The 55,976-nt window shown below is 68.1% G+C and carries 51 protein-coding genes and 3 pseudogenes (2 of these 54 only partly in view); 27 read left to right on the top strand and 27 right to left on the bottom strand.

Translation table 11 applies throughout. The annotated features are described in order from the left end of the window. Positions 1–438, bottom strand: the 5' portion of a protein-coding gene (locus WME90_RS39315) for a DUF4260 domain-containing protein (protein WP_437277207.1). 72 nt of this gene lie to the left of the window's left edge; the window shows 438 of its 510 coding nt (coding positions 1–438); it begins with the start codon at positions 436–438; the stop codon falls past the left edge of the window. Between the two features lie 113 nt (positions 439–551). On the opposite strand from WME90_RS39315, the gene WME90_RS39310 reads away from it, so the two are divergent. Continuing rightward, the gene (locus tag WME90_RS39310; protein WP_437277206.1) at positions 552–1,514 is read left to right on the top strand and encodes a LysR family transcriptional regulator; all 963 of its coding nucleotides are present in this window, start codon (positions 552–554) and stop codon (positions 1,512–1,514) included. A gap of 173 nt (positions 1,515–1,687) precedes the next feature. Here WME90_RS39310 and WME90_RS39305 read toward each other — a convergent pair whose 3' ends face one another. The 4 genes from WME90_RS39305 to WME90_RS39290 all read right to left on the bottom strand — a co-directional run bounded on the left by WME90_RS39305 (position 1,688) and on the right by WME90_RS39290 (position 5,880). Then, positions 1,688–3,013: a hypothetical protein gene (locus WME90_RS39305; protein ID WP_437277205.1), complete on the bottom strand. Its 1,326-nt coding sequence runs from the start codon at positions 3,011–3,013 to the stop codon at positions 1,688–1,690. A gap of 311 nt (positions 3,014–3,324) precedes the next feature. Next, positions 3,325–4,914: an IS1182 family transposase gene (locus WME90_RS39300; protein WP_437276906.1), complete on the bottom strand. Its 1,590-nt coding sequence runs from the start codon at positions 4,912–4,914 to the stop codon at positions 3,325–3,327. A gap of 100 nt (positions 4,915–5,014) precedes the next feature. Next, positions 5,015–5,410: a GFA family protein gene (locus tag WME90_RS39295; protein ID WP_437277204.1), complete on the bottom strand. Its 396-nt coding sequence runs from the start codon at positions 5,408–5,410 to the stop codon at positions 5,015–5,017. Positions 5,411–5,505: 95 nt separating this feature from the next. Beyond that, positions 5,506–5,880 carry a VOC family protein gene (locus WME90_RS39290; protein WP_437277203.1) on the bottom strand — a complete coding sequence of 125 codons (375 nt, stop codon included), beginning with the start codon at positions 5,878–5,880 and terminating at the stop codon, positions 5,506–5,508. 754 nt (positions 5,881–6,634) lie between these two features. Here WME90_RS39290 and WME90_RS39285 point away from each other — a divergent pair. The 5 genes from WME90_RS39285 (at position 6,635) to WME90_RS39265 (ending at position 14,170) form a co-directional block, all read left to right on the top strand. After that, on the top strand, positions 6,635–8,440 hold the full coding sequence (locus WME90_RS39285) for a cytochrome-c peroxidase (RefSeq protein WP_437277202.1): 1,806 nt from the start codon (positions 6,635–6,637) through the stop codon (positions 8,438–8,440). A 320-nt stretch (positions 8,441–8,760) separates the two neighbouring features. Beyond that, a complete protein-coding gene (locus WME90_RS39280) occupies positions 8,761–10,278 on the top strand; it encodes a hypothetical protein (protein ID WP_437277201.1) in 1,518 nt (505 codons plus the stop codon). 237 nt (positions 10,279–10,515) lie between these two features. Continuing rightward, entirely contained in the window at positions 10,516–12,669 is a 2,154-nt protein-coding gene (locus WME90_RS39275) for a family 43 glycosylhydrolase (RefSeq protein ID WP_437277200.1), read from the top strand. A gap of 778 nt (positions 12,670–13,447) precedes the next feature. Further along, the gene (locus tag WME90_RS39270; RefSeq protein ID WP_437277199.1) at positions 13,448–13,693 is read left to right on the top strand and encodes a hypothetical protein; all 246 of its coding nucleotides are present in this window, start codon (positions 13,448–13,450) and stop codon (positions 13,691–13,693) included. 63 nt (positions 13,694–13,756) lie between these two features. Beyond that, a complete protein-coding gene (locus WME90_RS39265) occupies positions 13,757–14,170 on the top strand; it encodes an LIC_13387 family protein (protein WP_437277198.1) in 414 nt (137 codons plus the stop codon). A gap of 382 nt (positions 14,171–14,552) precedes the next feature. Here the strand turns inward: WME90_RS39265 and WME90_RS39260 are convergent, their stop codons facing one another. The 6 genes from WME90_RS39260 to WME90_RS39235 form a co-directional block, all read right to left on the bottom strand. Continuing rightward, the gene (locus WME90_RS39260; RefSeq protein WP_437277197.1) at positions 14,553–15,821 is read right to left on the bottom strand and encodes a restriction endonuclease; all 1,269 of its coding nucleotides are present in this window, start codon (positions 15,819–15,821) and stop codon (positions 14,553–14,555) included. 84 nt (positions 15,822–15,905) lie between these two features. Beyond that, positions 15,906–16,859, bottom strand: coding sequence for a hypothetical protein (locus WME90_RS39255; RefSeq protein ID WP_437277196.1), 954 nt, complete (start codon positions 16,857–16,859; stop codon positions 15,906–15,908). Positions 16,860–17,405: 546 nt separating this feature from the next. Next, on the bottom strand, positions 17,406–19,364 hold the full coding sequence (locus WME90_RS39250) for a DUF3732 domain-containing protein (protein WP_437277195.1): 1,959 nt from the start codon (positions 19,362–19,364) through the stop codon (positions 17,406–17,408). Further along, on the bottom strand, positions 19,361–19,846 hold the full coding sequence (locus WME90_RS39245) for a three component ABC system middle component (protein WP_437277194.1): 486 nt from the start codon (positions 19,844–19,846) through the stop codon (positions 19,361–19,363). Before WME90_RS39245 ends, WME90_RS39250 begins: the two co-directional genes overlap by 4 nt. Further along, positions 19,843–21,060, bottom strand: a complete 1,218-nt coding sequence (locus WME90_RS39240) for an ABC-three component system protein (RefSeq protein WP_437277193.1) — start codon at positions 21,058–21,060, stop codon at positions 19,843–19,845. Before WME90_RS39240 ends, WME90_RS39245 begins: the two co-directional genes overlap by 4 nt. A gap of 110 nt (positions 21,061–21,170) precedes the next feature. Further along, positions 21,171–21,527, bottom strand: a complete 357-nt coding sequence (locus tag WME90_RS39235; protein ID WP_437277192.1) for a hypothetical protein — start codon at positions 21,525–21,527, stop codon at positions 21,171–21,173. Positions 21,528–22,119: 592 nt separating this feature from the next. On the opposite strand from WME90_RS39235, the pseudogene WME90_RS39230 reads away from it, so the two are divergent. The 5 genes and pseudogenes from WME90_RS39230 to WME90_RS39210 form a co-directional block, all read left to right on the top strand. Continuing rightward, positions 22,120–22,653 (top strand): annotated as a pseudogene (locus WME90_RS39230) (RNA polymerase sigma factor); the annotation flags it as partial. Between the two features lie 93 nt (positions 22,654–22,746). Further along, positions 22,747–23,373 (top strand): JAB domain-containing protein, encoded by a 627-nt coding sequence (locus WME90_RS39225; RefSeq protein ID WP_437283722.1) that lies wholly within the window; start codon positions 22,747–22,749, stop codon positions 23,371–23,373. 213 nt (positions 23,374–23,586) lie between these two features. Beyond that, positions 23,587–23,991 (top strand): hypothetical protein, encoded by a 405-nt coding sequence (locus tag WME90_RS39220; RefSeq protein ID WP_437277191.1) that lies wholly within the window; start codon positions 23,587–23,589, stop codon positions 23,989–23,991. A 156-nt stretch (positions 23,992–24,147) separates the two neighbouring features. After that, a complete protein-coding gene (locus WME90_RS39215) occupies positions 24,148–24,372 on the top strand; it encodes an addiction module protein (protein WP_437277190.1) in 225 nt (74 codons plus the stop codon). A gap of 228 nt (positions 24,373–24,600) precedes the next feature. Then, entirely contained in the window at positions 24,601–24,792 is a 192-nt protein-coding gene (locus WME90_RS39210; protein ID WP_437277189.1) for a hypothetical protein, read from the top strand. Between the two features lie 466 nt (positions 24,793–25,258). On the opposite strand, the gene WME90_RS39205 is transcribed toward WME90_RS39210, so the two are convergent. From WME90_RS39205 to WME90_RS39190, 4 genes and pseudogenes are all read right to left on the bottom strand, one after another. After that, positions 25,259–25,651: a GFA family protein gene (locus WME90_RS39205; protein WP_437277188.1), complete on the bottom strand. Its 393-nt coding sequence runs from the start codon at positions 25,649–25,651 to the stop codon at positions 25,259–25,261. Positions 25,652–25,841: 190 nt separating this feature from the next. Further along, positions 25,842–26,546, bottom strand: a complete 705-nt coding sequence (locus WME90_RS39200) for an NADPH-dependent F420 reductase (RefSeq protein WP_437277187.1) — start codon at positions 26,544–26,546, stop codon at positions 25,842–25,844. A gap of 428 nt (positions 26,547–26,974) precedes the next feature. Beyond that, a pseudogene (locus tag WME90_RS39195) lies at positions 26,975–27,058 on the bottom strand (short-chain dehydrogenase); the annotation flags it as partial. Between the two features lie 110 nt (positions 27,059–27,168). Continuing rightward, positions 27,169–27,411 (bottom strand): addiction module protein, encoded by a 243-nt coding sequence (locus WME90_RS39190; RefSeq protein ID WP_437277186.1) that lies wholly within the window; start codon positions 27,409–27,411, stop codon positions 27,169–27,171. A gap of 243 nt (positions 27,412–27,654) precedes the next feature. On the opposite strand from WME90_RS39190, the gene WME90_RS39185 reads away from it, so the two are divergent. The 8 genes from WME90_RS39185 (at position 27,655) to WME90_RS39150 (ending at position 36,218) form a co-directional block, all read left to right on the top strand. Continuing rightward, positions 27,655–28,275: a glutathione S-transferase family protein gene (locus WME90_RS39185; RefSeq protein ID WP_437277185.1), complete on the top strand. Its 621-nt coding sequence runs from the start codon at positions 27,655–27,657 to the stop codon at positions 28,273–28,275. Between the two features lie 167 nt (positions 28,276–28,442). Beyond that, positions 28,443–30,500: a WD40/YVTN/BNR-like repeat-containing protein gene (locus tag WME90_RS39180; protein WP_437277184.1), complete on the top strand. Its 2,058-nt coding sequence runs from the start codon at positions 28,443–28,445 to the stop codon at positions 30,498–30,500. 151 nt (positions 30,501–30,651) lie between these two features. Beyond that, a complete protein-coding gene (locus WME90_RS39175) occupies positions 30,652–32,064 on the top strand; it encodes a hypothetical protein (protein ID WP_437277183.1) in 1,413 nt (470 codons plus the stop codon). A gap of 22 nt (positions 32,065–32,086) precedes the next feature. Further along, on the top strand, positions 32,087–33,094 hold the full coding sequence (locus WME90_RS39170; RefSeq protein WP_437277182.1) for a GlxA family transcriptional regulator: 1,008 nt from the start codon (positions 32,087–32,089) through the stop codon (positions 33,092–33,094). An 81-nt stretch (positions 33,095–33,175) separates the two neighbouring features. Then, on the top strand, positions 33,176–33,811 hold the full coding sequence (locus WME90_RS39165; protein ID WP_437277181.1) for an HD domain-containing protein: 636 nt from the start codon (positions 33,176–33,178) through the stop codon (positions 33,809–33,811). Between the two features lie 16 nt (positions 33,812–33,827). Next, positions 33,828–34,613, top strand: a complete 786-nt coding sequence (locus WME90_RS39160; RefSeq protein ID WP_437277180.1) for an alpha/beta fold hydrolase — start codon at positions 33,828–33,830, stop codon at positions 34,611–34,613. A 151-nt stretch (positions 34,614–34,764) separates the two neighbouring features. After that, the gene (locus WME90_RS39155; protein WP_437277179.1) at positions 34,765–34,956 is read left to right on the top strand and encodes a hypothetical protein; all 192 of its coding nucleotides are present in this window, start codon (positions 34,765–34,767) and stop codon (positions 34,954–34,956) included. Next, positions 34,953–36,218 (top strand): MFS transporter, encoded by a 1,266-nt coding sequence (locus WME90_RS39150; protein WP_437277178.1) that lies wholly within the window; start codon positions 34,953–34,955, stop codon positions 36,216–36,218. The genes WME90_RS39155 and WME90_RS39150 overlap by 4 nt, the downstream gene beginning before the upstream one ends. A 9-nt stretch (positions 36,219–36,227) precedes the next feature. Here the strand turns inward: WME90_RS39150 and WME90_RS39145 are convergent, their stop codons facing one another. The 3 genes from WME90_RS39145 to WME90_RS39135 all read right to left on the bottom strand — a co-directional run bounded on the left by WME90_RS39145 (position 36,228) and on the right by WME90_RS39135 (position 38,819). Then, positions 36,228–37,025, bottom strand: a complete 798-nt coding sequence (locus tag WME90_RS39145) for an alpha/beta fold hydrolase (protein WP_437277177.1) — start codon at positions 37,023–37,025, stop codon at positions 36,228–36,230. 183 nt (positions 37,026–37,208) lie between these two features. Then, on the bottom strand, positions 37,209–37,967 hold the full coding sequence (locus WME90_RS39140; protein ID WP_437277176.1) for a nucleotidyltransferase domain-containing protein: 759 nt from the start codon (positions 37,965–37,967) through the stop codon (positions 37,209–37,211). Positions 37,968–38,090: 123 nt separating this feature from the next. Further along, positions 38,091–38,819 carry a hypothetical protein gene (locus WME90_RS39135; RefSeq protein ID WP_437277175.1) on the bottom strand — a complete coding sequence of 243 codons (729 nt, stop codon included), beginning with the start codon at positions 38,817–38,819 and terminating at the stop codon, positions 38,091–38,093. A gap of 590 nt (positions 38,820–39,409) precedes the next feature. Here WME90_RS39135 and WME90_RS39130 point away from each other — a divergent pair. Next, on the top strand, positions 39,410–40,372 hold the full coding sequence (locus WME90_RS39130; RefSeq protein ID WP_437277174.1) for an endo alpha-1,4 polygalactosaminidase: 963 nt from the start codon (positions 39,410–39,412) through the stop codon (positions 40,370–40,372). Positions 40,373–40,686: 314 nt separating this feature from the next. Further along, the gene (locus tag WME90_RS39125; protein WP_437277173.1) at positions 40,687–41,655 is read left to right on the top strand and encodes a class I SAM-dependent methyltransferase; all 969 of its coding nucleotides are present in this window, start codon (positions 40,687–40,689) and stop codon (positions 41,653–41,655) included. Positions 41,656–41,719: 64 nt separating this feature from the next. Here WME90_RS39125 and WME90_RS39120 read toward each other — a convergent pair whose 3' ends face one another. Continuing rightward, positions 41,720–42,925, bottom strand: a complete 1,206-nt coding sequence (locus WME90_RS39120) for an FAD-dependent monooxygenase (RefSeq protein WP_437277172.1) — start codon at positions 42,923–42,925, stop codon at positions 41,720–41,722. Positions 42,926–43,133: 208 nt separating this feature from the next. Between WME90_RS39120 and WME90_RS39115 the strand changes: the two genes are divergently transcribed. Further along, a complete protein-coding gene (locus WME90_RS39115) occupies positions 43,134–43,799 on the top strand; it encodes a TetR/AcrR family transcriptional regulator (RefSeq protein WP_437277171.1) in 666 nt (221 codons plus the stop codon). 192 nt (positions 43,800–43,991) lie between these two features. Further along, a complete protein-coding gene (locus WME90_RS39110; protein WP_437277170.1) occupies positions 43,992–44,711 on the top strand; it encodes an HAD hydrolase-like protein in 720 nt (239 codons plus the stop codon). Here the strand turns inward: WME90_RS39110 and WME90_RS39105 are convergent. Together WME90_RS39105 and WME90_RS39100 are read right to left on the bottom strand one after the other, a co-directional pair. Then, a pseudogene (locus tag WME90_RS39105) lies at positions 44,709–45,506 on the bottom strand (formylglycine-generating enzyme family protein); the annotation flags it as partial. The gene WME90_RS39110 and the pseudogene WME90_RS39105 overlap by 3 nt on opposite strands. Positions 45,507–45,734: 228 nt before the next feature. Continuing rightward, a complete protein-coding gene (locus WME90_RS39100) occupies positions 45,735–46,472 on the bottom strand; it encodes a hypothetical protein (protein ID WP_437277169.1) in 738 nt (245 codons plus the stop codon). 658 nt (positions 46,473–47,130) lie between these two features. On the opposite strand from WME90_RS39100, the gene WME90_RS39095 reads away from it, so the two are divergent. The 3 genes from WME90_RS39095 to WME90_RS39085 all read left to right on the top strand — a co-directional run bounded on the left by WME90_RS39095 (position 47,131) and on the right by WME90_RS39085 (position 50,194). Then, positions 47,131–48,120 carry a hypothetical protein gene (locus tag WME90_RS39095; RefSeq protein ID WP_437277168.1) on the top strand — a complete coding sequence of 330 codons (990 nt, stop codon included), beginning with the start codon at positions 47,131–47,133 and terminating at the stop codon, positions 48,118–48,120. Continuing rightward, positions 48,110–49,294 (top strand): alpha/beta hydrolase family esterase, encoded by a 1,185-nt coding sequence (locus tag WME90_RS39090; protein WP_437277167.1) that lies wholly within the window; start codon positions 48,110–48,112, stop codon positions 49,292–49,294. The genes WME90_RS39095 and WME90_RS39090 overlap by 11 nt, the downstream gene beginning before the upstream one ends. A 198-nt stretch (positions 49,295–49,492) precedes the next feature. Next, positions 49,493–50,194, top strand: a complete 702-nt coding sequence (locus WME90_RS39085) for a tRNA-uridine aminocarboxypropyltransferase (protein ID WP_437277166.1) — start codon at positions 49,493–49,495, stop codon at positions 50,192–50,194. Between the two features lie 16 nt (positions 50,195–50,210). Here the strand turns inward: WME90_RS39085 and WME90_RS39080 are convergent, their stop codons facing one another. The 4 genes from WME90_RS39080 to WME90_RS39065 all read right to left on the bottom strand — a co-directional run bounded on the left by WME90_RS39080 (position 50,211) and on the right by WME90_RS39065 (position 52,629). Continuing rightward, the gene (locus tag WME90_RS39080) at positions 50,211–51,104 is read right to left on the bottom strand and encodes a CAP domain-containing protein (protein WP_437277165.1); all 894 of its coding nucleotides are present in this window, start codon (positions 51,102–51,104) and stop codon (positions 50,211–50,213) included. A 75-nt stretch (positions 51,105–51,179) separates the two neighbouring features. Next, positions 51,180–51,662, bottom strand: coding sequence for a hypothetical protein (locus WME90_RS39075; protein WP_437277164.1), 483 nt, complete (start codon positions 51,660–51,662; stop codon positions 51,180–51,182). Between the two features lie 48 nt (positions 51,663–51,710). After that, positions 51,711–52,217, bottom strand: coding sequence for a hemerythrin domain-containing protein (locus WME90_RS39070; RefSeq protein WP_437277163.1), 507 nt, complete (start codon positions 52,215–52,217; stop codon positions 51,711–51,713). Between the two features lie 184 nt (positions 52,218–52,401). After that, on the bottom strand, positions 52,402–52,629 hold the full coding sequence (locus WME90_RS39065) for a hypothetical protein (protein WP_437277162.1): 228 nt from the start codon (positions 52,627–52,629) through the stop codon (positions 52,402–52,404). Positions 52,630–53,037: 408 nt separating this feature from the next. On the opposite strand from WME90_RS39065, the gene WME90_RS39060 reads away from it, so the two are divergent. Beyond that, positions 53,038–54,321, top strand: a complete 1,284-nt coding sequence (locus tag WME90_RS39060) for a hypothetical protein (protein WP_437277161.1) — start codon at positions 53,038–53,040, stop codon at positions 54,319–54,321. Between the two features lie 18 nt (positions 54,322–54,339). Here the strand turns inward: WME90_RS39060 and WME90_RS39055 are convergent, their stop codons facing one another. Together WME90_RS39055 and WME90_RS39050 are read right to left on the bottom strand one after the other, a co-directional pair. After that, entirely contained in the window at positions 54,340–55,233 is an 894-nt protein-coding gene (locus WME90_RS39055; protein ID WP_437277160.1) for a class I SAM-dependent methyltransferase, read from the bottom strand. Positions 55,234–55,429: 196 nt separating this feature from the next. Continuing rightward, positions 55,430–55,976, bottom strand: the final stretch of a protein-coding gene (locus WME90_RS39050; protein WP_437277159.1) for an AAA family ATPase. The gene runs 1,007 nt beyond the window's last position; only the last 547 of its 1,554 coding nucleotides appear in the window; its start codon lies off the right edge, out of view — the gene reads right to left on this strand; it ends in the stop codon at positions 55,430–55,432.

Genomic DNA, 55,976 nt, shown 5'->3' with positions numbered 1-55,976 from the left:
GAGGTGCGTGTCGCCGAACGCCGTCCCGTACTTGAGCCCATAGCCCAGCATCCGATCGAAGCCGATGTGCCCGACCCAGATCGCCGCGCCGAGCAGCAGCGCCGGCGAGCCGAGCGCGACCGACGCGGCCGCGAGCAGCGCCGGAGCCAGATGGGTGTGCCCCGCGTTGTAGGCCGCCGCGCCCACCCGCGGGCCCGCAAGGTAGCCGAGCAGCGACAGGTCGGGCAGGAGGAACAGCGCCGCGAACCATCCCCAGCTCCCGCCCAGGTGCGCGTAGGCGAGCAGCGCTCCTCCGAGCACGAGCGCGCCCTCGAGGCGCAGGAGCGCGCGCGGCACGCCCCTGGCCCCGCCCGCCGAGACCTCGCAGGTGGGCTGCGGCGCGGGGCGGCGGGTAGGGGGAGCAAGGTCGAGCGCAGGGAGCATCGCGGCGGTGGTCATGGTCGTCCTCCTCGTCGTGTGTACCGGCGCGGGCGCCGGCGACGTGGAGAGCATGGTCGCTGCGGTGGCTCATGAACATTGTACAAATGCGTCCATCCGCTCATCATCCTTTGATGAGCTCAGCCGAGCCCTCGTGGGACCTCTACGGCGCCTTCCTTGCCGTCATGCGCACCGGCAGCCTCTCCGCCGCCGCGCGTGCCCTCGACGTCGCGCAGCCCACCGTGCGCCGCCAGATCGAGCAGCTCGAGTCGCAGCTCGGCGTCGTGCTCTTCACCCGCGCGCCGAACGGCCTGGTGCCGACCGAGCTCGCGCTCGCCACGCTGCCCTACGCCGAGTCCATCGCCGCGAGCGCGCGCGCCCTCGTGCGCGCCGTGTCGAGCTCCACCGACGCCGCCCGCGGCACCGTGCGCGTCACGTGCAGCGAGGTCGTTGGCGTCGAGGTGCTCCCCCCGATGCTCGCCCCGCTCCTCGTTGCTCATCCGCGCCTTCAGATCGAGCTCGTCGCCACGAATCGCACCGAGGATCTGCTGCGCCGCGACGCCGATGTCGCCGTGCGCATGGCGGAGCCGACGCAGGCCGGCCTGGTGAGGCGCTGCGCCGGGCGCGTCGAGCTCGGCCTCTTCGCCACCAAGGCGTACCTCGCCGCGCACGCTGCCCCGACGTCGCTCGCGGGGCTCGTGCCGGACCACGCCCTCATCGGCGCTGACGGCTCCCGCGCCATCATCGACGCGCTCGCCGCCGCCGGGCTCGTCACCACGCCGCGCGATTATGCGTTCCGCAGCGACAGCGACATCGCGAAGCTCGCCGCGGTGCGCGCCGGCCTCGGCATCGGGGTGTGCCAGCTCCCGCTCAGCTGGCGGCCGGTGCCGCTCGTGCGCGTGCTGCCCGCGCTCGCCTTCCACCTGGATGCCTGGGTCGTCATGCACGAGGATCTACGCGCCGTGCGCCGCGTCCGCCTCGTCTTCGAGCACCTCGTCGCGCAGCTTGGTGCCTACGCGACCCAGGCACGCGAAACACGGCCGGTGTCGGCGAAGGCCCGGCCCCCGGGCACGCGGGGAAGGCCCAGCTCGGGCTGAGCGGCGAGGACCCCTTCATGACGACCGAGGTGGGGTCTCCCACCTGGCCCATGTGGACGCTGCGCCCGCCCGCCGAACGTCGCGATCCGTCGCGTCGCAGGGCCTGAAGGCGGGTTATCGCATGCAGGCGGCGAGGCGCCGCGGCCAATAACGCTGGGGCGCTCGGCGGATCGTCACGGCCCCGTCACGAGACCCGAGATGTGGATCTGTACGAGCGGACCATTCGCCTCGTCGTATACCACCACGCTCGAGCCTCCGATCTCGCGTCGGACGATCACGTCCTGAAACACCATCGGCCCCTCTCCGATCTGCAGCAGCGCGCCCGTCGCCTCCAGCGCGTGATGCCGGTGGGGAAAGAAGGGCTGCACCGTGTACCCCGCGGGCACCGGTGGATACGAGCCGATGCGCGTCGCCGTCCCGGTCGCGTCGATCTGCCAAAGCTCGACTGCCCCGCTACCCTGGTCCGTGGCGAGCGCGACGCGGAACGAGTCCGGCGCGAGCGCGCGCACGGCGAGCAGCGGAGCGTCCGGCAGGCCGACGATCGGCACCGAGCTCGCGCTGGCGAGATCGACGACACGGTGCTGAGTGAGCGCGAGGTTAGAGTAGCCGAGGTGGACGAGCATGTCCTGCTCGTCGCCGTACACCATGACGCCGTTCGCGTCGTACCAGCGCTTGTTCCAGTCGCCGGAGCAGCTGTGTATCCACGATCCCCCGGGCCCCACCTTGATGTCCTCGATCGAATCGTTGGGGACGCATGGTGCCGTCGGCAGGACGAGGTCGTTCGCGTCCGAGCCGTTGAGGTACGTGCCCACGTAGGGACATGCGTCGCACACGAACTCGCGAACCGATCCTGCGAGCATGTAGAGCAGCTTGCCGCCGTCTTGGAGGCGTACGCTGAACTCATCGTAGGCGCCGATGAACCCGACGGCGGCCGTGTTCGGGTCGCTCCAGTGGGCCATGGCGTCGCGACCGCTGGAGCCTGGCTGGACCGTCCCCAGCAGGTAGACCTCCGCAGGATCGAACACGTCGCTGATGTTGCCCGGACCGCCGCCACTGCCGCCGGCGCTGACCACACCTCCCGCCCCGCCGCTTCCGCTGCTCGCGTCCGTGGAGGTCGATGCGCCGCCCGCGCCAGCCGACGTCGATCCGCTGCTCGCGCCAGCGGAGGTCGATGCGCCGCTCGCGCTAGCCGACGTCGATCCGCCGCCGGGACCAGCCGACGTCGTTCCGCCGCCCGCGCCAGCCGACGTCGATCCGCGGCCCGCGCCAGCGGAGGTCGCGCCGCCGCCCGAGCCGGCCTGGGCGCTCGACGTGGAGCCGCCGCCGGGATCCAGGATGAGGACCTCGGACCCGCAGGCGCCCAACGTGAACGTGCCGAGGAGGAGCACCGCGGCGCGCGCGCCAGCGCGCCGATGCCGAGGAGCGCCATCTCCTCGCGGAGCCGGGCCGACGTCGTCGCGACCACGGTCGTCTCGCTCGATATCATCCCCAGATCGCATCGGCCACCCCTCCGCTGTCCTGTTCAGCCTCCACGCTAGCGGTTTCGCGATTGCACGTCGAATCTTCCCGCTCGTGGTGCGCTGCGCGTGCGGGCGAAGATAGCCCATAGCCCATCGCAGTCGCCACGAGCGGCCCGTCGGACGAACCGTTGCGGCATCGCTCGTTCAGGTTCCGGCGGAGCGCGCCGCAATCGCGAGGCGGCGGCCCGCAGGCTGGGGCGTGAAGGCGACCTGCCGGCTGTTGAGTTCCTGTGCCCTCAGAACAGCGCCTAGAGCGGCGAACACATTGAAAACGATTAAATTACGGTAGGTTACGCTGCCTGCTGCATCAGGCGTTGGGCCGCCTCGAGATTCTGGATCGCTGCTGCGCGCCGGAGGTCGAACAGATTTCTCCTGGCGCCGATGTAGCGTGCAGTGTGGCCCTTTCGTGCCGCGATGTGGGCGAGCGCATGCTCCACAGCCACCCGCTGGCGGAGCACGGCGCGACCTGCCCCCGTCTGCTGTAGCTTCCGGAATTTGCGCTGCAAAGCCTCGTCCTCCGCGATGGACACGGTCCGTCCCCGTCCCGAGGCGGCTTGGGTGCACCTGGCTCGGAGGGGGCACGCGCCGCACTCCTCAGGATCAAACTCGACGGTGTCGCCCGGCTCGAATACCTCGACCTGTCCCGCCGGACAGGTGATCGTCTTGGTGCGCAGGTCGATCTTGAAGTCGCGCTTGCTGAACAGGTTGGGTCTGCGAGCACGCTGTCCCCAAGGCTTCGAGAACACCTGGCCACCGTCGCGTATCACGTCGTCAACGACGGGACTGTTCACATAGGCGCGATCGATATGGAGCTCGCCGAGGCACAGCCGCTGACGTTGGATGTCCTTGGCGATCGGTGCGGCCCCCTCTTCTTCGGGGCGATTCGCTGGCGTGACAGCGCAGGCGACGATGACGGGAAGGTCCAGGTCGCGTGCGATATGTTCCTTGTAGCCATCGAACCTCTTCGAGCGGCTCTTTCTTCCGTGGCGCATCTCGGCGTCCTCGATGGAGACACGGCGGTCAGCTGCAACACCTTGACGGATGCGAACGGTCCCATCCTCAGCCGTTTCCAGGTCTTGGTCCCGAACCTGTGTGACCGCATCCAGATAGAAGCGGAGCGGCTGCTCGACAACGTCGTCCAGATGGCGGTCCACCCACTGCTGCAGGGACGAGACCTGCCGCTCCAGGATCTGAATCGCCGCCGCCTTCTGTCTCGGGTCGCTCCAATCGAGATCGAGCCCGGCCTTGATGCTGGGAGCCAGAAGCAGCGGGATGCCCGCCTTGCGACAGATCTCCTCGGGCGGGCGCTCCGTGATCTTCGACACGACGCGGACGATGCTGCGTGCTGCATGGCCGAGCAGGTTGATCGTGTCCTCAACCCGCCCGGCTCCCGCTAAAGGGCGGCTATCGATGGCCACGCGCAGCGCTTTGGACACCGCCCGCTTCTCGCTCTCCGTCATCGCGCCCGACCGAACGAGCGCCACGGTCCGCTCCAGCAGCATCCGGTCCATCTCATGCTCGACCATCCGCTCTCGGAACGCCTGCAGCGCGCCCTGCGCGAACGCGGGCGTGGCCGCCCCCAGGCAACCGAGCACCATCTGCCAGCGAAGGTCGACGATCGACAGCTCCACCGCCTCGGCATCTGATGCGCCGACGTAGCCTTGGAGCAGCGTGACCATGCACATCAGCGCCGGCGGATGCGGCGGCTCACCTGCTCCCGTGGTCCGGTACATGCTCTCCAGCTGCTCCTGGAACGTCTCGTCGAATAGCTCGTGCCGGTGCAGCCTGAGAAAGCCGAACAGGGCTCGCACCCGATTCAACCGTTTCATGAGCGCCTGTTCCTGCCGCGACAGCTCCACCGGCGGCAACCATCGTTCCATCCGTGCACCTCCAGGCGCGGACGAGATCATGGCCCGGCGAGGCCGTCGAGCCTTCCATCGAAGCGCTCGGGATTACCACAAAATCAAACTGATCGGTCCTCTAGCGCATGTGCTCGATGTCTTGCGGCATGACCACCCAGCCATGCATTCGCTCTTCATAGACCGAGAACGTTGGACTGGGGAAGGCCGGGTCCGAGAAGGCTCCCACCGGTATGGCGATCATGTCCTCGTCCCCGGCCGTTGCGTAGTAGACGGTGGCGCCACATTCAGGACAGAACGTGAAGGTGCTCTTCGTTCCTTCGTCGCCGATTCGAACGAAGTCCTTTCCCTGCCCCTTTATCTTCACGTTCTCGCGACTGAACCTGGCTTGAGCGCCAAAGACACTTCCGGTTCTTCGTTGGCAGGCCAGGCAGTGACAGACGGACACGCGAATCGGCTCACCTTCGACTTCGGCCGACAACTTACCGCAACTGCAGCTTGCGAGGCGATTTCTCATCGTGGTGCTCGGTTGGATTGCGTCGCCTGACGTCTGACTTGATGGGGGCCGCAAGTGGGCGAAGCCCGCTTGTGAACGTCCCCTCGATGGAAGGGTCAGGGCTCGGGGTCGTGGCAAACCACTTCGATGTTGTGCCCGTCCGGCCCAATGACGAAGGCTGCATAGTAGTTCGCGTGGTAGTGCGGGCGCAGACCCGGTGGACCATTGTCTTTGCCGCCCGCCTCCAGAGCTGCGCGATAGAAAGCTTCGACTTGCTGGCGATTCTCGGCCGTGAACGCCAAGTGAAGATGCGCCGGCTTCTCCTCGGTTTGGTACAGGCACAATGAAGCCTTACCCTTCGAGCTGAGCTCGACGCCGTACGTCGGCGGTCCCTCCGAGACAACAGCTACGCCGAGCGGTTCGAGTGTCTTGAGGAAGAATGCTTTGCTCGCGGCATAGTCGCTGACTCCGAATTTGACGTGGTCAAACATGAGCTCTCCTGAATTGCGTGCGCCATCGCCAGGCCTAACGAGTCGCCGCTCTGCCGTGCCGCGAAGCGGCGTCGGTAGCAGCGGCAGGTTAACCGACGTGCTCACCGAGCACCACCGCGACGTCGTCGGGCAGGTTGCCCGATGGAAGAGTCACCGCCTGGATCAGCGCCGCGACCGCCGTCTGGACATCGCCTGTGCGGGCGAGAGCGCCGAGGGCCGCCCACGACGCGTACTTCAGGAGGCCGTCAGTTGCGATCAGGAGGCGCCCTGTGAGCGGACGGCGGGGGATGCCGACGGGGCTGCACGCACCGCTACCGACCAGCGGCTTCCGGATCTGCCCCGAAGTCAGATCGACAAGCCCGTTCGGCTCGATGACGAGCGCGCCCGAGTCCCCCGTCCGCCACGCACGGCGATGTGGGGACCTCCAGCTCGATGGCCCGCCGCACCCGCACGCCCTCGCGCCGGAGCTCCCTCCCGCTCCGCGCTGCCGAAGTGTGGCTGTCCGTAACACTGATGCCAGAACACTGATGCCAGGCGACCACACCCTCCCTGCCGCCGCCCATCGCTCCCCGTACCTCCGAACACCGCGCCTCCCGGGCGCGCCGCGCGCCCCCGCGCCCCCGCGCCCCCGCGCCCCCGCGCCCCCGCGCACGCGCCTTGCTCTTGCTCGGCCGCGCGCCGTCGACTCCCCGACAGCGTTCTGGGTTTGCTGTTGCTCGCGCTCGCCGAGCAGCCCGCCACCTCCGGAGGCCTCATGCATCGGAACCTCTCCCGCACGACAACCTACCTGGCCCTCGCGGCCTTGAGCGCGATCGCCGCCGGCGTCGCGGCCTGCTCCTCTCCCCTCGACGACGCCGCGAATCGGTTGCCGTCGAGCCCCGCGATCGACGAGCCCCCGCCGCCCATCAGCGGCGGCACGCTGCTGATCGCCCGCGACGGGCACACCGCCGTGGCGGCCGACCCCGATCGCGACGGCGTCTGGGTGGTCGACACCGACGGCGGCGAGCCGCGCGCGATCCCCCTCGCGCGCGGCGACGAGCCCGGGCGCGTCGTCGAGGACGGGGCCGGCCGCGTCCACGTCGCCCTGCGCCGCGCAGGCGAGCTCGCGACGATCGATGTCGGGACGGCGAAGGTGCTCGACCGGCGCGCCGTCTGCCCCGCGCCGCGCGGCCTCGCCTACGACGCGTCGCTCGACGCGATCCATGTGGCCTGCGCCGGCGGCGAGCTCGTGACGCTCCCGGCCCAGGGCGGCCCTGCGCTCCGGAAGCTACGGCTCGACGCCGACCTGCGCGACGTGATCGTCGAGGGCGATCGCCTGCTCGTCAGCCGGTTCAGATCCGCGGAGACCCTCGTCGTCGGCCCGGACGGAGAGGTGCTCTCGCGGCGGTCGCTCCCGTGGTTCAGCGCGAGCGCCGCCGTCGCCTCCGACTATCGCCCCTCGGTCGCCTGGCGCATGGTCGCCCTCCCCGGCGGCGGCGCGGCGATGGCCCACCAGCGCGCGTTGACCTCGCCCGTCGTGCTCGCCCCCACGGGCTACTACGAGGCTGCCGCCTGCGACGGCGGCATCCTGCACGGCGCCGTCAGCGTCCTGCCCCCGGCCTCGGCCGCTCCAGGGGACGGAGCCGAGCTCCCGACGCCGGCCCTCTGGCAGATCGCGCTCCCGGTCGACATCGCGGTCGCGCCGGACGGAAAGCGCGCCGCGGTCGTGGGCGCCGGCAACTACACGACCGAGTTCATCGACCTCGACACCATCACGAGCGAGGACGCCTCGGGCGCGTGCGGCAGCTACAAGCAGTGGCAGCACTCGAACCAGCCGATCGCCGTCGCCTTCACGGCGCGGGGCCGTGCGGTCGTCCAGTTCCGCGAGTCAGCGAGGATCGAGGTGCTCGACATCGACACGCACGATCGCGTGGGCATCGACCTCCCCGGCGACAGCGTGAGGGACCCGGGACACGCGCTGTTCCACAAGCCGCCGCTCAGCTCCCGCGGCATCGCGTGCGCCTCCTGCCATCCGGAAGCGCAGGAGGACGGTCACACGTGGCGCTTCGACAAGCTCGGCCTCCGGCGCACCCAGACGGTCGCGGGCGGCGTGCTCAAGACGGCTCCCTTCCACTGGAGCGGCGACCAGAGCGACCTCACCCACCTCATGCAGGAGGTCTTCGTCTCGCGCATGGGCGGCTCATGGCCCGGAGATTGGAATCTCAAGCAACTCGAGCGCTTCCTCGACAGCGTGCCGGCGGTCCCCGCCTCGCCCCCCGACGACCAGGCCGCCGTCGGGCGAGGAGAGGCCCTGTTCCATGACCCGCAGGTAGGCTGCGCGACATGCCACGAAGGGCCGATGTTCACGAACAACCGCAACGAGGATGTCGGGTTCGGCGAGGCGCTCCAGGTGCCCTCGCTGATCGGCCTCTCCGCGCGAGCGCCGTTCATGCACGACGGCTGCGCGAAGACGCTCCGCGACCGGTTCGACCCGGCCTGCGGCGGCGACCGCCACGGCGACGTCTCCGCGCTCGCCCCGGCGCAGCTCGACGAGCTCGTGGCGTACCTCGAGTCGCTCTGACGCCACGGAAGACGCTCCGCCGCTCACGGAAGCAGCCGAAGGCGGCTTTAGCAGTCGGGTGCAACGAAGGGTCAGGCCTCGGGTTCGTGGCAAGCCACTTCGATGTTGTGCCCGTCCGGACCAATGACGACGCGGCGCTCCGGGAGCGACCTGCCTGCCATCGGGGCGCGAGGGCGGCCGCCGGCGGCCGCAGGACCGAGCGTGAGCTCGCCGCCGGCCCATTTCGGTTGACGCCGCAGATGTGAACGTTCACAATTGCTCCCGAACGATCCTTTAGCGATATGGCACGTTTGAAAAGCAGCTCGAGAGCACGATGGTTGGTGGCGCTCTTAACTACTTCCGGGTGCAGCGACCCGGTGACGACGCCCGGCGGAGACGCAGGACCCGATGCCGAGGCCCCCGCGTGCTCCGAGGGCGCCTGGGATCACGATGGCGATAGCGAGACGAGCTGCGTCGCATGGACAGCCTGCGCCGCAGGCACCTTCGCGAGCGCCGAGGGCTCGCCCACGGCGGACCGGCGGTGCACGGCGTGCCCGGAGGACACCTTCAGCGACACGGTGAACGCCCCGAGCTGCACGATGCACACGCCCTGCGCGCCCGGGACGAGGCAGACCGCGCCGGGGACGAGCTCCGCGCGCGCGCAGTGTGACGCCTGCTCGCCGGGCACGTACTGCGCAGGCGGTACCGCCGCGCTCGTCGATTGCGCGGAGGGCACCTGGGACGACGACGCCGATCCCGCAACGACGTGCGTCGCGTGGACCGACTGCGTGCCAGGGGAGTTCGTCGGCGCGGGGGGGAGCAGCGCCACGGACCGCAGCTGCCTCAAGTGTACGAACGGCGAGCACACGGCCACGATGAACGCGACCAGCTGCTCCCCGGGCGCCTGGGTGCTGAGCTACTTCGGGCCGCAACAGGACGTGCCGAGTGACTCGCTGCACCTCGCCTACAGCACCGACGGGCTTCGCTGGTCGACCCTCGCCGATGGACAGCCCGCGTACCGGCTCGCCGGGATGGGCACGAACCACATCCGAGATCCGTTCCTGTTCCGCAAGAACGATGGAACGTATGTTTATATCGCCACGGACTGGACGCTCTCGGAGAACGACGCGAGCTACTGGAACCATCCGAGCTCCAAGATCTTCGTGGCGGACTCGACCGATCTCATCACCTTCAGAAATCCCCGGTTGATCACGCTCACGAACCTTCCGGGCCCCAGCTCCACCCCGATGCACGCCTGGGCCCCGGAGGCTTACTACGACCCCGATCGCAAGCTCTATGCGATCATCTGGTCCGGAAACGACACGACCGGCGCGAACCGCATCTACGTCAGCTACACCGAGGACTTCGTCACGATCGTCAACCCGACACCCGACGTGCTCTTCGACCCGGGCTACAGCGTCATCGACGCGACGATCACGCAGTGGAACGGCCGCAACTACCTCTTCTTCAAGGACGAGACGGACAGCAGCGGGAGCGCGCTCACCGGATCGGGCAAGGACATCCAGATCGCGCGCTCCTCGACGCTCGCGCTCGATCCGGCGACGTTCACGCGATGGAGTCCGGACTACATCCCGCGCGGGTCGACCCAGAGCAAGAGACGAGCGACGGAGGGACCGTTCGTCATCAAGGATCCGCGGCAGAGTCGATGGTACATGTTCGCCGACTACTACTTGAACGGCGGTGTGTTCGGGTGCTGGAGCACGACGGACCTCGACGCGGATCCGGGCTCTTGGACGGAGCTCCCGAGCGCAGAGTACCGCTTTCCGTCCGGCGTGCGCCACGCGAACGCGGTCCGGGTCACGCAGGCGGAGCTCGACGCGATCATCGCCCACTACTGAACAGCCTGCCGGATCCGCAGCACCTATAGCGAGGAGTCTCACTTTATCATGTGCGCACCGAGATCTCCCCAACCAGAGCGCGTTTCCCTCTCTGCGCCGCGCGTTGCGCTCACGGCGGCGGCTTGCGCCTTCTCCGCGCTGCTCGTGGTGGTCGGGTGCTCGGATGGGCCCTCGACCGATGCGCCGGCTGCGTCGACCGATGGGCCGGACGCGTCGACCGGATCACCGAGCAATTCATTGCGAATCACGACAGCGGGCACGGCGCTCAACACGTCGGAGTCCGGCGGGCGGGTGACCGTGAGCGTGGCGCTCGACGCCGCGCCGAGCGGGCCTGTCACGGTGCCGGTCTCGAGCTCGGATGCGACCGAAGGCTCCGTCTCACCGACGACCGTCTCCTTCACGGCGGAGGACTGGCGCGTCCCTCGAGAGATCACGGTCACGGGCGTGGACGATGCGGAGAGCGACGGGGATCAGATCTTCCGCGTCCACCTCGGGCCCTCGGTCTCTGCAGACCCGGCGTGGGACGGCCTCGTCGCGGAGTCCGCCGACATCACGAACACGGACGACGACGGTGCAGGGACGGCGGCGATCGTCGTCAGCGACCCGTCGGGGACCCTCGCCGAGCGCGGCGCGCCCGTGACATTCACCGTGCGCCTCGCCTCGCAGCCGAGCGCGCCCGTGACGATCGCCCTCGGCGTCAGCGACACGACCGAGGCGACGCTGAGCCATGCGGACCTGACGTTCACGGAGGCGAACTGGAGCGCGGCGCAGACCGTGACTTTGAGCAGCGTCGACGACTGGCTGGCCGACGGAGCTCAGCCCGTACGCGTCTTCTTCGACTCACCGGCCAGCGAGGACCCCGAGTATGCGGCCCTCGCCGCCCCCGCCGATCTCGAGCTCTCCAATCTCGACGACGACGCCGGAGGGGGGTACCAGATTCGCACGACGCACATGGGGGGCGCCCCGCTCTACGTCGCGCACTCCTACTATCATGCGATGATCACCGACCTCGACGACAGGGCGAACAACCAGGTTCCTGCCGACTTCCAGTGGAGAGTGGTTCCCGGCCTCGCGAACCCGGATGATCCGACGCTGGTGTCGTTCGAGTCCGTGGGGTTCGGCGGTCGCTACCTGCACGTCGACAGCGCGAATTCGACCCGGTACCCGCCGCAGAGTGAGGCGTCCAACCGGGCTGACGGGCTCTGGCAGACCCCATCGAAGGAGAGGAGCCACCTTCTGTGGATCGACGTGTTCACGGATACCACCACGTTCCGGAGGGACGCCACGTTCCGGATCGTGCCCGCGCTGAACGGGGATCCGACGCTGGTCTCGCTGCAGTGGTACTCGGATCCGACACGTTATCTCCGGCACCTGAACTACCAGATCTATGCGCACGTGCTCGACGGCACGGCGAGCGAGAGCTCGGAGGCGTCGTTCGCGCTGGAGCCGCTCGGCTACTTGATCTCGCAGCGCGCTGATCCCCACATCAAGCGGCATACGGACGGTTACTATTACTTCACCGCGAGCGTGCCGACGTACGATCGCATCGAGATCAGGCGCGCGACCACGATACGAGGCCTGGCCAACGCGACCCCGAAGGTCGTCTGGACGAAGCACGCGACCGGCCCGATGGCGGCGCACATTTGGGCGCCCGAGCTACATTTCATCAACGGCAAGTGGTACATCTACTTCGCCGCCGGGAGCTCGACCAACGTCTGGGCCATTCGCATGTATGCCCTCGAGAGCTCATCGGGCAACCCGATGGATGGCACGTGGATCGAGCGAGGGCAGATCGTGACGGAATCGGACACCTTCGCGCTCGACGCGACGACGTTCGAGCACGACGGCAAGCGGTACCTCGTGTGGGCGCAGGAGGATCCCGGCGTCGAGGGCGACAACAGCAGCTTGTTCATCGCGGCCATGGTGAACCCGTGGACGCTGGCCAGCCCCAACGTGCGGATCGCCAGACCCGAGCACGCCTGGGAGACTGCGGGGTTCGCGGTCAACGAAGGTGCTGCCGTGCTCGAGCGGAATGGGCGGGTCTTCATCAGCTACTCAGCGAGCGCGACGGACGACCGCTACTGCCTCGGCCTTCTCACGGCGAGCGCGACGGACGACCTGCTGAGCGCCCGATCGTGGACGAAGAACGAGGATCCAGTGTTCGTCAGCGCAAACGGGCTGTATGGCCCGGGCCACAACTCGTTCACGACCTCGGCGGATGGATCGCTCGACGTGCTCGTGTACCACGCGCGGAACTACAAGAAGATCACGGGGGACCCGCTCTACGACCCGAACCGTCACACGCGCGTCCAGCGGCTCGAATGGAATGCAGATGGAACGCCGAACTTCGGCGTACCGCTCCTGAACGGCGCGAACACGATTGGCGACTGACCGTTTCGTGGAGGAATCGAGCATGAGCAGCCGTCCTTGAAAGCTCTTGCCCGGCTTCGAACGCCCGACGCAACCCAAGAGACGAGCCTGAATCGGCAACGGGCGATCTGAGCACCGGGGTTGGCGCCTCCGCAATTCGGTTCAACGCCGCCTCGATCTCTTCGGCGAACCGTGCCGCTATTCGTGGATCCCGTTCCGCGTACCACGCCGCAGCCTCCTCGGCTTCCGCGAGTGCGGCTGGCAGGACCTCAAGGAGCTTCACGACGGCCGTTTGCAGCCGCCAGGATGCGGCGCCGGGCTTCCGGCCATGGGACCGGCGTGACGACCCCGGCGTCGGCGTCGGCGAGACGCCCTCCCGGTCCGTCCGGGTGCTACCCAGGCTCCCGGTCTGAACCGTTACCCAGGCCACCGGTCCGTACCGTCGCCTCGTGCGCCTTTCCTGGTTGCTGCGCGACTCTTCCTCCCTCGTGCGCCCCCTTCGCCAACTCCGTGGCCCGCTGCCCGCGGCGCCGGGCACGCCGCTCCCCTCGATCGTCGGACTGAAAGCGTATGCCAGGCAGCTCCCAGCTCAAGACCACGCGCGATCAAGCGATTGCCTTGACCGTCGTACCGGCGACTGCCGACGATATGGGCGCTGCGGACGGGGTATCGAGAATCGTCGCCATGGGCATCAATTCATCGGAGCCGATTGCGATGCTCGTCCAGTCGAACACCGAGGTCGAGAGCCTCCGAGGCTGGCTTCGCTTCGCCGCCGGGTGGGGGGCATCACGGCGACGACTTGCCCGGGCCGAGCGACGCAGCCGACGGCGCCGACGGAATGTACGGCGGCGATGCGTCCTCGGCGGAGACCGTGGCCCGCGGGCCCGCCGTGGTGAACCCGTGCGAGGGCGGGATCCCGAGCGTCGGCGGCAAGGGCGGTGACGGATTGCCCGGCGGCGCGGAAGACGGGCACGACGGCGACCCGGCGCAGGTGGCCGGGGAGACCATCCGGTGCCGTATTGAGATCTCCAGGGCCGTGCTCTAGGTCCAAACGGCAGCATGTGGAGCGCACCCGCCAGGGACCGGCGGCAAAGAAACGAGGGCTGTCATGAGTAGCCGTGCACAGGTGCTGTTTCAGGTGGGCGCGTGGGCGTGGGTCGTCACCGGGATCGGGCACCTCGCGATCACCGCGCTGCTGCTCGGTCGCCCCGCGCCGCCCGCCGCGGAGACCGCGGTCCTGAACGCGATGCGGGCGCACCGGATGTCCATGATGGGGCTGTCGCGCGACCTGCTCGGCCTCTTCAGGGGGTTCAGCGTGGCCATGGGCCTGGTGCTCGCGCTGCACGGCGCCGTCTGCGTGCTCGCCGCGCCCGCCCTCGCCGCGCTCCCTGCTGTCGTGGCGCTGAACGCGGCGGTGTCGCTGGCGCTGCTGGCCATCGCCGTCCGCGCGTTTCCGCCGCCGCCGATCGTGACCATGCTGGTCGCGACGGCGTGCTTCGGCGCGGCGCTCGTGGTGCGCTGAGGGTGCGGGCGAAGATAGCCCATAGCCCATCGCAGTCGCCACGAGCGGCCCGTCAGACGAACCGTTGCGGCATCGCTCGTTCAGGTTCCGGCGGACCGCGCCGCCTTCGCGAGGCGGCGGTCCGCAGGCTGGGGCGTGAACGCAGTCGCTTCGGCGCGGCGCCTCCGGCCGCTCGTCCGCCGCGCCCTCTTCAGGCGTCCCAGGCCACATGCGGCGCTCAGCGCGGTCGACGACCATGGCGATGGGTGGGCGGTCACGTCGCGTAGGTTGTGCGACATGCCCCGACACCGTCCGCCGTGCTGCGGCCTTAACGTGGCAGTTTGCTGCGGGCGGGCGTGGCCCGACCCTAAGCATCATTGCCGAGTTAGCCAGGTCGCTCATGTCATGTGCTGCTTGGTGCGCCGCGTTTGTCCATCTTGAGGGCCTGATTTAACGCAGCAAGTAGCTCGTTGAAAGCCTCTGCCGTAACAAGCTGGCCATGGACAGCTGGCCAATTTCGCCAAAGCGTTCTAAGGCCGCGCGCCTGACGAATTCGGGAAATCGCATTGAGAATTTCGTTCATGTGCTCCGCAGTGACAATCTCTCCCTTTCTTGAGCGTCTTAATGACGAACTCGGGAGAGATAATGCCGTCTCCAGAAACATGATAGAATCATATACATGCGAGAACATCTCCTCTGTTACTAATTGACCCCGGGCCACGGCGGGGAGCAGGGAGGGATACGCAGCGTCCCACTCTCGCCGCGACTCGTCCGCCCTGCGAAGAGCGGTGATCACACGACTTAGCTGTTCGGCAAACGTGGAAGGGTCCCGCCACTCTGCAAAATCAGCGACAAGGGACTCTCTTACTACGGCTGCGACATCCTCTCCCGATACCGGGTCGACAGCAGACCATCGCGCAAGGTCCTCAAGCGGACATAGCCGAATAGGGAACAAGACCTGGATACCGTCAACTCGTTCCCTTTGCCGAGCGCGCAGGATCTCCGTCTTGCCCCAGTCACTATTCATGCTATTTGGTGAGACAACGAGGAGCAACTTGTCAAAAACGTCACCGGCTCGAAGGATTGTGTCCCGAAGTCTCTGACCGGGCAGCAGATCCTCAGTAGCAAACCAGGTGTGGATGCCATTGCTCTGCAGGGCCTGGGCGAGTCGTCGTGCGAAAATCCTGTCGGCGCTACTGTGACTGACAAAGCAAGAGTAAAATCGGCGATCATCTATATGAGCGGAGGAGTCGCCACGAGGGCAGTAGTGATGGAGCCACGAAAACAAGCGCTCACGATCCACGAGTTGAACGGCATTTCTTTCTTGCGCAAAAGACTTGGCATCCGGAGAAAATGATGACGTAGTCACGACAACGGCATTCGAAACTCCTAGAGCAACCTTCACGCCGTAAATAGATCTTATGATTTCGATTCCGATCGTGCGATCCGCTCGATACCGCTTGCATTCGACGATCCAGCTGGTTTGGAGGCACGAGCCGTCGGAAGTCAAGCCGAGGATGTCGTAGCCGCCGTCACGCGTCGGGGGTGTGAGATCCACGTTCCAACCGAACCCGGCCAAGATCTCGGCGATGACGATCTCGAAATCGCGCGAGGGAAGAAGGTCTAATCGGTCGGGCGATTCCGCCAAATGGTGAAGTGGAGGCAGAGTCATTGTGTACTTCCGCTTCGGTTGCGTGTTTGACAGATCTAGATAACGACTTGCGGCTCAGCTGCGCTGCGAAAGGGCGTAATCTGCTCAGTCTGAACTCATGCCAAAGAGATCAAGCATGTATTCTCTAAGAGTCTTAGAGTGAAGCGGATACCTAATAGTGTGCACACTATTAGGCTCTGCGGCGTCTGAGTATAGCACGATCGGGCCTGGCGCGGTAGTGCTCAACACAAGAGCAAGCGCATTGATATCGCTTTCATACGCCGACGTATACGTACTGTGATTCGGCGACGGAAACGTCTTCTTGTATCGATCGTTGTATGCAGGTTGAAAATATCTAATCAGGCCGGCCTCTACGAGGTTTATCAACTGGCTTCGGTCTTTTACAATGGATTGCTCTACTTGCGCGACATGGGCCATCGATTCTTCGAGTGAGACTTCTGCATATGCCGAGGTTCCGCCCACGTGCCACATCGTACTTGGCTCGAAATCCGTAAGGAACAGCCATGCTTCGCTGTGGGGGCGCTCGAGCATAATGTCCGACATGATCTTCTGAAGTGTCTCATGATTCTGGAGTCGCGCAATCGCGTCGCGATCGTGGATCCCGCCCTGCGCCTGCCCCACATAGTCGACCCTGTAGTGGGACATGTGCTTGTAATCCGTATCCACCCACGGAGCCAAGAGCGGGAGCTTTGCGTACGACACCTCCTGATTTCCTTCGAGCACGCGAAGACATGTATGAGGATATGGAGAATCCACGGTGCGACCTTTTACATCAAACGCCAATGGCACACGGAACTGATGGACGGCTGGGTGTGGGCCGCATACCTTGAAACTTCCTTCTACAGCCTGTCCGACGAACCTCAGGCTCGCGGGGTCCAGTTCCAACCGCGGCCTCTCAAGAATGGCGTAGACGTTGAAGGCAGCCCCGCTTGATGCTGAGTGTGCCTGCGCACCTGCGAAACCATCCGGCTGAAGGAGTTGCCAATGAGTGGTCGTGAGTTGCAGCGCTATCTCCACCGCGTACTTGCGTGATGCCATTTGGTCCGACCTTCCGATCCAACGGTTGCCCGTAGCTTCTTCCTAGAACTAGTCAAGCGCGAGCCTACGTCCTGCTGACCTGATCGCTCGGGCTACGGCGGCTGGCCGGCCGACGTCGAGCGCACAGTTAGCTCTCCTCCGTCCAACGTCACAATCAGTTGTCCTGCACAATATATCTTCACGTTCTTGCACGTAGGCCGCTAACAGTGGCGTCGTAATCTCGTATTATCGCAAATGAGTCGCGACGTCCCATGTAATACCTTCGCATTCCCGCGGTGGTCGAGATCTTCTGCAAGCTATCTGCGCATCTCACAGGCGAGAGACCTTCTTGTTTCACCTGGGGCGGTCCAATGAGAGGCGCGGTCCGCCAGATGGCCCGCTTTCTTGACGGGCTCGCACCCGCCGATCGTCAACGCGCATGCCCCCCCCGGGGTCGACCGTTCAACCGCGCCCGGTCGAGAGAGCGGAAGCGACCGAGGTCAAGTCGTCGGTAGAAGGCCTTGTCAGCCACTGTGACCCCTCTACAGGAGGCCTCCTGTTGGAGCACTACTCGTCGTTTCGCATCGGCCAATTTAGCGGGATCAGTGCTCGCCCTGAGGCTCGTGTCCACCGCTCGCGCGTGGCCGCCCTATAACGGGAATCGTCGGCGAAGTATGCGTGCTCGATTAGAAGCACCTGCAAGCCCGTCCGGCGCGCTGTCTCAGCGAAAATGAAATCGATGTGCTTGCGCATTGCCTGGACGTCCTCGTCCTCCTCCCGGCCCTCAATCTCCTTCTCGTCATCCTCGCCGCTGGTCGGAAAGTAGGGACGGCTGATCTGATCTAGAACCAGCAGGCCTGGCACAGGCGATTCGGCAACCTCGAAGTAGCGTTGCAGCGCAAAAGACAGCGCGATGTGCACTGCGAGATAGTTCTGGTCCGAGCCGACGTCGGGCATCCGCAGGACTGCGCCACTTCCCGCCTCGATCACGGTGACCTCCGGCTGCCGCGCCGAGAACTCGAGATCGGACCCGACGCAGGGCGCCACAGTTGGCAATTCCCAGAAGGCTTCAGACGCGAACTGCGAGATCTTTCGCTCGGCCCGGCGAAGTTTGATTTCCTTCGCCCCCCGGTTGACTCGTGCCTCCAACTCGGTGACCTCGTCACGGAGCACGTTCAGATCACGCCCCGGCTGACGCACCTCATCAATCGACGCCTCCAGGAAAAACGAGATGCGGCCCAAGAGATGCGCCCGGAGTTGACCGAGGTCGGCCAGGCGGTTGGTCTCCTCGCTCTGGCGCAACCACGTCCGGATGTTGTCGTCGACACGGCGCAACTCGGCGCCCAGCGTTGCGATCTCCTGCTCGAGCGCCCGATCGTGCTCGACGAGCTTCGGCTTCACGCGCTCCACTGCGGCGCTTTCCGCCCGCACCTTCGACAAGGTTGCCTGCAGCGCTCGCGCCGTCTCCCGTCCCCGTTCGGAGGGCGCATCGCAAACTGGGCAGGTCTCGGCGACTTTAGCCAGCTGCAAGTGCTCGGCCAGCATTAGCTTCTCGCGTTGGCGGATCACAGCGCTTTCGAAACCGGACGCCTCTCGGATCGCGGTCCGGGTCGCCTGCGATCTTCGTCGCGCCGCAGCGAGCGCGCTCAGGATCTCGCGCCGGCGCGCGTGCAGTTCGCCCAGCTCGCCCTCACTCGGATAGGCGTTGGCCTCCAGCTCGGTGCCGGAGACGCTCCTAAGTTGCGCCAGTAGTTCACTCTCCGGCCGGTCGGCCGGTGGATCCGAGACGAGACCGATCCGGTGCGCCTCCGCAAGCAGGCTGGTCGCGCGCTGCTTTAGCGCGCTGTCGGCTGCCGCACGAGCGCGCTCCCGCGCCTCCTCCTTTTCGAGCGCCCGCTGCAGCTGCCCAAGACGCCGCTCATCGATTGCGCTAGCCTCGTCTGTAGCGCGTAGGAAGTACGGCATCGTCTCGACGATGTCGCGGGCCTTGTTCGCCGTCTCCAGGCCGTGAAGCAGGACCGACTCGCTGTAAATGACCTCTTTGGTCACGAACATGTACGGCGTGACGTGCCGGATGGTGGCGCGGCCGCGCGTGTTACCCGAAGCATCAGGCTCGGCCGGCAGGTCCCCGATCCCGAACGCCCGCTCAAGAAAGGCTTTGGCCGCCCCAAGCGTGGTTGCGCCCTCAAACTCCTCTATCCTTGCCGGTAAAGGCAGATCGCATCCGGATGCGGTGAACATGTGGGTGCTGGTGGTTTGTCCGACAGGGGGAATGATCCGGCCGACCACGATCTCCACATCGCCGTCGGTCCATTTCACGCCGACGGCCACGCTGCGCCGCCGGACGTGCACTGGCAGCTCGCACTTGCTCGAACCCAAGCAGTAATCAATCGCCTTGATGAGCGTTGACTTCCCGGTCCCAGACGCGCCGGTGATGATGTTCACAACGCCTGGCTCGAGCTGGACATCGCGACGCTGCCCCGACACGCCGAGGAAGAAAATTTTGGAGATGTTCCAGCGCTTCATACCGTGAGACCCATCATGTCGAAGATCGTCTTCGTCGAGCCGGCCCCGGCGAACCAATATCCGAGCCTTTCGGCGCGCTTGAGCGGCTGAGCAAGGCCCTCGCTGAGCGCTTTGATGGTGCTCCTTTTGACTTTGCGCGGGCCTAGGCGCAGCCGGGCGCGGTCATCAACCTGCAGCACGCGCGAGAAGCAGCCGAATCGGATCGCATCAGTGACGATTCCCATTGATCCGTTCACGCGATCGGCCAGCCCAATCTGAATTTGCGGGTTCCGCTCCAGCCACTCGAGCAGGCCTGTGTTCTTATTGGTTCTCTCGAAGGAGTCACGAAGGTCGCCGGACAGGGCGACCGGCAGCGAGAGGTAGGCGACCGGCAGCTCCGGACCGTCATCGTTCACGGTCATGAAGGCCTCGGTGAATCCAACTAGGGCATAGGCACAGAACGCCGGGTTCGTTTCCGAAAAGACATCATGGGCGACTATCATTCATCGCCCCCCAGAAGCGTCGCGTAATCAGGGTGCCAACCGACCTTGCGGTTGATCGCAAGCACCTGGTAACTGCCTCGCACGTAGTACGGTGCGTTCCAGCCCGCGGAAATCGGGCGCACGATGTTAGGTGCGTTCTCATGGGTCCAGCGCAGGATCCTCAAGCCTGACGCGCGTTTCTCTTTGTCGTCGACCCCGGCGCAGTCCTCGACCATTTGGCAGTGCCGATCTGACCAATGCTCTTGAAGAACGCGGTCGTACTCGCCGATCACGGTCGCCATGCTTGGCTTCTCGTTCATCCACTTCGAGCGTTGTTCGCGCGCCCGCCACTCCTCGCGGATCGCCTTGGACAGATCTGACTTCTTACCCTCGACCAAGCGGATCTGACGGGCCAGCATGCCGTCCGGCTGGTAGTCTTCCGGCTCGCTTACCGTCTCAAAATCGGCGAGGAGTTTGCCCTGCTCGAGGTCGCCGATGATGAGGCTGATTTGGTCTTGCAGTTCCGCACGCAAAAGGACTCGCTCGCGCTTACCGCAGAGCGAGTAAACGATCTGTCGATCCCACCACTCGACGAGTCGCGTCGCGACGGTGGGACGCTGGTCCGGGTGCACGATCTTCAGGTGCTCAGCGATGTGCTCCTCGATCTTTCCGATGACAGGGCTGTCCTGCCTGATAACGGTTCGGCGGAGGAGGTTCAGCCGCTCGGTTTCGGAGAGCGAAAGAAAGGCCTCGCATCCATCGACACGGTCGGCATGGGGTAGCTCCTTGTTCTTGTTTGACGCCGCAGCGCGCGCAACCCTGACGCGCTGCGCCTCATTCACCATGGCTTTAACGAGCTCGTCGCGGTCCGCAGCCAGGGATGTCAGAGCCGTAAACGGGCTGCCTCTCGGGATGCCGGCGACTGCGACGAGGTGAAATGTCGTCTCGGATAGGGTCAACCCGGGAAGCGCGTCGATCCATACCTTCATCGTGCGCCAAAGCGCACGAGACTTGAGCGTGATGGGCGGCGGCGTGGGGCGGATCGAGTGCTTTAATTGAAACAGTAGCGTTTGGCCATCAGCCTTCAATTCGACGTCGTCCAGCTGTTCGATCGCGATCGCGGCATCATCCGTGCTCCGCTCCAACAGCGTAAGCAATGCGAAAAATGACTGGTAGTAGAAGCCTAGGGCGGCAGCTTCCGCAGAATGAGTCTCACTCTGGCTATCTCCGACCATTGTTGCTCCCTCCGTCACTCCCCGCAATCAGCCCTATCGATGAATCATCTATGAATTTAGCGCTTTTTTCGGACGCGAAGCCTTCCCCATTGCTGGTGTGCAATGCCGCATTAGGCAGGCTCTGATCCCATCGTGTCAATATAATGAATTATTTTGATTTTGAGGTCCCCCGAAATAGGATACGACTCGATTTTTTTCTTGATTTCCTCGTTCGAAATTCCCTGCTCGCGCAATCTCGCGATCGTTGCCTTAAATATGGCTTCGAATCCGTAATCGGCGAGAGCGTTTGAGATAAGAGCCAGGACAATCAAAAGGGCGATTCCACCCAACATGCCGAGTGGGCCACCGAGTGCCGCGAGCGCGGTGGTTACTGCTGCCGCACCAGCCCAGCCCGTCGCTGCCATTGCAACCAGCAACACCAACCCAGGAACGCCCAATGCTACAACTTTGTCAACAATCTTGTCCATTGTTCCGTTCTCCCATGTGCGCTTGATCGGGCTCTGCCCAACGACCGCGGCTGGACCGCCGATCGAAGCGAGGTAGACGCGGCCGCTGGTTGGATAGTTTCCCAGCAGGACGGGGCATCGAGCTCATCAGTCCCCGCTACCACTGACGGCCGCTCAAGCGTGGAGCGCCTAGAACTCCGACCGCCCGTCGTGGCCCAACCGCTCATCCTGGACGGGCAGCGTAACCGACGGCTAACCCGCCTTGTCAAGCATCCCGTAGGCGACGACCAAGTGCTCCGACCGAAATTGGCGAAGTGGCGAGACTCGCACCGTCGCCCGCAGAACCGGACGGCCGCCAGCCATCACAAGCGGCACGGCGTCAGCCCACCGGCACCACCGTGTCGGCACGGTACGCAGGTGTGCGTTTGGCTTCCTTATCCCCTGGGGCTCGCTTTCTAAATCGAGCTTCCTACGCGTTCGCCTGGCGCGCTCCCGCTCCCAGGTGCGTTCGTGCCGGGTCGAAGTCTGAGACAGCGCCGTACGTCTCGTTACTATGTAGCCCTGGCTTCACATCGAGGCGCGGCGAGCGCATCCGTTGTCCGGCGCGGGCATCATGGGCGCGGTCGAGACGGGGCGTGGGCCAGAGGGCGGCCGTCGGCGTGATGTTAGGCCCGTCGCCGTAAGGGGCGGCGGAGGATGCCCGGATGCGGACTACGGCTGCCGCGCGCGTGCCCCGCGTAGCTGGCCCCGCTTGACCTCGGGCATGACGGCTGGGCGAAGTAGCTTCCACGGTGCGACGCCAAGAGCACTCACCCAGGACCCCCTCCTCGGCGCCTGGCGCAGCCTGCGCGCCGGCCGCTTCCGCCCGTCCCCCGCTCTCCCTCCCGCCGACGCCCACCGCCGCTGGCTCGCCGGCATCGCCTCGCGCCAGGCCGCGCACTACCGCGATAAGGCTCACCGCCGCCACGAACTCGCCGCGGTCGATCCTGACCGCCTCTCCGCCTTCGCCGCCCCCTCTCCCGAGGCCCGCCTCGTTGCCCGCGGCCTCCTCCGCGCCTTCCACCGTCTCCGCCCCGAACTGCGCGAGATCCTGTCGCTCGCCGCCACCGGCCTTTCCTCGCACGAGATCGCCGCCTCCCTCTCGCTCCCGCGCCCCACGGTCGCCACCCGCTTCCGCCTCGCGCGCCGCCTCTTCGCCCGCGCCCTCCACCCGCTCTCGGAGGTGGCCCCGATGCGCCCGATGAGCCGCGCCCCCATCGATGCCCCCGCCGAGACGGCGGCTGAGCTGCCGACCGCGACCGAGGCCGCCCTCCTCGAGATGGTGCTCGGCCTGCCCGGCGTCGGACCGCGCATCCTCGGCACGGCCGCTCTCCCCTCGCTCGGTCGACTCTCGCCCGCGGCGCTCGCCGAGCGCACCCAGATCGCCCTCTTCGACGCGACCCGGCTCGCCGCCGCCTTCGAGCTCGGCCGCCGCTACCACGCCGCCCGCGCGCGCCGGGGCGCGCTCCTCAGCGACGCCGCCCGCGTGGCGCGGTACTTCGGCCCGAGGCTCGCGTCCCTGGTCCACGAGGAGCTCTGGATCGCGGCGCTCGACACCCACGGCCGCGTCCGCGAGACGCGCCTGCTCGCCCGCGGTTCCGACGACGCCCTCTACGTCGGCCGCTCCACCGTCCTGCGCACGGCGCTGGACATGGCTGCTCACAGCTTCGTCCTGGCCCATGACCACCCGAGCGTCGACCCGACGCCGACCCGCGAGGACGAAGCGATGACCCTGGAGCTGCGCCACCTCAGCTCGGAACTGCACGTCCCGCTCACCGCCCACGTCATCGTCACGCCCAGCGGCCGCTACGCCGCCGTCCACGAGTAGGCCCTCGCGGCGCGCAGCGCCCCGCCGCCAGCGCGCTGCGCCCCTGAGCATCCAGCCCGCCACCTCCAGCGCACCGCCCCGGCCAGCAGCCCCGCCGCGCGTTCGCCCTCGTTATCGCGGTTGGCCGGGGAGGGGAGGAGCGGGGGTGCTCCTCATGCCTCGTGCTAGGCTCGACGGCGAAGCGGACTTGCCTCCGGCGTCCACCCCAGCGCGATGTCGATCGCCACCGTCACCCTCGCTCTCCCCGAGGCGCTCTACCAGCGGCTGAGGGGGACTGCGCTCGCGACCCGACAGCCGCTCGAAGCCGTGCTGCTGCGGGCGCTGAGCCTCGGCAGCCCTCCCGCCTGGGACGACGCGCCCCCGGAGTTCCAGGTCGACCTCGCCAGCCTCGACAAGATGGACGACCAGGCACTCTGGCAAATCGCAAAGAGCCACAGGCCCGAAGCAGAGCTCGCGCGCCACGACGAGCTGCTCGACCGAAACGCCCAGGGGCTCCTCACGCCGGGGGAGCGCATCGAGCTCGAGCGTCTTCGCCACGAGAGCGACCTGTTCATGCTCCGCAAGGCGCACGCTGCGGGGCTCCTGCGATGGCGCGGGCACGCGGTCGCTTCTCCGTAGCGCGCGCCCTCCACGAGATAGAAGACGGACTGCGGTGTCAACCTACGTTGCCTGCGCCACGCCAGTCGACGTCGGCCATCGCCGTCGTCGCGGCATCTCCTCGCCGATGGGGAAGCGCGCCTGCGCAGCCTCCGAGCCGCGCGGTACAATCCCCCCGTGAACGTTCCCGAGCTGGAAGCCGAAGCCCTGAAGCTGCCCGTCGCGGAGCGCGCACGACTCGCAGAGACGCTTCTGGCAAGCCTGGATGAGCTCTCCGAGGAGGAGCACAAGCGCCTCTGGACCGAGGAAGCGACGCGCCGGGACGCAGAGCTCGACGCAGATCCGTCCCGGGGGCGACCGGCCGAGGACGTCTTTCGTGACGCCCGCGCGCGGCTCTGGTGACGCTCCCGGTCATCGTTCACGAGCGGGCTGAGGTCGAGCTGAACGATCGTGTGCCAGACGTGCGACCTCGACCTGGATGGCGCGCGAGAAAGGCGCTCGCGCGGTCGGGCGGTGGGAGTCACCCGGCCGCTGCGACGTCCAAGGCGGGAGGACTGCGACGGGCGTACGCGCTCAGGGCGACGACAGCCGGCCGGCATCGGGAGCCATGCTCGCTCGCTGCTCCGGCGCATGCCTCCGGAAAAGCGGCTCGAGGCTGCGATGCGGCTGAGCCAGGCGGTCCGTGAGCTCGCCCTCGCGAGCATCCGTGCTCGCCACCCAGGGGCGGACGACCAGGAGCTTCGCGTTCGCCTCACGGTGAGGCTGTACGGGCACGACTGCGCGCGCCGGCTGTTCGGTCACGTGCCGGCCGACGCCGCGTGACGTCATGAGCAGCTCGACGGATGTCGTCTCCGCGTTGCGCGTGGCCGCCGCGCTCGAGAGCCTCGGCTGCGAGTAGTTCATCGGCGGCAGCCTCGCGAGCTCCCTCCAAGGTGAGCCGCGCGCGACGAACGATATCGATCTGGTCGTCGCCATGATGCCCCGTCATGTGCGCGTTCGCGGAGCTGCTCGGCCCGGACTTCGAGGTGGATCAAGACGTGCTTCGCGACGCCCTGACCCGCGGAAGCTGAGCGAACATCTTCTACCTGCCGATGGTGACGAAGATCGATATCTTGGCTCTCGGGCCGAGCCCCTACGATGAGGTCGAGTTCAGTCGCCGGCGAAAAGTCAAGGTCCGCGCCAGCGGAGAGGAGCTGGTTGTCAAGGCTCCGGAAGATACCATCCTCCGGAAGCATGAAGGCTTCCCAGACAGTGAGGGCACGTTCCCGCACCCCACCGTTCGTGCGACCTACTCTTCAAAGCGACCCGTGGCGTCACGATCGCGGTCGTATCGTCTCGTGAGTGGAAACGGCGGCAACCAGGACTCGCGACGAACGATCCAGCTTTCGTAGGTTGGCATCAGTTGATCTGGGGCATCCAGGGATCCTAGGTTCACTTCGATCTCGTCTGCGCTGCGCGCAAAAATAGACGAGCCGCAGTGGGGACAGAAGAACCGCCCGGCGTAGTCGCGGGGTTCGCCCTCGATCGTCACCGCATCCTGAGGGAACACCGCAGAAGCGTGAAAAAGGGCTCCATGATGCTTGCGGCAGTCGAGGCAGTGACAAAGGCCGACCCGGTATGGGAGTCCCGACGCCACGATTCGCACGTTGCCGCACAGGCAACCGCCGGTGAATCGGTCCATGCTGCGTCTCCTCTAAAATCAAGCGGTCGGAATGGTTCCAACGAACAGCACTGTCATTGCTATTGCTCTGAAGCCCAGCCGGTGAAGGCAGGCTCGGGAAGATTCGCTGCATCAGCGACGCTTGGATCAATCTGAGGATACTGTGTCCTTGAGGCAGCCGCTGCGACCGACGATTCCGCTTGCGCTCGGATCAGGTCGGGCTCTGTGACGCGATGAGCGATCGCAGCCAGTCGTCCGAGGCCTTGCGGTACTCGGGGACGCGGCTCCGTTCGGCCGCGGCGAGCGCCTCCTTCAGCCGAGGCGCGTCGAGGTCGTGGATGTAGCAGGGGGTACCCGGCTGCTGGCGCCACGAGTCCTCGAGGCCGCCCGCGTCGACCGCATCGAAGCCGAGCTCGTCGACGAGGCGCATGACCTTCGCCCGCGCTTCCGGCGGATCCCCCGCGATCGGGAGCGCGACGCGCCCCGGCGTGCCCTTCGGCTTGCCCTTCGCGAGCAGGCTCTCGAAGTAGATGTTGTTGAACGCCTTGACCACCGGCCGCCCGATCTGCTCGGCGACCCACGCGCTCTCGACCTGCCCCGCCTCGATGGCCGGGATGCTGCCGTCGCGGACCGGGTAGTAGTTGTTGGTGTCGATCACGACCACGTCGGCGGGCACGCCGGCGAAGAGATCCTTCGGCAGGTCCACGACTGCGCGCTGGGGGATCGTAACGACCACGATCTCGCCGCCGCGCGCGGCCTCCGCGGCCGAGACGGGGGTGGCCCCGGTCTCGGCGGCAAGCTCGCGGAGCGTGTCCGGCCCGCGCGAGTTCGCGATCACGACCTGGTGACCGAGCTTCCCCAACAGCTTCGCCAGCGACCCGCCGATCAAGCCGGCGCCGATGATTCCGATCTGCATTCGTCACTCCTTCGAGCCGAGCCGCCCGCGATCGAGCGCGGACGCCGGCGGTCCAGGTGCACCGTCTGACGCAGACGGGCGATCGCTCGCGCCGTTCACGTCGGGGATGGGCTGTACCACGACCAGCCGCCCTCGGCCCGCGCAGGAGAACGCTGCCCCCAGGACGAGCTTGCCCTCGGGGTATGACGAGCTGGCCCCCAAGGTAGGGCGACCTCGTTCACGAGCAGCAAGGCGTCGTCCACGGCCAGCGCGACATCGTCCCGTGGATGGGATGAGAGAGCAGCAAGTTCAAACGTCCGCCCGCGCAACGCCTGAGTTGAGCCGTGCCGCGAAGCGGCGTCGGTTTGAACGATCTGTCAGCTATCACTCCATGGGTTGGCGGATGGTGGTTTTCCACTTGTTGTGCCGAGTGGGTCCGGTGTTTGCCGTCAAACGGTGGGCACAGTGCCCCCGTCGATCAGGTACTCGCTCCCATGGATGGACGCCGCCCTGTCGGAGGCAAGGAATGCGATGTGCCGTAGCTCGTCGACGAACCGTCCGCCCAGCCCGTCCTCCTCGCTCTCGTACCAGCCCGCCGCCTCCCGGATGTCCAGCTCGGCAGACGGGAGAACGAGGAGCCGGCTCATCGACGCGTTGCGAGGTGCGTACGGAGGTCGACCTCGACCTGTTCCCAGGAGCGGCCAGCATCTGGTGCGGCCTCGTACTCGGCGAGCCGGCGATCGAGCTCGGCCTTGTGCCACTCGGGTACTGGCACCTCGTCTTCCCTCGCCGCGATCCGCTCCCAGAGCGCCTGGACGTACTCGATCTGCTCGTGCACGGTGAGGTCGTCGAAGCCGGGCGGCGGACTCTGGATGGCTCGTCGCATGAGCCGCAAGATACCACGAGGTACCGCGACGACGCACCACGCGGCCCTCGCGGTCGAGCGGATGCGCAAGGCACTGGAGTTCATGACTGCGCGCGCCGGCTGTTCGGTCACGTGCCGGCCGACGCCACATGACGTCATGAGCAGCTCGACGGATGTCGTGGAGCGCCGTCCACCGAGAGCGAGCTCATGCGCGACGAACGAAGCCCCCTTGCGGCCCGCGCGCGGCGGAGCTCTGCTCGCCGCATGTCCGACCTCAAATTCTATTACGCCCCCATGACGAGCGCAGACCGGGTGCACTGGGCACTCGAGGAACTCGGCGTTCCCTACGAGAAGGTCAAGCTCGACCTCGCGGCGGGAGATCAGCGCAAGCCCGAGTACCTCGCGCTCAACCCGAACGGCAAGGTCCCGCTGCTGGTCGCGGAGGGGAAGCCGATCTTCGAGGGGCTCGCGATCCTGCTCTACCTCGGCGAGCGCTTCGGCGTGGACAAGGGCCTCTTCCCGCCGCTCAACGCCGATCGCGCCGAGGCGTTCAAGTGGATGGCCTGGGGCAACGTCACGCTGTTCGAGGCGACGACACGGCTCCTGCGCAACACCCTGGAGCGCTTCCCCGCCGACGAGCGCAACCCCAAGGTAGCCGAGGGCGCGAAGCAGGACCTCGCGAACGGGATCGAGATCCTCGAGCGCGCGCTCGAGGGCAAGGAGTACCTCGTGGGCAACCAGTTCTCGCTCGCCGACGTGTCGCTCGTGACGGCGCTGCCGTTCCTGGCCCGCTTCGGCGTGGACCTCTCGCCTTTCGCGAACGTGAACGCGTGGATCGCCCGCTGCACGAGCCGGCCTGCGGCCAAGCGGGTCAGGCCGGGCTGAAGTCTCCGCCCTCGCCCTGACTCTTGCGGAGATGGCCGGATGACGTGGTCAGGCGGTCGCCCCAAGGCTTGACCCCCCTATCGCCCTCTGGCTTCCTGCCCCCTTGTTCAATTTGCTGACGAGGCCACGGCGGCCTCGCGGACGCAGGTTGTTCGGCGGAGCGGTGAATGACGATCGATCGGCAGTGGCGCAGCGGCAACCTCGGCCTTTTGTCGACGGCCATCTCGATGCTGGCCTTGGCGCTCTTGACGGGTTGCTCGGACGGGAGCTCCGCCGGCGCGGAGACGAGCACGAGCGGCGCGCACGCCGGCGGGGGCGGCGGCGCGGGGAGCGGCTCCGGGGAGGGTGGGGCCGGCGCCGGTCACCCGTTCGACGACCCCGGGACCTGCTCGGACGGCGAGCGCAACCAGCGTGAAGACGACGTGGACTGCGGCGGCCCGTGCGAGCCCTGCGCGTTCTGGCAGCGCGTCGAGCCCTCCGGCGCGGTCTCTCTGTTCCTCACCCGGCAGGGGACCCTGCTGGGGAGCAACGAGTTTGACCGGCTCAGCCGGCTGGAGCAGCTGGACGGCGCGTGGCAGCGGGTGCTGGCGGACGGAGAGAACGTCACGGTGAGGCCGCTGGCGAACGGGAGCAGCGGCGAGATCTATGGAGTGGGCGAGGGCCTCGTGCGCTCCGACGACGACGGGCTGACATGGCACGTCATCAACGCCGAGCTCCGCCCCGGGTTCTTGAAGGTGATGGATGACGCGCTCTACGCAGGGCTCGGCAACGCGCTCTACCGGTCGACCGACGCCGGGGTGAGCTGGGAGCCCGTCGCCGGCGGCTTCGGAGGCGGCGATCTGATCCGATTCGAGGTCAACTCCGACGGGCTCTGGTTCCTGCTCTCCCACAACCTGGTGATGCGGTCGCTGGATCGCGGCGCCACCTGGTTCGAGGTGGCCTATACGGCGAGCGATACGAGCGCCGGGCTCGTCGAGCTCTCCGATGGAGTCGTGCTCGTCGGGCGAGGTGCGACTCCTCCGCTGTCGTCCGTCGATCGCGGCGACTCATGGCAGCAGACCGAAGCGGAAACGGTCGACGTCACGGCCCGGGAGCTCGCGCTCAACTCCACCGATCTGCTCTTCGCGGGCGGGACCGGCGTGGACATGTCCGAGGACGGCGGGCTCACCTGGACCGAGCGGGGCGACGCCGGCATGTTCGGCTTCCGGTCGATGGTGATGCTCCCGGACGATCGCCTCGTGGTCGTCGACAACAACGATCAGGTGTTCGTGAGCCGGCCAACCACGTTCTGGGGCAAGTACGAGCGCCGTGGCGAGCCCCTCCCGGCGTCGTGCACCGACGGAGCCCAGGGGCCGGGTGAGCAGGGCGCCGACTGCGGCGGAAGCTGCCCGGCGTGCCCGACGTGGCGGCGCCTCGCCGAGGTGAACCTCACGAACATGCAATGGGTGGCAGCGACGCCGGACGGCACGCTGTTCTTCGCCAATCAGGAGGGAACGCACCGGTCGACGGACGCCGGCGCCTCGTGGGCTCCCGTCGAGCTCGATGGCCAGCTGCTGCCGTTCATCAGCACCGTGATCCAGATGGGAAATGGAACGATGCTCGCCACCTCGGGCGTCGGGCTGTACCGCTCGTCGGACCGCGGCGGCTCGTGGAGCGTTGTCGACGCGACCCTCGGCGTGGGCGCGATCGCCGTCCATCCAGACGGCCGCCTCTACAGCTCCAAACAAGGGTTCTCGAGCGACGGCGGCGTGTCCTGGGAACGGGTATCGGATGAATCACGAGAGATGACAGAGGTCGTCTTCACCGACAACGGCGATCTCTACGCTCATGGCTCACGCTCTCTGGTTCGCTCGCTCGACGGCGGCAGGACGTTCGAGCCCCTCGGCGGCTTGCCCCTCGACAGCGACGAGACCTACGTCAAGCTCGCGGCCGCCCCGAACGGCCACCTGTTCCTCGGCTCCTACAAGGGCATCTTCCGCTCGATCGACAGAGGCGTCTCCTTCACCAAGGTCACAGACGCCGGCTCGAATGTGCTCGTCGACTCGAAGGGCAACGTCTTCGCCTTCGGAAAAGGCATCGCCATGTCGCGCGACGACGGTGATACCTGGGAGAGCCGCCTGCTCGGGGTCAACACGGCGCCTCGGGCCGTGGCCCTGGCCAACGACCGCATCTACCTGAACACCGCTCTCGGCCACTACCTGAGCACGACGACCACGGCGTGGTGAACGCCGCGGGGCGATGACGCCACGCGCGCCCGACTCCTGGGTCGTCGCCCCGGGACCAGCTCGCGGTGGTGCGCGGCGCGCGAGGTGTAAGGTAGCATCGCGCAGCGCGTTTTCGGGGCAGGAAGAAGGAAGAGAGACGATGATGAGGATCATGGGTCGGAGCGCGGTAGGGGCGTCGTTGCTGGCATCCCTCTCGGCGTGCGGGGGCGCGAGCGGCGCAGGGAACGTGGATGATCGCGTCGGCGCGCTGCCCCCGCAGGAGCACGTCGAGCCGAAGAACAAGGCGGCCGGGCCGGCGGCGTCGACCTCGGCGACCTCGGCCCAGGTCGCGGTCGACCCTCCCGGCGAATGGGGCATCGTGGGGGATCCGCCGCCGCCGCGGCGGAGCTATGCAGAGGTCGTCGCCCAGGTCGCGAGCATGGTCGGCGACAGCGCCGTCCAGAGCGGGGCGTCGCGCCGCGGCCTGTCGGTCGTCAACGTGATGTGGGAAGACACGGGGCGCGCCGAGGGGTCGGCGCTCGGGCCGAACATCTCGGATCTGACGCTCCAGGTGCGGCGAGAAGACGCGCCGGGGCGCTTCGTCACGGCGCTCATGCCCGTGATCAGGTTCCCCAACTTCACCGACCGCACCGGCGACATCCCCGCCGACAAGCTCTTCGTGCGCGTCGGCAACGAGCGCGAGGGCGGCTCGCTGCGGAGCGTCCCGCTCACCGACGTGCTGCGGGACCTCCGCGCGTTCGTGTCGAAGCCGGACAGCATCAAGGGGGTCGGCAACCTGCTCGCGCCGCGCGACACCCACTTCCTCGTCAGCGCACAGGCGGTGTTCCTGCCCATCCCCAGGGAGGGAAAGGCGGAGTTCAACCCTGTCATCTTCAACTACCAGTCATCGCCCGGCTCCCCCGCCGTGCTCACGATCCTCATCACGCGCGAGGGGACGAGCGTGAGCGTCATCGAGAACCGCGCCGAGGACAAGACGGCGCAGGGTATGGGGCAGGAGATCTACTTCAACAACAAGGGGCAGCGCGCCGCCTTCACGGCCGAGCGCAGGAGCGATGTCGTGGCGCGGATCGAGGCCCAGGGCGGGCCCAAAACGGAAGCGGACCGGAGCGCGCTCGCCAAGGGGGCCGACGTGCTGTTCCTGGTGCAGGTGCCGCTCGTGCACGCCCATCAGGGCCGGCTCGGCGGCCTGCTCCCCCCGCCGGCACCCGCGCCTATGGCGGCGGCGCCCGCCAAGGCGAGCGTGGCAAAGAAGGCGGCTTCGGTCGCGGAGGAGAGCGACGTGGAGCAGGCGGTGCTGGGGCACGGGCCAAACCTCGGACCGTACAACGAGGGGCGCGGGCTGCGCCTCGTGCGCGATCCGAAGTTCCCTGTCCGCGTGACAGTGCAGTTCTATAAGGCGACGAGCAATGGCGTCGTGAGCGAGGCGGACCTCGACGCGATCGCGCGATCGATCGGCGGCGTGTACGAGCACGCGGATGCGGTGGGATCGCTGGTGATGCCGGAGGGCGACGCGCGTCGGCCGACGGCGTGGCAGAAGATACCGAACGAGTGGTTCCCGTGGTGACGTCAGGCGGCCGCGTCCCCTCATGCCAGCGAGCTTCACAAAGCCCCGCCTCGTCGTCCTGCTCGCCTTCGAGGGCGTCGCGCTGCTCGATCTCGCCGGGCCCCTCGAGGCCTTCACCGTGGCGACCTCCTTGCGCGCGCCGGGCGCGCCTCCGCCTTATCGCGCGATCGTCGCCTCGACGGCCGGCGGGCCGGCGCGCACCACGACCGGGCTCGCGGTCTGCGCCGAGCCGCTCGCGGCGCTCGACGACGAGGCCATCGACACCCTGATCGTGCCGGGCAGCGGGCCGCCGGAGGCCCCGGCCGTGCCGCCCGATCTCGTCGCCTGGCTCGCCCGCCGCGCGCCGCGCGTGCGCCGCACCTGCGCCGTGTGCACGGGCGCCTTCCTCCTCGCCGCCGCGGGCCTGCTCGACGGTCGCCGCGCGGCGACCCACTGGCGCTCCGCGCCGCTCCTGGCGGAGCGCCACCCGCGCGTCCGCGTCGACGCGGACTCCGTCTACCTGCGCGACGGCTCGATCTGGACCTCGGCCGGCATCTCCGCCGGCATCGACCTCGCCCTCGCGCTCGTCGAGGAGGACCTCGGGCACCGCGCGGCGATGGCGGTCGCCCGGCAGCTCGTCGTGTTCCTCAAGCGGCCTGGCGGGCAGTCGCAGTTCAGCGCGCCGCTCGCGGCGCAGGCGGCCGAGGGCGGCACCTTCGCCGACCTGCACGCCTGGATGGCGGACCGCCTCGCCGGCGATCTGCGCGTCGAGCGCCTGGCCGCGCAGGCGGGGATGAGCCCGCGCACCTTCGCGCGCGCGTACACGGCCGCGCTCGGGCAGACGCCGGCGAAGGTGGTCGCGGACATGCGCCTCGAGGCCGCCTGCCAGGCCGTCGCCGGCACGGACCTCCCGCTCAAGCGGATCGCCCACCAGTGCGGCTTCGGCGACGAGCAGAACCTGCGCCGCGCCTTCCTGCGCCGGCTCGGCGTGGGACCGCTCGAGTACCGGGAGCGCTTCTCCGGGAACGCCCGCGCGCGTGGCAGCAAATGACCGCAGCTCGGCAGGGCGCCCGGCCGGCGAGCGCGCACCCTCCTGAAGCTTGGCCTTCGCCGGCAGACAGGAGCCCCCGCCATGACCAAAGAGATCGCCGGAATCCACGCCCCTGACACGCGCCTTGCCCAGGACGCGACCGCGCTCGCGCGCGAGGTCTCGGCCCCTTACCTCTTCCACCACGTGATGCGCTCGTACTACTTCGGCGAGCTCGCGGCCCGGCTGCACGGCCTCGCCTTCGACCGCGAGCTGCTCTACCTCTCCGTGGTGCTCCACGACCTCGGCCTGACCGAGCGCTTCGCCGGCCCCGAGCGCTTCGAGGTCGACGGCGCCAACGCCGCCCGGGCCTTTCTCGTCGACCGCGGCCTGCCCCGCGAGAAGGCGTCCCTCGTGTGGGACGCCATCGCGCTGCACACGAGCCTGGGCATCGCCTCGCACAAGGAGTCGGAGGTCGCCGTCGCCCATCTCGGGATCGGGATCGATTACGGCGGCATGGGGCTGGAGGCGCTGCCGCGCGGAGCGGTCGAGGAGATCCTGAGGGCCTATCCCCGGCTCGAGATGAAGCAGGAGTTGCGGCGCGCCCTATGCGGCGTCGTGGAGCGGAAGCCACACACCACGGCCGGCAACTTCCTCTCGGACTACGGCCGCCGCTACGTGCCCGGTTTTCAGCCCTTCGATGCCAGCGCCCTCCTGGAGGGCGCCCCGTTCGACAGCTGAGCTGGACGGAGCGCTCATGAAGATCACGGCGAACCGGATCCAGCTCCATGTCCGGGAGCGAGGCGAGGGGGACATGGCCCTCGTCTTCCTCCATTACTGGGGCGGCTCATCGCGCACGTGGGCGGCGGTGGCCGAGGCCCTCTCCCCGAGGTGCCGCACGGTCGCGATCGACCACCGCGGCTGGGGCGACTCCGACGCACCGGAAGAGGGCTATCGCATCGGCGATCTGGCCGATGACGCGGAGGCCGTGATCCAGGTGCTCGGCCTCGAGCGCCACGTGCTTGTGGGCCACTCGATGGGCGGCAAGGTCGCGCAGCTGCTGGCGTCCCGCCGGCCTGCCGGACTGCGGGGGCTCGTCCTCGTCGCCCCTGCGCCGCCCACGCCGATGCCGCTCAGCGACGAGCAACGCGCGACCATGGCCCGCGCCTATGACTCGCCGGAATCGGTCGGCTTCGTGCTCGATCATGTGCTGACCGCGCGTCCGCTGAGCTCCGCGCTGCGCCAGCAGGTGATCGAGGACAGCTTGCGCGGCGCGCCCGCCGCCAAGGCCGCCTGGCCGCACGTCGCGTCGCTGGAGGACATCTCCGCAGACGTTGCGTCGATCGACGCGCCGGCGCTGGTGCTCGCCGGTGAGCTCGACAAGGTCGAGCGCCTCGACGTCCTGCGGCGCGACGTGGTGCCGCGCATCGCCGGCGCAGGCCTGCGCGTCCTGCCCGGCACAGGGCACCTGTCGCCCCTCGAGGCGCCCCTCGCGCTCGCGTCCGCGCTGCGTGATTTCCTCACGGAGCTCGGAGCCGCGTGAGCCGGAAGGCGCAAATCGCGGACGCTTGAAGGGACCATCCGCGGCCGTCGTTTCACGCACGGGCCTCTGGCCCTCGCCGATGCCCGTCAGCCCGAGCCCTCCCTCGGTCATTCGTTTTGTAAGACGATTATCCGTTATAACGGATAGGCCCTTGCTGCGCCAGCAGCGGGCGCGTGCTGCGCGTGTGCTGCTGGAGCAGCAGGCGGCGGGCCGCGAGCTGACGCCGGCCTCCTTCCGTGGCGCCAGGGGCGACGAGGCGGTCGCCATGGCCCTGCTCCGGCTCGGGAGCGTGGCTTGCAAGGCGCCCGCGCGGCAGCACAACCCGGTTCGGCACGGCGGATGAACGCGTCGATCGACCGGACGCTCGCCTCGGTTCGCGTGATGACACCTTCGCCGCCTCTCCCCCAGCGTTATCTCCTCGGCTTCATGGTGCTCGGCATGCTCGCGGGCACAAGCAACGGCGTGGCCAAGGTGGCCCTGCCGCTGTATGCCGCCTCGCTCCACGCCTCCCCTTGGCAGATCGGCCTTGTCGGCGGCCTGCAATTCACCGGCATGCTGCTGCTCTCGATGCCGGTCGGAGGCTTGATCGACCGCCACGGCAGCCGGCCGCTGTTCCGCTTCGGCGGCCTCGCGGGTGCGGCGCTGTACCTGCTCGGCTTCACCCACATGGATCGGCCCTGGCAGCTCATCGGGGGCGTGGTCCTCTTCGGGCTGCTCAACCCGTTTCGCATGGTCGCGACCCAGACCGAGTTTCTTCACCTGCTTCCTCGCATCGGCCCGCGCAAGGCAGGCTGGCAGCGCGCGTCCCACTCGCTCGGCATGTTCTTCGTGGGCCCGATGCTCGGCGCGCAGCTCCTGGGCCTGCTCGGCTACACCGGCGTGTTCGTGGTGACCGGGCTCGGGCTGCTGGCGACGGTCTTCGTCGGCGATCGCGTGCTCTCCGGGGCTCCCCCCGGCCGCGGGCGCTCGGCCACGCCGCTCGTCGAGCGCCTGCGCGGACAGATCGGGATCATCCTGTCTCGCCGCGAGCTGCGCCAGAGCATGCTCATCGAGCTGTGTGGTCAGATGGCGATGTCCTACTTCGCCGTGTTCGTGGTGTTGATAGCGATCCGCGAGTTTCACCTCTCGGTCCCACAGGCCGCGAGCCTGGTGACCATCCAGGGCGCCGTGTTCGTGCTGACCTTGCTCCTCGCCGGGGGCGCCCTGTCGCCGCTGCGCGACGCTGCCCGCTACGCGATCGCCTTTTCGCTGCTGCTCGCGACCGAGCTCCTGCTCGCTTTCCCCCTCGGCGTCGCGTCGCTGTGGATCGGCGCGGTCTTGCTAGGGCTCGGGCTGGGCGTGCAGCACCTCACGAGCGTCAATCGCTTCGCGGCGCTCACCGCCGAGCTCGGCCGCGGCCGGGTGGGCGGTCTGTTCTCGCTCTCGGGACCGGCCGGGGGCCTGATCGGCGCGGTGGCGGGCGGCTCGCTCGGGCAGCGCTTCGGCCTGTTCAGCGGCTTTCGCGTGCTCGCGGCGCTCTATGCGGTGCTGGTGGTGTGGCAGGGGCGCGGCGTCCTGATCGAGAACGCCCAGCCCGTCGCGCTCGCCGAGGGAGAGGCGGAGTGACCGCAGCAGCTACGCCAGCTCGCGCAAGAACGACAGGACCACCTCTCCCAGGCGCTCGGGTTGTTGAAATGGAAGGCCGTGGCCGGCGTCCTGTACCTGTTCGATCCGTACGCGCGGGTTGAGACTCCGCAGCTCCGTCGCCATCTCGAGCGTGACGACGGGGCTGTCGTCGCCGATGACGAGCAGGGTGGGGACGTCGATCGCGCTCACCACGTCGCGGTACTCGGGGTTGGGCGGCGTGAGGACGTCGAACGCGCCCATGCGGGTCTTCAGCCTCGCCTCGGCTTGCAGCTCGACGAGCTCGGGCGAGCGACGCGGGTCTCGGGCTCGGGCCCGCGCAACGAGCTCAGACTTCTGCAAGCCGAGGGCCTGGCGGTGTTGCTCGGCGACGTCGCTGTCGCACACCTCGCGCTGGCGCTCGGGGCTCAAGAACGTCGGGTCGACAAGGATGAGGCCGCCGATGACCCTCGCCCCTCGGCTCGCCACCACCGCGGCGGTCATGCCGCCCATCGAGTGGCCGAGCAGCACCGGACGAGAGAGCCCCAGGCCGCGGATGAGGCCCACGACGTCGCTCGCGTGATCGTCGTACCGGTACCCGTCGTGCGGCGCGCTCGAATCGCCGTGCCCCCTGGCGTCGGGCATGACGACGTCGAACTCACCTTCGAGCGCCCGCGCCACGGGAGTCCAGCAGGCGCCGCTCCCCATCAATCCATGGAGCAGAACGACGGGAGGCTTGGCGCCTCCGGTTCGGAGGTAGTGGATGTTGATGCCGTTCGTTTCGCAGACTCCGCTGATCCAGGTCGTCATGGAACCGTCCCTGCCTGCCGCAGCCTCGTAAGTGTGATGAAGTGGTTCAGGTCTAAATATGCGGGAATTGTCGTCATCAATGCTCCCCGCGGTCTGCTCGGCGCCTTGGGCTTCTGCCGCGTGCGGGTGTGCGCAGCGCACCCGCGCGTCGGTCGGCAAGCCGTCATTGGGCGGCGCCCCATGTCAGTCGTCCGGGACGGGGACCCTTTCGGAGTCCCACTCGAAGAAGCCCCGTGCACGGATGGTGCGGTCAGCCAGGGCTCGCGCTGCGAGCTGGCGCTCCTCGATCGTGGAGGCACCGAAGAAGCGACGCGCCACCTCGGCGACTTCACGGTCGCTGCGTTCAACCTCGAGTAGCAGGTTCTTGTTCCCTGGCACCGTCCCGCGCTCCGCGCGGAGGTGGTACCGAAGCATCGCCATGGCCGCCTCACCGAGCAACGCGCTGGCCATGGCGGGATCGCGCTCCACGATGTCCTCGCCGTCTTCCAGGAGTGTCGCCGCTGAATAACGAGCGAAAACGTCCTCATCCGGAGTGAGCACGGCGCGCTTCTTCAGCCACTCGGCGGCCTCCACCCGCAGGGCATCGATCGCTTGGCCGCCGAATACAGGGAAGCCGGTGGCGATCATGTGCGCCGCGGAGGGGCGACCGTGCTCATGCTCGCTGGCGAAGTACGCTCGAATTGCGCGTGCCGGGTTGACGAAGATCTCGACTGGAACGTCGCCGAACCACCGCTGTAAACGCTGCTTGTACGGACGCTCCTGTACAACGAAGATGTCGAGATCGCTGCTTCGATCACCTGCGCCGCGGACGACCGACCCCGCGGCCACGATCGCCCGCGGCTCGAACGCCTCGAATACAAACGCAACGACCGCGCGGAGCGCTGCTGCATACCTCGGCGGGAGGTCGGGCCAGCTGCACATGGCAAGTTCGTCGGGGCTCATTTGGTTCTCCGAGATCGTCTCATCTGCCTGCCCAACCACCTGCGGCTCAGCCGCGTAGCGGCGTCGGCCGCTGCCGCGGGTTGGGCGGCCGCGGAGCCGGATCTCTGGACACGGAGAGGCACGTCAGCAAAAATGGCACGTTTGGCGAAGATCGCAGCCGAGGCATCGCTCGGCGAGCGCCGTGAAGTCGGGCACGGCAAATGGAAGACCTCCCTCGCGCGAGAACAGGTCCTCGAAGAGCCGGGCAGGCGGCAAAACGTAGTTGCCAAAGGTGAGGCTCACCCAAGACCGAGCGGCGGCGATTCCGGCGATCTCCATGTGCCCGGCCTTGTATGGGTAATTGGCGATAGCATACGGCGGAACGTCCGCGAGATCCATGCGCGCTCCGAATTCGAGCGCCGCGTACTCGGCGGACATCGACACGGGCACCTGGGTACGATGGCATGTGATCGCGACGTAGTAGACGTCGTCGAACTGCGCTTGCGTCATGTCGAGCCGCGCCCCGTCCTGGAGCGCTTCGAGCGCGAGCAGAGGCGGTCGCTTCGGTCGGAGCTCGCTCCAGACCGTAGCTTGAACGTTGTCATCATTCTCCAGGGAACGGCAGAGCTCCTCCGCTGAGTCGGGGCGCAGCCACGAGCCTGGATTGCGCCCGCGGAACTTGCCGGCCTTCGGCATCCCGCGCGACATGGTGAACACGAACGACCCGACGGGCTCGGGGTCCGTCCGCACAAACCGTTCGGGGTTCTTCCCGACGAACCCAGCGCTCATCGCGGCTTCGAGAAACGCCGTCATCTCCTCCGCCTTGAAGGCGAAACTCGGATCGAGCGGGACGAGCAGATGGGAATAATACATGCTCATTCATTGCCTCGCGGTCCTGGGAGCCGTGTGGAGCGCCTTGAACCCCGACCCCACCTCCTCGTGCCATCGTGGAAACGTAGCGTAGCCGACGGCTGCCCCACCTTGTCAAGGAGACCAGGGCACGATCGTGCGATCTCTACGCCGGACGAAGGCGCGAGCAAGCCCTCGATGCCCTGCTCCTCCCAAGCGAATAAGTGGCCGTGCAACGGCCGAGCAGTGGCGGGGCTGTTCAGCTTGCCGCAGCTTGCCGGAGGGCTTTGCACTATTTCAAATACCCCTGCAGGAGCCCTCTTCTCCAGCAATAACATCGATCTCGGTCGCTCGCGACCGCGTCCTTCGAAGGGCTCTCCGTCCGGGAGGGCTTGACCCAGCATGGTTTGCCTGTAGCCTGCCGGGACACCGATCGGTGGAAGCGATGCCAGCGAAGCTTTACGAGCTCAAGCGTCGTCCACTGGCAACTTTCTTGACGAGGCGGAGATGACCCGGAAGCACAGGACACCCCTCTGCTCAGCGCAAGGGGGCCGGGTGAACATCGCCGCGCCCAGCCGGGGCGGCGAGCTCCGGAGCGATGAAGGAGCGCCATCATGAATCGATCGTGGTCCGCGGTGGTCAAGTCGTCGATCTTCGCCCTCGCGGCAGTGCACGTCGCGTGCGGCGACGCCGGCGTGGATCCGGGCGGGGCAGGGGGCTCGCGCCCGGAGTCGCCCGACAGCTCGAGCGCGCCGGCGTCGACGTCCACCTCATCGACGTCCGCCGGCGGGGACCCTGGCATCTGGATCCCGGCGCTCGAGACGTCGTGGCACTGGATGATCGACCATCCGCTGGATCTGGACGATCCCAGGGACATGGGCCTGGTCGATCCCACGGGAGCGCCCATCGAGTCGCCGCCTCCCACCGTCTACGACATCGACTGGGAGTTCACGCCCGCCGAGACGGTGGCCGCGCTCCACGCGATGGGCGCCAAGGTCATCTGCTACGTCGACGTCGGCGCGTTCGAGGACTATCGGCCAGACGCCGGCGACTTCCCGGAGTCGGTCAAAGGCAACCCGGACTACCACTGGGAGGGCTCGTTCTGGCTCGACATCCGGCAGATCGAGCTCCTCGAGCCGATCATGCGGGCCCGGTTTCAGGTCTGCAAGGACAAGGGCTTCGACGCGATCGAACCCGACGAGGTCGACGGTTACGCCAACGACTCCGGGTTCCCCCTCACCTATGAAGACCAGATCGCCTACAACCGGTTCATCGCGGATCTCGCCCACGCGATGGGCATGTCCGTGGGGCTCAAGGGCGACATCGAGCAGGCGGAGGACCTGTGGCCGCACTTCGACTGGACGCTGAACGAGCAGTGCTTCGAGTATGAAGAGTGCCAGATCCTCGTCGACGCCTTCCTGGCGAACGGCAAGGCCGTGTTCGAGGTGGAGTACGACGATCCGTTCTCGGGTTACATGACCGACAGATCGCTCTTCTGCGAACAGGCGAACGTCTGGGGCTTCAACAGCATGGAGATGCCGCTCGACCTCGACGGCGGCCGGTGGCCCTGCCGGTGACATCGGGGACGCGGCGACGCCGCACGCCGGCCAGGGCGCATCGCTGACGTCGAGGACGGGATGCTCCTCGCGAGGTGCGTGCGGGACGAGCCTGAGCCGGAACGAGCGTTACCCAGCGTTGCCGACGACCACATCATAACGATTCTCCAGCCGCCACGGACGTTCACATAAGCCCGTGGAGTGTGATTTGCTTCACACTGTTGCATATGACAGAGACTCCTCGCAGCGTCGGGCCTCTCGGGTGGAGGGCAATTTGGCGAGGGTGCGCGTCCCGGCGCGACACAGGCCGCACAGGGCGTGTCGGGGGTACATCAATGAGCAATGAGAACGGCGCGAGGCCGGTTGAGCAGGCAGCCGTCCATGCCGTCAGGTACGTTCACAAGCCGAACTCCACGCGCGAGCTGGGGTGTGTGGCCGGCGATGACGCCGCGTCGGCCGCCGCAGCGGGCTGGGCGATGCGCAACGCGGTCGAGGTCCATGCGACGCTCAGGTGGCTCAAGAAGCACCCTGGGCAGAAGCGGCGCGCGGAGATCCGCTTCCATGACGAGCTGCGCGGGCACGGCTGGATCACGGCCAGTGATCCTCCGCGACTGACCTCGAAGGGGAACGACGCGCTCCAGGTGCTGACCTGCACGCTCGGCGCGGACAGGACGAGCGAGACGGTGCGGTTCCTCGACCAGAACGCCACCATCGACTCGAGCAGCCGCGTGCTCGACGTCGGCTGCTCCATGGGGCACATCCTGCGGAGCCTCGCGGCGCGGCCGCCGCTCCGCGCGGTCGGCGTCGACCTCGATCTGTTCGCGCTCCACGTCGCAGCGCTCGGCCGGAGCGGGCCGCCGTCGGAGCGCGAGCCGGAGTGGTGGTGGGCGGACGCTCTGAACCTGCCCTTCGGCGACGGCGAGTTCACGCACGGGCTCTCCTTCGTCACCCTGAATCACATGCCGGTGCGCGCGTCGCTCCGGGAGCTCGCGCGCGTCATCCAGCCCGGCGGGCAGCTCATCGCCACCGTGGAAGGCGAGGGGTTCTGGCGCCACAAGTGGAGGTTGAGCGGTCCCCTTCGTCGCATTCACCTGGTGCGCGAGCGCCTGGGCTACGCGGCCCTGCTCTACGCGGACTGGCAGCGGATCCCCGCGCTCCGGCGGCTCTCCCGGCGGGTCTATTTCTCCATGCCCGCCCTCGAGCAGCTGCTCCCGGAGGCCGGTTTCGCGGTCGAGCGCTGCGAGGCGCTCTGGGAAGAGCAGGGGGCGCCCTCGGTGATCGGGATCGTCGCGCGACGCAAATGAGGCTCGTATCCGGCCGCCCTCGGCGCTCCCCTCCTCGTCGTGCGATCGCGGGCCATCCTCTGGCCTAGACGCCGTAGAGGGGGAGGGTGAGCGCCGTCGAGGCCTTACGGCCCTTGCGACCGGGCAGCCCCGTGCGCGCCAGCCATGGTGCCACCCGGAGCGCTTGATTCCGGATCCACAGCGCTCGCGATGTGGCGGGGATCAGACTGGTCGCGCCGCCGTCGGCGAGCGACTGGTTCACCTCGACGAACGGCCTCATGACGCGCTCGTACGAGGCGAAGGCGGCGCCGGGGTCGGAATGGGTCGCCAGCTCGCCGGCCAAGACATAGGCGCCGACCATGGCGGTGCTCGTACCTTGGCCCGACAAGAACGACGGAGCGTGGGCCGCGTCTCCCACAAGGGCGACCCTTCCCTTCGACCATCGAGGCATGTGGATCTGGCTGACGACGTCGAAGAAGACATCGGTGGCCTCCTGCAGGGCGGCGAGCATCCGCGGTACTTCCCAGCGGGCGCCGGCGAAGACACTGGCGGTCAACCTTCGCTGCGCCTCGATGTCGGCGAACTCCGAGAAGGGAGGCTGGGGACGGGCGAAGGTCAGGAAGGCGTGCAGGCGATCGCTGTCGCCGGCCGCGAACAGCACGGCCGCCTTCCCGGGCGTGTTGCTGATGAACGCCTCGTGAGAGAGCCCGAGGGTGTTGGGGATGGTGAAACCTGCAAAGCAGTAGCCGAGATAACGGTGGTACTGCGCCTCGGGCCCGAAGGCGAGCCGCCGTGTGTTCGAGTGCAATCCGTCAGCGCCGATGACCAGGTCGAAGGGGCGTTGCAGGCCGCTCTGGAGGTGCACATCGACGCCGCCGCCGTGCTCGTTCAAGGTGGTGATGGAGTCGCCGAAGCGGAATTCGACGTCATCTCGGACGGCGTCGTAGAGCACCGTCGTGAGCTCTCCGCGAGGCAGCTCCAGATCCCGGCCTTCCTTGCCGCCGGTGAGCGTCTCGGGCCGGATCGACCCGAGGATCGCGCCGTCGCCATCGACGAACGTGATCTTGCGCGAGTCGATGTGCGCGGCTGCGATGCGCGATAACACGCCCATGCGCTTCACGACGTCGATCGCGGTGCCCCGGATGTCGATGGGGTAGCCGCCGCTTCGCACAGCGCCAGCCTTCTCCACCACCGTGACCTGAAAGCCGTACCTGTGAAGCCAGTACGCGAGCACGGGGCCGGCGATGCTCGCGCCGGAGATCAGGATCTTCTTGTTCCGCGAAGTCGCCATGTGTCCGCCTTCCTTCGGTGGGAGCTCGCAGCCGCGGAGGGCCCATCCTCGATAGATCGGCGCGACCCGCCCGCTGCCATGAGGCAGGCAAGCAGCTGCCGACCGCGGTCCACTCGGCCCAGGGAGCTCTGACGCCAGCTACACTACACCGTGTAGTGTACAAAGGCCAGCGCAAAAAGAGGCCGAAATGGGCTATACTTGGAGGTGCATGTCCTCCACTGGCGCACAAAAGGCCCTTCGTGAAGGGTCCGCGCAAAAGCGATCCGCCATTCTCGTGGCGGCCCGGGAGCTGTTCCTGGTCGACGGGTTCGACCGCTCGAGCGTCGATGCTGTCGCCGCTCGCGCCGGCGTCTCCAAGAGGACGGTGTATGACTACTTCGGCGACAAGCAGGCTCTCTTGCTGGCCGTCGTCGAGTCGGCAGGTGACCTGCTCATCGCGGCGATCCGGCAGGCTATCGAGGACACCTTGACGCACGTCACGGACCTGGAGGACGCCTTGATCACCTTCTCGGTGCGGATCGTGACCGAGATGCTCGGCTCGGTGGACTATCTTTCCCTCATACGACTGGTAACGATGGAGTCTGTTCATCTGTCCCAGCTGCGCGATCGCGACCACTGGATGATGAACGCTCCGGAAGAGGCGATCGCGGAGCGGTTCGCCGAATTTGCGCGTGCAGGGCTGCTCGACGCGCCGAACCCCCGGCTGGCGGCCGATCATTTCATCGCGCTGACCATCTTGCTCGCCGCCAACGCGTTCGGACCGGCCATCACCACGAAGGACGCCCGCATGCGAGAGATCCTCGTCGAGGGGGTGCGCGCATTTCTCCGAGCTTATGCGCCCAGCCGCCCGGCCCCGCCTCGGCCGCTCGCGTAGCGCAGGCGGGCCCGGCGGTGCGCGACGTCACGGTCAGAGCGTGACGGCGACCGTGACATGTGAGGCTCTCGAGCGGCACATCAGCGGCGAATCGCCGCGCTCACCTCAGGTGATGGAAGGCGATGCCGCTCGTGCGCGCGGGGGAGCAGCGACCCTTGCCGCCGCCCCCTTCGGTGCCCTACGTGCGCCCCCATGCGCACGTTGTTTCTCGATCTCGACGGCACCTTGACGGATCCGGCCCCTGGCATCGCCGCCTGCTTCGTGCACGCGGCCCATGTGCTCGGGCACGGCTCGATCAGCCTCGACGAGGTGCGCCGCTTCATCGGTCCGCCGCTGCGCGAGGCGTTCGCCGAGATCCTGGCGACGCGCGACAGCGTCCGCATCGAGGAGGCGGTGCGCGTCTATCGCGAGCGCTTCGGCACGATCGGCCTTTTCGAGAACAGCGTGTATGCCGGCGTGCCAGAGGCGCTCGCGCAGCTCTGCCAGGCGGGCCACGGCCTCTGCCTCGTCACCAGCAAGGCGGCCGTTTACGCCGAGCGCATCATCGACCACTTCGGCCTTCGCTCGCACGTGCCCCGCGTCTACGGCGCCGAGCTGTCCGGCGAGCGCTCGACCAAAGCCGAGCTCATCGCGCACGCGCTCGAGCGCGAGTCGCTCACCCCCGCCGACGCGTGCATGATCGGCGACCGCGAACACGATATCCTCGGCGCCAAGGCGCACGGCCTCGTGGCGATCGGGGTGACCTGGGGCTATGGGTCGCGCGCCGAGCTAGAGGCCGCGGGCGCCGATCGCATCGTCGACACGCTGGAGGAGCTGGTGCTGACGGTGCGTGGGTTGAGGGAGGAGGCTTCTGGCGCAACGCGACCCGATGTTGCCTCGGAGCTCGGGGTAGTAGACGTGGCGGGTGGCTGACCGCAGGGTCGGGGCGAGATCGTCGTTGCTGCCGCTCCGGAAAGCCCGGTAGGAGCCTGCTGTCACGGCGGCGCAGTCATGACATGGCATTGGGTACTGGACCGGGTCCCAGTCCAACGTCCATTCCCACGCGTTCCCGCCGAGGTCGGACTGCCCCCACCTCCCGTCGCCCTTGGGCGACTTCGAACCGACGTTCTGCAGGCTGCAGGTGCCGCCGCAGTACACCGCGTGGCTGTCATCGATTGCCGTAGACGTCGCTGGCTTCGACCACGGATAGTACCTTTGCTCGCTGCCCCCGGAGGCCGCGTAGTTCCACTCCGCCTCTGTCGCCAGCCGTCCCCCGTCCCACGCACAGAACGCGAACGCCGCGTACCAGTCCAGGCAGTTGCTCGGCTTGTTTTCGTCGCCCCCCGCCGTGTCCGTCCAGCTCTGATGGACAAAGCACTTCAGGGCGCTTCTTAGGGCAGCCGTGTTCGGCGGCAACTTGGTGTTCCACGCCGAGCTCCAGCCAGAGCCTGGGATCTTTGGATGTGCGCCCGCGCCATCCCCAGGCGGGCTGGCCTGCGTGCCCATGCCTGCGTTCACGAACGCTCGGAACCGACCCACGGTGATCTCGTACTTGTCGAGGTAGAAGTCGCTCACCGTCGCCGGGTAGCTCCGGTCCAGATAGTCCACGCCGTCGTAGCTTCGAGCGAAAGTTCCGCCGGGGACCAGCAGGCTCTCGCAGCAGTCCTCGTTCCCGAGGGCCCGCAGGTCGCCGGCAGCCCGGTGCAACTTGGCGCCGCTCCAGCCCATGCGCCCGCGCGGCCGCTGCTTTGGTCCTTCGCGATCGTCTCGTCCACCGCGGTCCTCTCATCGTTCCCGCAGGTGCAGCCTGCCGAGAGCAGCAGCCCGAATAATGCGATGCAGACGGTGTGGTAAGGAGGGGCAAGCGAAATCATAGGTCACCCACGATGGTCCGCCACTACGCGTGGCGCGCGCCCGTCGACATCGCAGCTCGGTCTCGCTGGGCCTGCGCCCCGATCAGCCCCCGAAGAACGCCTTCGCCTGCTCTCCCAGCACGTTCTCGCCCTTCGGGCTGCTGGCGTGGCAGCCGTCGCTGACCTCGCCCGCGTCGTTGTTGAGGATGAACTTCCCGAGGTAGCTCATGTTCTCGTTGATGGTCGGGTCCTTGGCCAGCTCTTGTGCCTTCATGTCGGTCCAATCGGCGCCGCCCGTTCCCGCGATGAAGCAGTCGTGTCCCGCGTTGTAGACAGGCTGACCGACGATGTAGATGTGCGTGCCCGGGTTGACGTGCTGGCGCGCCGCGTTGACCATGTCGCGGAGCTCTTTGTCGGTCGCCTTCTGGGACAAGATGCAGATCTGGACCATGATGGCTTTGACGACGTCTTTCCCTCCGATCGAAGCCATCTTCTGGTCGAAGAGCTGCCAAGAAGAGCTGTTCGGGTTGGTCCAGTTCTGGACCACCATGGCGCCCGTTTGATAATTGTCCGAGTTCCACATGATCTTGCCGCCAACGCGCTTGTAGCCGGTGCCGATGTTGTTGGCCATCGAGCAGCCGGTGTACGCAACCGAGTTGTTGCCTGTCGGGGGCAGGCCGTCATCCCCGCCACCCGTCCCGGGATCGCCGCCCGTGCTCGTGCTGCCCACCGACGCTGGGCCGCTCGCGTCTGCGCCGCCGCTGCCGCCTCCGCCCGTGCCGGATGCGCCGCCGGTGCCGCCGCTCGGGGCTCCTCCCGCTCCGGTCGTCCCCGTGGTCACTCCGACAGAGCTCGAGGTTCCAGCACCTGTCCCACCGCTCGTCGAACCTCCGGTCGTGGAACCGCTGGTGCCCGTCGTCCCTCCGGTTGAGGCGCTGTCCGACTCCGAACCGTCGTTCACGTCACTTTCCGAGCTGCAAGCTCCGAGGCAGAGCAAGGCCATGCCAAGAGCGCAGCGGACCACCAATCGGGAGGAAAGAGCAGGATAATTCATCGTCGTCACCTTCTGTTGGGGGGCGTTGGTCATGACCTGCGGGGACCCTCGGCTCGCGTCCGACCGTGCTTGTTCTATTGCCGCTGCGACCCGCGCGAATAGACGGTGAGATCGTCGTCTCCCCCCTTGGACAAATTTGTCATCCCCCGCTCATCGACTTGGAGAGCCATCACGATGCCCGCTTCTCCGAGGTGAGCATCGTCGAAAAATCCGTTCGGTTTGACCTCGCGTCTGGTTCAGTTCGCGGCCTCACCTGATGTCAGATCCATCCTTCACGTAGGGAAGCGGCTTTCCTCGCACTACAGCCCCCCTGCGGGCCCCCATGGTCTGCCGCTCGTCGTCCCTCCCCGCGTCCGGGGGTGTCGGGTTTGTCACTCCCCCCGTTGGCCTGTGTGGCGTTACTCTGTGGCGCGCAACGAGGTTTCTCGTCGATACTTATCAATTTATGACGGTAGAGCTGATTCATGCCATCGTTCGTCAGACCACCGTGCTCATCGCCCAGCTGGCGACCTCGGGCGGTTGGCGTGCCCCTCTTGCCCAGCTCGCAGACCAGGTGTTCCAGGACCTGGTCACCGAGCTCGAGCGGCAAGGGGTCAGCCGCAAGGTGAGCGCCGACATGTTCGGCATGGGGCTCCGGACCTATCAGCGCCGGGTCCGGCGGATCACGGAGAGCTCGGTCGAGCGCGGTCGCTCGCTCTGGGAGGCCGTGCTGGACCACATCCGCCGCCGGGGGATCACGCCGAGGGCCGAGATCTTGAGGGCGTTCGCCGGCGAGGATGATGTCCTGCTCCGAGGGGTGCTCTTCGACCTCTGCGAGAGCCGCCTGATCTTTCAGGCGGGGCAGGGGGCTCAGGTGGTGTATCGCGCGGTGTCCGACGACGAGCTGGGCGCGCTCCGCTCCGGGGAAGGCGTCGACGAGCTGGTCTGGGCGATCATCTATCGGGAAGGCCCGCTCGCGCGCGACGAGCTGCTGCAGCGGACACACATCGAGCGCGCGGAGCTCGACGCCGCCCTGGGGCGTCTCGTGGAATCGGCGCGCGTCGAGCGGACCGGGGAGGGCGCCGGGGCGACGTACAGCGCCGGGAGCCTCTATGTGCTGCTGGGCTCACCCGTGGGGTGGGAGGCGGCGATCTTCGATCATTTCCAGGCGATGGTGAAGACCATCCTGTGCCGGCTGCGCGAGGATCGCTCCGCGCCCGGCCTCGGCGACCGCGTCGGGGGGAGCACCTATACCCTCGACCTGTGGCCCGGCCATCCGCACGAACAGCGGGCTTACGAGACGCTGGGGCGCCTGCGTGCCCAGCTGGTCGAGCTGCGCGAGCAGGTCGAGGCGTTCAACGCGGCGCACGAGAGGCCGGACAGGTACACGCAGGTCATTCTGTACATCGGACAGTGCTTGATCCAGCAGGACAGCGGGGGTGGCGATGAGATCTAGGGTGGTCGTGACCGCGTGCCTCCTCGCGAGCGTCACGGGCGGGGCGCTCCTCGGCTCGGCCTGCAGGGACATCGGCCCTCAGACCGGGAGCGAGACAAACTTTCTCAGGAGCTGTGATGCCAGCTGCGCGGACGGCCTCTCCTGCATCTGCGGCGTCTGCACGCGCGCCTGCTCGGTCGCCCGCGAGTGTACGGCGCTCGCCTCCGGCGCCGAGTGCGTGGCCGTGGCGGAGCGGCCCACCGAGGCGGCCTGCGCCGCGGCCGAGAGCGCTGCGTTCTGCGATCTTTCCTGCAGCGGCGACGCCGACTGCGAGCCGCTCGGCGCGCCGTTCCGCTGTCAGGGCGGCTTCTGCCGGGTGCCCGGCGATGGCGAGACGGCGACCGCCTGCCCGGCCACCACGCTGGCGCCCGGCGACAACGATCGCACGGTGACGGTCGGGGACACCACCCGCAGCTACGTCGTTCGCCTCCCTGCGAGCTACGCGGGCGCGAGCCCCCTGCCGCTGGTGCTCGATTTTCATACGCTGGGCGGGACCCCGGCGGAGGAGGCCGAGGCGTCGGGATACCGCGAGCTCGCCGAGACCGAAGGGTTCATCGTCGCGTGGCCGCAGGGCATCGAGGGCGCGTGGAACATCGGTCCGTGCTGCACCACGTCGCGCGACGTCGATGACGTGGGGTTCGCTCGTGCCCTGGTCCAGGAGGTCCAGAAGGAGGCGTGTGTCGACCTCAAGCGGGTCTATGCCGTCGGCGTCGCGAACGGCGGCGGGATGGCCTACCACCTGGCCTGCAACGCCGCGGACGTCTTTGCCGCGGTCGCTCCCAGCGCGTTCGACCTTCTGGCGGAGTCGGAGCAGCCTTGCCAGCCGTCGCGGCCGGTGACCGAGATCTCGTTCCGGGGTACCGCGGACGTGCTGGTACCTTACGAGGGCGGGGCTCAGCAGGCGCCGAACGGGGCGGACATCACCTTCCTCGGCGCCATGGGCACCTTCGAGAGGTGGGCCGAGCTGAACCAGTGCACGGGATCCCCGAGCGCGGCGGACAGCGACGGTTGCGCGACCTACTCGAGCTGTGCAAACGGCGCGGAGGTGACGCTGTGCACCACGCAGGGCGGCGGCATGACCTGGGGGAGCCCCGAGATCGGGTGGGCGACGCTGAAGCGGCACTCGCTGCCTTGAGGGCGTGACGAACGAACGTCTGTTGAGGCCGCGGCGCGCCGGGCAGGGGATCGCGAGCGCCGCGCAACGTCGGCGTTCCGGCGTCCCCGCGTCGCGCTCGGGCGCCGGGCTCCCGGCGCGGCCGCGACGATCCCCCGTGCTTCCGGGCGCCGGGGCTGTCACCCTCGGCCGCCGAGGAGAGCGCCCGGTCCTGATCCGATGACCTTCGTCCCGCTGCAGCCGCCCGATCTGCCCCCCATCCGCGCGCGCGGGACGCCGCGCTGCCGCGGCTGCGGCTTGCCGCAGGAGATGTGCCTCTGCGGCGCGCTGCCCCGGCTCCCCGTGCGCACGCGCGTCGTGCTGCTCACCCACCGGATCGAGCGCACCAGGAGCACCAACACGGGACGGCTCGTCGCGCGCCTGCTCGAGGGCGCGGAGGTGCGCGTCCGTGGCGAGATCGCGCCGCGTCCGCGCCCGCCGCTGCCGGAGGGGCGCCGGCTCGTACTCTTCCCGTCGCCCGAGGCGCGCGCCCTCACGCCCGATGACGCCGCCGGCGAGCCCGTGGTGCTGCTCGTCCCCGACGGCAACTGGAACCAGGCGCGCCGCGCGGTCAACCGGGACCCTGACGCGCGCGGCGCCGAGCCGGTCACGCTGCCCGAGGGCGCGCCGAGCCGCTATGGCCTGCGGCGCGCGCCGCACGAGGGCGCCCTGTCGACGCTGGAGGCCGTCGCGCGCGCGCTCGGGCTGCTCGAGGGCGCGGCCATCGAGCGGCGCATGATGGAGGCGTTCGACGTGTGGGTGCACCGCGCGACCCGGGTGCGGCTCACCGGCAAGCTCGAGGAGGGCGCGGCGGCGCTCGGAGAAGGCGAATTCGTTGAGGCCCTCGTGGGCCGGGCTCCCGGTGGATCGGCAGATCCGTGAGCGCTCGTCGCGCCCGTCACCGGAAGTTCTGCACCGCCCAGACGCTGCCGTCCGGGAAGGTGTGGAATCCGCAAGCCACCTTCGTGTAGCGGGTATTGCTCATGTTGATGTAGTGGCCGTGCTTCTCGAAGTCCTCCCCCGGCCCCTCATCCCACATGAGCTGCAAACACGGGACGATCATCGATCCCGGCGGGCCTCCCCACCCGGGGCACTCGTTCTGAGCGTTCTCGTCGCAATCTCCGAACGCGCCGTGCGCCTGGCCGGTGTTCCCATCGGACTCGGCCTCTCGATCGGAGCACGACTCCGCCTCGACCCACCGCGCGAGGGGCGGCAAGCCGAGCGTGGCGCGATGCTCGTTGATCGTATCGACGCACAGCTGCGCCGCGCCCGTGGCGCCGCCCGAGCCGCCAGCGCCGCCCCCGGAGCCGGCGCCCTCCGCGGATGAGCCGCCGGAACCCGCCGGCGTCGAGCCCCCGGCGCCTGCCGGCGTCGAGCCCCCGGCGCCCTCCGCGGTCGAGCCGCCGGCGCCTGCCGGCCCCGAACCTCCTGAGCCGCCGGCGCCTGCCGGCCCCGAGCCTCCTGAGCCGCCCGAGCCCTCCGCTGACGAGCCGCCGGCGCCTGCCGGCCCCGAGCCTCCTGAGCCGCCGGTGCCAGCTGCGGACGAGCCGCCGGCGCCTCCGGTCGTCGCCCCCGCCGAGCCGCCGGTGCCCGCCGCGGTCGAGCCGCCGCTGCCGGCGGTCGGCCCGCCGCTGGAGCCTCCCCCGTGGATCTCGACATCGGCGCCGCTCGACGGCCCGCTGCCCTCGCCATCGAGCGACGCGTCTCCCATCTCACCGATGCAGCCCGACAGGATAGACGTGGTGAACGCCGCGGCGAGCGCGACGGCACAAGGAGTCCAAGTGTTAAGCATCCGTCGAGTCTATGGGGCATTCGACGCATGCTCAACATAGACCGATCCTGCTTCACTTTTGCATGCTTGAGCGGTTCAGCTTCGATTGGTGGGCTTTCCGCGTAGCTGTGAGGAGAGAAGCGATTGTGTCGGATGAAACTCTGCTCTTCTGCTTCGAATTCCGCTCGAGCGAGACAGGATACGGCGGACCATCGAGCGGCGACCGGCCTTCAGGTGTCGTCCCCGCGGGCCGGCGGCCGGTGGAATCGTGAAGGCGCGCCGGGACGTCACCTCGCCTTCCACGCCCTCCGCCGGCCGCGGCGGGCCGCGCCTCCGCTGGAGGTAAACGATCGTCGCGCCGGCGAGCGCGTTGGCGACCATGAGCGAGTTCGTCGCCACGAACACCCAGCTCTCGAGCATCCAGCTGTAGATGACGAACCCGATCGACGCGGCCAGCTGGCCGAGGAAGAGCCATCTGGAGACGCCCTGGCTCGTCTTGCTCTTCCATTGCTTGTAGACCTGGTTGCCGACCGTCAGGACGAGGATGCCAGAGCTGACCCAGCCGATCGCGTCTTTCATGACCCACCGCTGGACCGCCGCTCGCCCTCTCTCCTCGAACGGGCCTCGTCAGGCCCGCGCCGCGCCGTTCGCGTGGCTCGCCTTGTCCGCGGACGTCTTCTTGTAGCCCGCCGGCAGGAGCGTCTCGTAGCCCTCGGCCAGCCGCTGCTCGAACTCCGCCTTCATCGACCTCCCGAGCTCGGTGAGGCGCTCGTCGCCGATGGCCTTCTCGACCGCCGGAAAGAGCTCCTCTTCCTCCTCCTCGACGTGGTGCTGGATGAGCTCCTTCAGCGTCGTCACGCGCGCCTTGAACGAGACGTCCTCCGGCGAGGTCGAGAGCAGCCGCTTCAGGGCGAGCTCGGCGATGGCGTGCTCCTCGAAGCTCTCGAGGATCAGGTCCTCCTTGATCTGGCGCACGGCGGGATAGAAGAGCTCTTGCTCGATCGCCATGTGCGCGGCGAGCTCGTTGGCGAGCTCGGCGACCAGGAGCGCGGGCTCCGATTTGCCGCCCTCGAGCTGCTTGAAGAGGGACTCCACCTTGCGGTGCTGCTTCTGGAGCAATGACGTCGCTTTCATGTTCGTGCCTCCACGGTACGCCGCGCCTCGGCGCGGCCGGGGTCGTCTGGGTTTCCTCGCCCGCCGGAGCGATCCCGCGCGCGAGACGCTCCGGCCAGCCTTGCTCACCGTTCGACGCGCGATGAGGGGCGAGCGTACGGGCTCACCCCTCATCGCGCGAACAACCCGAGATGCCTCGGGGCTGCTAGTCCGTCTTGTCCTCGATCTTGTCCCCCGCCTTCTCGGCGGCGTCGCCCGTCGACTCCGCCGCATCCTTCGCCTCGTCCTTGACGTCGCGCGCCGCATCGTCCACGGCCTCGCCCGCCTTCTCTGCCGGTCCCTCCGGCTGAGGCTTGCTGCCTCCGCAACCGATCACTCCGACGGAACCGATGATGATGCTGCCCAGGAGCAGCGATCGAATCCCTGTATTCACGGTACCCTCTCCTCCGCGCAGGGCCGCGCCCGGCGGCTTTGCCCCCTCGGCACGTCCGGCGGCTTCTCGACGACTCTCGACGCTGGCTTCGAGCTGTCCTCGTCCAGCGCTCGGCTTCAGCTTTCGCTTCGGCGTTCAGACTTCCTTCAGTCAGCAATGGCAGTCAGCAATGCCCGGGCCAAACGCGACCAAGCGCCTGCGCGAGCTCCTCGTCGCCGCGCCCCCCGCATCCTGGAGCGATCCGCTGAGACACATCGCCTCGACCGTGGCGTCCTGCGACGCGCAATGGCCGCCCGCCCGGATTCCCAAGAGGACGGCGCTCGTGGCGCAGGCGCCCCACCCGGCAACGCAGGCGCCTCCGCTTGGCCTCCGCGGCGATCGGAGCAAGAATCCGCCCGGAACCGCGACATGACCCACGACTTCGCCGGCGCGCTCAGCGCCATCTTCACGGGCGAGCGAGCCCGCCTCCTGCACGTGATCGTGCCGGCACACATCCACGGGCACACGCTGGCCCTGCTGCGGGCGCTCGGCGAAGCAGGCTCGGCGCCCTGCCCCGTGTGGGTCCTGGCAGATCCGGTCTACGGGCCCAGCCGCGGCTGGGCGGCCCGAGAGCGCTCGCTGTCGCGCGAGCTCGGCGCCCCGGCGGCGCTCGCGACGCCCGAGCCCGCCCCGCTGCGCGAGCCGCTCGACGCCTTCGCGGACGCCCTCGCCGCTCACCTCGCCGGCAGCGCCCCGGATGGGATCGCCGTCGTCGTGCTGGCACCACAGCACGTCGAGGACCCGCGCGCCTACGCCCGCGACGTCCTCTGGCTCGCGCAGCGGCCCGAGCTCGCGCTCGTGCGCTGGGTCCTCGTCGACCCTGCCCACTCGAGCGTCGGCGATCTGCTCGCGCGCCTCGGCGAAGGCGCGTCCCGCGTCGTGTGGCCGGAGGCCGACGGCGCAGCGATCGCCGAGCTCGAGCGCGTGCTCAGCGATCTCTCGGCCCGCGGGCGGCACCTCCCCGCCGACCTGGAGGTACGCATCGCCCCCGGCTCGCTCCTCCGCGCGCCCGAGCTCCTCCCCGCGCGGCGCCTCCTGCACGAGGCGGACAAGTGTTTTCATGCGGGCCGGCACGCCGAGGCCGCGCAGCTCCAGGGGCAGGCCGAGGAGATGCTGGCGAGCCGCGGGCTGGGCGAGGAGGCCATCCACATCGCCATGCAGCGCGCGCGCTCGCTGATCGCGGCGGGCGTGGTCGAGGAGGGGCATCGGGTGTTCGTCGCCGCGCTGAAGGACGCGGAGCGGCGCGGCCTGTTCGCGATCGTGCCCGAGGCCTACGCGTCGCTCGCGAGCCTGCACAGCAAGCAACGCCGCTTCCTGGACGCGTCCGAGGCCTATGCGCGCGCCGGCGAGCTGGCGAACCGCCGCGGGAGCCGCGAGTTCGCCGCGGACATGCACCGCTGTTCCGGTCACGCGGCGCTCAACGCCGACATGCCGGACGCCGCGGCGATGGCGTGGCGGCGGGCGTTCGAGCTGCTCGGCTCCGTGGCCCCGGCCGTCGGCGCGCTGGAGAAGCCCCAGCAGATCGTCGTCCTCGGGCTCTCCCTCGCCGACGTCTTTGAGGAGCACGGCAACCTCCCGGCCGCGCGCGGGCTGCGGGGACACGCCGAGGCCATCGAGACCCGTCATCCGCGGCGCTCCGCGACGTGGAGCTGAGCGAGGCGCCGCGTCCGGTCAGGTGGGCGGGCGAGCGGGGGGCGGGGCAGCGTCCGGACCGGGGCGCTCGGCGATGAGGAGCCGCGCGTTCGCGGACGAGCCGGGCGGCGCGGACGGGGCTCCGAACTGCCGAGCCCAGTCCGCCGCGCCCGTGTCGCGCAGCGCGCGGAACCCGGCCCGCTCGACCTCCGCGATCATGGCCTCGCGCCTGCGCAGGCCGATGAGCGGCTCGCTCCAGATCCGCGTGAACAGGCGGAAGATGCGCTGATCGCGGCGCCGCACGAGGGGCTCCATGTAGTTCACGAGCAGGACGCTGCCTGGCGCCGAGGCGTCGGCGAGCGCCCGCAGCGTGGACCGGAGCGCCTCATCCGACAGGTACATCACGACCCCCTCCCATGCCCACGCGGTGGGCTCGTCGGGCCGATGGCCGGCCTCCGCGAGGCGCGCGGTGAGCGCGTCGCGCTCGAAGTCGACCGGCACGTACGTCAGCCGCTCGACGATAGGCGTCAGCTCCGCCGCCTTGCGCTGCTTGAAGGCCTGGGTCGCCGGGTGATCGACCTCGAAGAAGCGGGCCGCCGAGAGCGCCTTCATGCGGTAAGCGCGCGTGTCGAGCCCCGCCCCCAGGCTCGCGACCTGGCGGCACCCGAGCTCCACCGCGCGCTCGAGCTCGACGTCGATGGCCATCACGCGCAGCGGGACAGCGGAGAGCCGGGCGAGGGCGCGCGCGCGCTTCACCGGGTCCAGGCGCCGGAGCCGACGCGCGAACAACGCCAGCGCGGCGCTCCACCCGCGCGACAGCAGCCGGTGGGCGACCGGATCCTCGAAGCCCGGGACATCGGTGAAGCCCTGGTCGGCGAGCGCCCGGATCAGGGCGACGATGGATGCAGTCTGGCTGGGGCGACGCTCACGCATACCTCGTGCATAGCCTCCGACGGCGGGCTTTCAACGCGCGAGGGCCCGGCGGCGCGCGGCGAGGCGAGGAAATTTCGTCGATTCCAATTCACCGATCCCGACTCGGCAGCTTCCTGCGGCTCCGCCGCCGTCCAGGCCGGAAGATAGACATGGATCTGGAGCTGAACGGCTCTGAAGCCACGGACCCGAAGCGGCCTCAACACCCCACGAGGCGGATGCTCTTTCCCCCGTGCACAACCTCGCGCACGAACAGCTTCTCTGCCCACGAACGCTCCTTGCGCAGGTCGAACATCACGAGCCACCCCTCGCCGAGCCCCGCGTGCTCGAGGTACCGCGCCACCTGATCGAGCGCCTCGGCCTCGGTCTCCGTGTCGCGGCGGACCTTCACCTCGATGGCATGACGCTCCTCGCGCCAGCAGATCATCAGGTCGAGCGCCCCGCGCCCGAGCCCGTACTCGCGCTCCACCCTTCCCCCGCCGTTCACGACCCGCTGCAAGAAGGCCATCAGCATCAGGTGCGGCCCTGCCTCGCGGTAGCCGAATCCCTCGGCGGCGAGGTGGCCGTCCTTGCGCCAGAACGCTTGCCAGTCGGTGAAGAGCTTGCCCGTGTCGAGCGAGCCATCCGGGCGAACGTAAGCGGCGGGCTCGGCGGGGATCTGCGCCTGACGAATGAACGTGAGCGCGCGAGGGACGACCTCCCGATAAATGGGGTTCGCGATCTCGAAGCGCCCGCCGTGAAGGCGG

The sequence above is a fragment of the Sorangium sp. So ce375 genome (assembly GCF_051473855.1).
In the GTDB taxonomy this organism is placed as follows: domain Bacteria; phylum Myxococcota_A; class Polyangia; order Polyangiales; family Polyangiaceae; genus Sorangium.
Note: the sequence above shows the minus strand (reverse complement) of the source record. Positions and strands in the feature narration are given on the sequence as shown.

Bases quoted from the DNA above. Each gene is read 5' to 3' on its own strand.
- WME90_RS39310 (WP_437277206.1), top strand. From the start codon at position 552: ATGAGCTCAGCCGAGCCCTCGTGGGACCTCTACGGCGCCTTCCTTGCC.
- WME90_RS39055 (WP_437277160.1), bottom strand. From the start codon at position 55,233: ATGCGTGAGCGTCGCCCCAGCCAGACTGCATCCATCGTCGCCCTGATC.
- WME90_RS39185 (WP_437277185.1), top strand. From the start codon at position 27,655: ATGTCCGACCTCAAATTCTATTACGCCCCCATGACGAGCGCAGACCGG.
- WME90_RS39255 (WP_437277196.1), bottom strand. From the start codon at position 16,859: ATGGCATCACGCAAGTACGCGGTGGAGATAGCGCTGCAACTCACGACC.
- WME90_RS39135 (WP_437277175.1), bottom strand. From the start codon at position 38,819: ATGTATTATTCCCATCTGCTCGTCCCGCTCGATCCGAGTTTCGCCTTC.
- WME90_RS39075 (WP_437277164.1), bottom strand. From the start codon at position 51,662: ATGAAAGACGCGATCGGCTGGGTCAGCTCTGGCATCCTCGTCCTGACG.
- WME90_RS39080 (WP_437277165.1), bottom strand. From the start codon at position 51,104: ATGCTTAACACTTGGACTCCTTGTGCCGTCGCGCTCGCCGCGGCGTTC.
- WME90_RS39145 (WP_437277177.1), bottom strand. From the start codon at position 37,025: ATGACGACCTGGATCAGCGGAGTCTGCGAAACGAACGGCATCAACATC.
- WME90_RS39120 (WP_437277172.1), bottom strand. From the start codon at position 42,925: ATGGCGACTTCGCGGAACAAGAAGATCCTGATCTCCGGCGCGAGCATC.
- WME90_RS39060 (WP_437277161.1), top strand. From the start codon at position 53,038: ATGACCCACGACTTCGCCGGCGCGCTCAGCGCCATCTTCACGGGCGAG.
- WME90_RS39180 (WP_437277184.1), top strand. From the start codon at position 28,443: ATGACGATCGATCGGCAGTGGCGCAGCGGCAACCTCGGCCTTTTGTCG.
- WME90_RS39110 (WP_437277170.1), top strand. From the start codon at position 43,992: ATGCGCACGTTGTTTCTCGATCTCGACGGCACCTTGACGGATCCGGCC.
- WME90_RS39200 (WP_437277187.1), bottom strand. From the start codon at position 26,546: ATGCAGATCGGAATCATCGGCGCCGGCTTGATCGGCGGGTCGCTGGCG.
- WME90_RS39150 (WP_437277178.1), top strand. From the start codon at position 34,953: ATGAACGCGTCGATCGACCGGACGCTCGCCTCGGTTCGCGTGATGACA.
- WME90_RS39210 (WP_437277189.1), top strand. From the start codon at position 24,601: ATGCCTCCGGAAAAGCGGCTCGAGGCTGCGATGCGGCTGAGCCAGGCG.
- WME90_RS39265 (WP_437277198.1), top strand. From the start codon at position 13,757: ATGAGTAGCCGTGCACAGGTGCTGTTTCAGGTGGGCGCGTGGGCGTGG.
- WME90_RS39305 (WP_437277205.1), bottom strand. From the start codon at position 3,013: ATGCGATCTGGGGATGATATCGAGCGAGACGACCGTGGTCGCGACGAC.
- WME90_RS39165 (WP_437277181.1), top strand. From the start codon at position 33,176: ATGACCAAAGAGATCGCCGGAATCCACGCCCCTGACACGCGCCTTGCC.
- WME90_RS39240 (WP_437277193.1), bottom strand. From the start codon at position 21,060: ATGGTCGGAGATAGCCAGAGTGAGACTCATTCTGCGGAAGCTGCCGCC.
- WME90_RS39190 (WP_437277186.1), bottom strand. From the start codon at position 27,411: ATGCGACGAGCCATCCAGAGTCCGCCGCCCGGCTTCGACGACCTCACC.
- WME90_RS39085 (WP_437277166.1), top strand. From the start codon at position 49,493: ATGACCTTCGTCCCGCTGCAGCCGCCCGATCTGCCCCCCATCCGCGCG.
- WME90_RS39245 (WP_437277194.1), bottom strand. From the start codon at position 19,846: ATGATAGTCGCCCATGATGTCTTTTCGGAAACGAACCCGGCGTTCTGT.
- WME90_RS39140 (WP_437277176.1), bottom strand. From the start codon at position 37,967: ATGAGCCCCGACGAACTTGCCATGTGCAGCTGGCCCGACCTCCCGCCG.
- WME90_RS39170 (WP_437277182.1), top strand. From the start codon at position 32,087: ATGCCAGCGAGCTTCACAAAGCCCCGCCTCGTCGTCCTGCTCGCCTTC.
- WME90_RS39235 (WP_437277192.1), bottom strand. From the start codon at position 21,527: ATGGACAAGATTGTTGACAAAGTTGTAGCATTGGGCGTTCCTGGGTTG.
- WME90_RS39290 (WP_437277203.1), bottom strand. From the start codon at position 5,880: ATGTTTGACCACGTCAAATTCGGAGTCAGCGACTATGCCGCGAGCAAA.
- WME90_RS39095 (WP_437277168.1), top strand. From the start codon at position 47,131: ATGACGGTAGAGCTGATTCATGCCATCGTTCGTCAGACCACCGTGCTC.
- WME90_RS39115 (WP_437277171.1), top strand. From the start codon at position 43,134: ATGTCCTCCACTGGCGCACAAAAGGCCCTTCGTGAAGGGTCCGCGCAA.
- WME90_RS39285 (WP_437277202.1), top strand. From the start codon at position 6,635: ATGCATCGGAACCTCTCCCGCACGACAACCTACCTGGCCCTCGCGGCC.
- WME90_RS39250 (WP_437277195.1), bottom strand. From the start codon at position 19,364: ATGAAGCGCTGGAACATCTCCAAAATTTTCTTCCTCGGCGTGTCGGGG.
- WME90_RS39130 (WP_437277174.1), top strand. From the start codon at position 39,410: ATGAATCGATCGTGGTCCGCGGTGGTCAAGTCGTCGATCTTCGCCCTC.
- WME90_RS39175 (WP_437277183.1), top strand. From the start codon at position 30,652: ATGGGTCGGAGCGCGGTAGGGGCGTCGTTGCTGGCATCCCTCTCGGCG.
- WME90_RS39295 (WP_437277204.1), bottom strand. From the start codon at position 5,410: ATGAGAAATCGCCTCGCAAGCTGCAGTTGCGGTAAGTTGTCGGCCGAA.
- WME90_RS39160 (WP_437277180.1), top strand. From the start codon at position 33,828: ATGAAGATCACGGCGAACCGGATCCAGCTCCATGTCCGGGAGCGAGGC.
- WME90_RS39300 (WP_437276906.1), bottom strand. From the start codon at position 4,914: ATGGAACGATGGTTGCCGCCGGTGGAGCTGTCGCGGCAGGAACAGGCG.
- WME90_RS39225 (WP_437283722.1), top strand. From the start codon at position 22,747: ATGAGCCGCGCCCCCATCGATGCCCCCGCCGAGACGGCGGCTGAGCTG.
- WME90_RS39205 (WP_437277188.1), bottom strand. From the start codon at position 25,651: ATGGACCGATTCACCGGCGGTTGCCTGTGCGGCAACGTGCGAATCGTG.
- WME90_RS39125 (WP_437277173.1), top strand. From the start codon at position 40,687: ATGAGCAATGAGAACGGCGCGAGGCCGGTTGAGCAGGCAGCCGTCCAT.
- WME90_RS39070 (WP_437277163.1), bottom strand. From the start codon at position 52,217: ATGAAAGCGACGTCATTGCTCCAGAAGCAGCACCGCAAGGTGGAGTCC.
- WME90_RS39260 (WP_437277197.1), bottom strand. From the start codon at position 15,821: ATGACTCTGCCTCCACTTCACCATTTGGCGGAATCGCCCGACCGATTA.
- WME90_RS39090 (WP_437277167.1), top strand. From the start codon at position 48,110: ATGAGATCTAGGGTGGTCGTGACCGCGTGCCTCCTCGCGAGCGTCACG.
- WME90_RS39220 (WP_437277191.1), top strand. From the start codon at position 23,587: ATGTCGATCGCCACCGTCACCCTCGCTCTCCCCGAGGCGCTCTACCAG.